General features: G+C 64.4%; 36 protein-coding genes and 1 pseudogene. 21 read left to right on the top strand and 16 right to left on the bottom strand.

Annotation, left to right across the window (positions count from 1 at the left end; genetic code table 11):
* Positions 1-242 precede the first annotated feature (242 nt).
* Together hemB and yihA are read right to left on the bottom strand one after the other, a co-directional pair.
* Complete coding sequence (gene hemB, locus PQR02_RS29605) at positions 243-1,241, bottom strand: porphobilinogen synthase (RefSeq protein ID WP_408239921.1); 999 nt, start codon at positions 1,239-1,241, stop codon at positions 243-245.
* A 249-nt stretch (positions 1,242-1,490) separates the two neighbouring features.
* Complete coding sequence (yihA, locus tag PQR02_RS29600) at positions 1,491-2,144, bottom strand: ribosome biogenesis GTP-binding protein YihA/YsxC (RefSeq protein WP_408239918.1); 654 nt, start codon at positions 2,142-2,144, stop codon at positions 1,491-1,493.
* A gap of 215 nt (positions 2,145-2,359) precedes the next feature.
* On the opposite strand from yihA, the gene PQR02_RS29595 reads away from it, so the two are divergent.
* The 5 genes from PQR02_RS29595 (at position 2,360) to msrQ (ending at position 8,480) form a co-directional block, all read left to right on the top strand.
* Positions 2,360-3,013, top strand: coding sequence for a c-type cytochrome (locus PQR02_RS29595; protein ID WP_408239914.1), 654 nt, complete (start codon positions 2,360-2,362; stop codon positions 3,011-3,013).
* Between the two features lie 115 nt (positions 3,014-3,128).
* Positions 3,129-5,351 carry a cytochrome c biogenesis protein ResB gene (locus tag PQR02_RS29590; protein ID WP_408239911.1) on the top strand — a complete coding sequence of 741 codons (2,223 nt, stop codon included), beginning with the start codon at positions 3,129-3,131 and terminating at the stop codon, positions 5,349-5,351.
* 4 nt (positions 5,352-5,355) lie between these two features.
* Positions 5,356-6,561: a c-type cytochrome biogenesis protein CcsB gene (ccsB, locus tag PQR02_RS29585; RefSeq protein ID WP_408239908.1), complete on the top strand. Its 1,206-nt coding sequence runs from the start codon at positions 5,356-5,358 to the stop codon at positions 6,559-6,561.
* Positions 6,562-6,758: 197 nt separating this feature from the next.
* Complete coding sequence (msrP, locus tag PQR02_RS29580) at positions 6,759-7,754, top strand: protein-methionine-sulfoxide reductase catalytic subunit MsrP (protein ID WP_408239905.1); 996 nt, start codon at positions 6,759-6,761, stop codon at positions 7,752-7,754.
* 9 nt (positions 7,755-7,763) lie between these two features.
* Positions 7,764-8,480 (top strand): protein-methionine-sulfoxide reductase heme-binding subunit MsrQ, encoded by a 717-nt coding sequence (gene msrQ / locus PQR02_RS29575; RefSeq protein ID WP_408239902.1) that lies wholly within the window; start codon positions 7,764-7,766, stop codon positions 8,478-8,480.
* A 121-nt stretch (positions 8,481-8,601) separates the two neighbouring features.
* Here msrQ and lysA read toward each other — a convergent pair whose 3' ends face one another.
* Together lysA and PQR02_RS29565 are read right to left on the bottom strand one after the other, a co-directional pair.
* Positions 8,602-9,864 carry a diaminopimelate decarboxylase gene (gene lysA / locus PQR02_RS29570; protein ID WP_408239899.1) on the bottom strand — a complete coding sequence of 421 codons (1,263 nt, stop codon included), beginning with the start codon at positions 9,862-9,864 and terminating at the stop codon, positions 8,602-8,604.
* A 9-nt stretch (positions 9,865-9,873) separates the two neighbouring features.
* On the bottom strand, positions 9,874-10,230 hold the full coding sequence (locus PQR02_RS29565) for a lipoprotein (RefSeq protein ID WP_408239896.1): 357 nt from the start codon (positions 10,228-10,230) through the stop codon (positions 9,874-9,876).
* 35 nt (positions 10,231-10,265) lie between these two features.
* On the opposite strand from PQR02_RS29565, the gene cyaY reads away from it, so the two are divergent.
* Positions 10,266-10,583 (top strand): iron donor protein CyaY, encoded by a 318-nt coding sequence (gene cyaY / locus PQR02_RS29560; RefSeq protein ID WP_408239893.1) that lies wholly within the window; start codon positions 10,266-10,268, stop codon positions 10,581-10,583.
* A gap of 163 nt (positions 10,584-10,746) precedes the next feature.
* Here the strand turns inward: cyaY and PQR02_RS29555 are convergent, their stop codons facing one another.
* Positions 10,747-13,143, bottom strand: a complete 2,397-nt coding sequence (locus tag PQR02_RS29555) for a penicillin-binding protein 1A (protein ID WP_408239890.1) — start codon at positions 13,141-13,143, stop codon at positions 10,747-10,749.
* A gap of 255 nt (positions 13,144-13,398) precedes the next feature.
* Between PQR02_RS29555 and pilM the strand changes: the two genes are divergently transcribed.
* The 7 genes from pilM (at position 13,399) to PQR02_RS29520 (ending at position 20,777) form a co-directional block, all read left to right on the top strand.
* A complete protein-coding gene (gene pilM, locus PQR02_RS29550; RefSeq protein WP_408239887.1) occupies positions 13,399-14,391 on the top strand; it encodes a type IV pilus biogenesis protein PilM in 993 nt (330 codons plus the stop codon).
* A gap of 47 nt (positions 14,392-14,438) precedes the next feature.
* Entirely contained in the window at positions 14,439-15,113 is a 675-nt protein-coding gene (locus tag PQR02_RS29545) for a fimbrial assembly protein (RefSeq protein WP_408239884.1), read from the top strand.
* Positions 15,110-16,039, top strand: a complete 930-nt coding sequence (locus PQR02_RS29540; protein ID WP_408239881.1) for a hypothetical protein — start codon at positions 15,110-15,112, stop codon at positions 16,037-16,039. The genes PQR02_RS29545 and PQR02_RS29540 overlap by 4 nt, the downstream gene beginning before the upstream one ends.
* Positions 16,039-17,754 carry a type IV pilus secretin PilQ gene (locus PQR02_RS29535; protein ID WP_408239878.1) on the top strand — a complete coding sequence of 572 codons (1,716 nt, stop codon included), beginning with the start codon at positions 16,039-16,041 and terminating at the stop codon, positions 17,752-17,754. The genes PQR02_RS29540 and PQR02_RS29535 overlap by 1 nt, the downstream gene beginning before the upstream one ends.
* Before the next feature lie 106 nt (positions 17,755-17,860).
* On the top strand, positions 17,861-18,412 hold the full coding sequence (locus PQR02_RS29530) for a shikimate kinase (protein ID WP_408239875.1): 552 nt from the start codon (positions 17,861-17,863) through the stop codon (positions 18,410-18,412).
* Positions 18,412-19,497: a 3-dehydroquinate synthase gene (gene aroB, locus PQR02_RS29525; protein WP_408239872.1), complete on the top strand. Its 1,086-nt coding sequence runs from the start codon at positions 18,412-18,414 to the stop codon at positions 19,495-19,497. Before PQR02_RS29530 ends, aroB begins: the two co-directional genes overlap by 1 nt.
* A 74-nt stretch (positions 19,498-19,571) precedes the next feature.
* On the top strand, positions 19,572-20,777 hold the full coding sequence (locus tag PQR02_RS29520) for a deoxyguanosinetriphosphate triphosphohydrolase (protein ID WP_408239869.1): 1,206 nt from the start codon (positions 19,572-19,574) through the stop codon (positions 20,775-20,777).
* Between the two features lie 162 nt (positions 20,778-20,939).
* On the opposite strand, the gene PQR02_RS29515 is transcribed toward PQR02_RS29520, so the two are convergent.
* Together PQR02_RS29515 and PQR02_RS29510 are read right to left on the bottom strand one after the other, a co-directional pair.
* Entirely contained in the window at positions 20,940-21,320 is a 381-nt protein-coding gene (locus PQR02_RS29515; protein ID WP_408239866.1) for an ElaB/YgaM/YqjD family protein, read from the bottom strand.
* A gap of 351 nt (positions 21,321-21,671) precedes the next feature.
* Positions 21,672-22,397 (bottom strand): OmpW/AlkL family protein, encoded by a 726-nt coding sequence (locus PQR02_RS29510; protein ID WP_408239863.1) that lies wholly within the window; start codon positions 22,395-22,397, stop codon positions 21,672-21,674.
* Positions 22,398-22,584: 187 nt separating this feature from the next.
* Here PQR02_RS29510 and PQR02_RS29505 point away from each other — a divergent pair, with 187 nt between their 5' ends.
* From PQR02_RS29505 to PQR02_RS29495, 3 genes are all read left to right on the top strand, one after another.
* Complete coding sequence (locus tag PQR02_RS29505; RefSeq protein WP_408239860.1) at positions 22,585-23,292, top strand: transposase; 708 nt, start codon at positions 22,585-22,587, stop codon at positions 23,290-23,292.
* A 290-nt stretch (positions 23,293-23,582) separates the two neighbouring features.
* Positions 23,583-28,286: a glutamate synthase-related protein gene (locus PQR02_RS29500; RefSeq protein WP_408239857.1), complete on the top strand. Its 4,704-nt coding sequence runs from the start codon at positions 23,583-23,585 to the stop codon at positions 28,284-28,286.
* A gap of 144 nt (positions 28,287-28,430) precedes the next feature.
* Positions 28,431-29,900: a glutamate synthase subunit beta gene (locus PQR02_RS29495; protein WP_408239854.1), complete on the top strand. Its 1,470-nt coding sequence runs from the start codon at positions 28,431-28,433 to the stop codon at positions 29,898-29,900.
* A 228-nt stretch (positions 29,901-30,128) separates the two neighbouring features.
* On the opposite strand, the gene PQR02_RS29490 is transcribed toward PQR02_RS29495, so the two are convergent.
* Both PQR02_RS29490 and PQR02_RS29485 read right to left on the bottom strand, forming a co-directional pair.
* A complete protein-coding gene (locus PQR02_RS29490; RefSeq protein ID WP_408239851.1) occupies positions 30,129-31,394 on the bottom strand; it encodes a D-amino acid dehydrogenase in 1,266 nt (421 codons plus the stop codon).
* Positions 31,395-31,411: 17 nt separating this feature from the next.
* A pseudogene (locus tag PQR02_RS29485) lies at positions 31,412-32,670 on the bottom strand (MFS transporter).
* Between the two features lie 350 nt (positions 32,671-33,020).
* Here PQR02_RS29485 and PQR02_RS29480 point away from each other — a divergent pair.
* Positions 33,021-33,968 (top strand): tyrosine-protein phosphatase, encoded by a 948-nt coding sequence (locus tag PQR02_RS29480; protein ID WP_408239848.1) that lies wholly within the window; start codon positions 33,021-33,023, stop codon positions 33,966-33,968.
* A gap of 168 nt (positions 33,969-34,136) precedes the next feature.
* On the opposite strand, the gene PQR02_RS29475 is transcribed toward PQR02_RS29480, so the two are convergent.
* Positions 34,137-35,408: an ATP-binding protein gene (locus PQR02_RS29475; protein ID WP_408239845.1), complete on the bottom strand. Its 1,272-nt coding sequence runs from the start codon at positions 35,406-35,408 to the stop codon at positions 34,137-34,139.
* Positions 35,405-36,145, bottom strand: a complete 741-nt coding sequence (locus PQR02_RS29470) for a response regulator (RefSeq protein WP_408239842.1) — start codon at positions 36,143-36,145, stop codon at positions 35,405-35,407. Before PQR02_RS29470 ends, PQR02_RS29475 begins: the two co-directional genes overlap by 4 nt.
* Before the next feature lie 410 nt (positions 36,146-36,555).
* Here PQR02_RS29470 and PQR02_RS29465 point away from each other — a divergent pair, with 410 nt between their 5' ends.
* The 4 genes from PQR02_RS29465 (at position 36,556) to PQR02_RS29450 (ending at position 38,426) form a co-directional block, all read left to right on the top strand.
* Positions 36,556-36,738, top strand: coding sequence for a hypothetical protein (locus PQR02_RS29465; RefSeq protein ID WP_408239840.1), 183 nt, complete (start codon positions 36,556-36,558; stop codon positions 36,736-36,738).
* Between the two features lie 45 nt (positions 36,739-36,783).
* Positions 36,784-36,951 carry a DUF6726 family protein gene (locus tag PQR02_RS29460; protein WP_342802415.1) on the top strand — a complete coding sequence of 56 codons (168 nt, stop codon included), beginning with the start codon at positions 36,784-36,786 and terminating at the stop codon, positions 36,949-36,951.
* A 3-nt stretch (positions 36,952-36,954) separates the two neighbouring features.
* On the top strand, positions 36,955-37,668 hold the full coding sequence (locus PQR02_RS29455; protein WP_408239837.1) for a hypothetical protein: 714 nt from the start codon (positions 36,955-36,957) through the stop codon (positions 37,666-37,668).
* A gap of 86 nt (positions 37,669-37,754) precedes the next feature.
* On the top strand, positions 37,755-38,426 hold the full coding sequence (locus tag PQR02_RS29450) for a flagellar basal body L-ring protein FlgH (protein WP_408239834.1): 672 nt from the start codon (positions 37,755-37,757) through the stop codon (positions 38,424-38,426).
* A gap of 61 nt (positions 38,427-38,487) precedes the next feature.
* On the opposite strand, the gene PQR02_RS29445 is transcribed toward PQR02_RS29450, so the two are convergent.
* The 5 genes from PQR02_RS29445 to PQR02_RS29425 all read right to left on the bottom strand — a co-directional run bounded on the left by PQR02_RS29445 (position 38,488) and on the right by PQR02_RS29425 (position 43,370).
* The gene (locus PQR02_RS29445) at positions 38,488-39,225 is read right to left on the bottom strand and encodes a response regulator (RefSeq protein ID WP_408239831.1); all 738 of its coding nucleotides are present in this window, start codon (positions 39,223-39,225) and stop codon (positions 38,488-38,490) included.
* A 102-nt stretch (positions 39,226-39,327) separates the two neighbouring features.
* The gene (locus PQR02_RS29440) at positions 39,328-39,969 is read right to left on the bottom strand and encodes a hypothetical protein (RefSeq protein ID WP_408239828.1); all 642 of its coding nucleotides are present in this window, start codon (positions 39,967-39,969) and stop codon (positions 39,328-39,330) included.
* Between the two features lie 68 nt (positions 39,970-40,037).
* Positions 40,038-40,499, bottom strand: a complete 462-nt coding sequence (locus tag PQR02_RS29435; RefSeq protein WP_408239825.1) for a hypothetical protein — start codon at positions 40,497-40,499, stop codon at positions 40,038-40,040.
* Between the two features lie 319 nt (positions 40,500-40,818).
* On the bottom strand, positions 40,819-41,616 hold the full coding sequence (locus PQR02_RS29430; protein WP_408239823.1) for an SDR family NAD(P)-dependent oxidoreductase: 798 nt from the start codon (positions 41,614-41,616) through the stop codon (positions 40,819-40,821).
* A gap of 2 nt (positions 41,617-41,618) precedes the next feature.
* Complete coding sequence (locus PQR02_RS29425) at positions 41,619-43,370, bottom strand: ABC transporter ATP-binding protein/permease (RefSeq protein WP_408239821.1); 1,752 nt, start codon at positions 43,368-43,370, stop codon at positions 41,619-41,621.
* Positions 43,371-43,580: the final 210 nt, after the last annotated feature.

The raw sequence follows: 43,580 nt of genomic DNA, 5'->3' as shown, positions 1-43,580 counted from the left end.
CTTAACATTTAGCAACTCACCGACACGCGCGACACGCAAGCGGCGATGTCGTACTTGTGCGCGCAAGCCTCGCTGCATGACGCAGCGCACCGCTGCGCGGGCTCCACGGAAGCATTTGCATCGCCCGATCAAAAGCGAACCGTGCCAATTGACATCGCAAAAAAAACGGAGGCGCGACTCAAAAGTCCGTCTCCGTTTTTCTCAACGCCTGACAAGCCACCGCCAACAGGCAGCGCTTCAGCCTACTTCTGCGAGCGCAACATCCGCGCGGCATCCAGCGCGAAATACGTCAAAACCCCGTCGGCGCCAGCCCGCTTGAACGCCAGCAGCGATTCCATCATGACCTTGTCATGATCCAGCCAGCCGTTCTGCGCGGCCGCTTTCAGCATCGCGTATTCGCCGCTGACCTGGTACACGTAGGTAGGGAACTGGAACTCGTCCTTCACGCGACGCACTATGTCCAGATACGGCATGCCCGGCTTGACCATCACCATATCCGCGCCTTCGTTGATGTCCGCTTGCACTTCGCGCAGCGCTTCATTCGAGTTGGCCGGGTCCATCTGATAGGTCATCTTGTTGCTCTTGCCGAGGTTCGTCGCGGAACCGACGGCATCGCGGAAGGGGCCGTAGAACGCCGACGCGAACTTGGCCGCGTAAGCCATGATGCGCGTATGGATGTAATCCTCGCTCTCGAGCATTTCGCGGATCGCGCCGATGCGGCCGTCCATCATGTCCGAAGGTGCGACGATGTCGACGCCCGCCTCAGCCTGCACACGCGCCTGCTCGACGAGGATCTCGACGGTCTCGTCATTAATCACATACCCAGTTTCGTCGAGCACGCCGTCCTGGCCGTGACTCGTGTAAGGATCGAGCGCGACGTCGGTGAGCACACCCAGCTCGGGAAAATTCTTCTTCAGCTCGCGAACCGCGCGCGGGATCAGGCCAGCCGGATTGGTCGCTTCACGGCCATCGGGCGTCTTCAGCGAGGGCTCGATCGCGGGGAACAGCGACAACACCGGCACGCCCAGTTCGACGCATTGCTCGGCGACGCCCATCAGCAGATCGACCGACACGCGTTCGACGCTCGGCATCGACGGCACGGCTTGCCGCACGTTCGTCCCTTCGACGATGAACACGGGGTAGATCAGATCGTTGGTGGTGAGGATGTTTTCGCGCATCAGGCGACGCGAGAAGTCGTCACGGCGCATGCGGCGCGGACGGTAGTGCGGGTAGAAACTCATATCGGATCGAAACTCGTGGATGTGTGGAGTGGACAAGTAACGCCTGGCTCCGCTCCCGGAAACTTTTCGAGACAATGGTATATCATACCGATCGAGCAAGGCGCCTAGCGCTGACCTCCCCGCTTCTCCTCCCTGAGCGGGTGCCTGTCGTTTATTTCGATTAGGCTGTTTGACCCGCCGTTCGATCGGCGGGTTTTTTTATGGGGGCCGGAAACAACAATCTCGCCTCTCGAAGCCGGGCAGCCGCGCTTACTGCGCGGGGGCTGTCTCGCCCTTTGCCTCGGGGATTAGCCAGCTTTCGATCAGCTCGTGCGCTTCATCGATCCCGATGCGCTTGAGCGCCGAAAATAGTTGTGCGGTCAGTTCGCCCTGGTAGCCGGCAGCGCGATATTCGGCCAGACCTTTCTGCGTGGCACGCAACGCGTTCACGCATTCCTGGCGCGTCAATTTGTCGCATTTGGTCAGCAGCGCGTGGATCGGCTTGCCGGTCGGCGCGAACCACTCGATCATCCGCCGATCCAGATCGGTCAACGGGCGGCGCGAGTCCATCATCAGAATCATCCCGCGCAGTTGCGAGCGCGATTGCAGATAGGTGGACAGCAGCGCTTCCCAGTGCGCCTTGGCGGCGCCCGGCACTTCCGCGTAACCGTAGCCCGGCAGGTCGACCAGATGCGCGGTCGGCTCGTCGGCCTTACCCACCGAAAAATAATTGATGTGCTGCGTGCGTCCCGGCGTCTTACTGGCGAACGCCAGCCGCTTCTGATTGCACAGGATGTTGATAGCCGTCGACTTACCCGCGTTCGACCGTCCCGCGAAGGCGATCTCGGGTTGCGCGGTGGCCGGCAGATCGCGCAGATGATTGACGGTCGTGAAAAATCGGGATTGGTGGAGCAGGAAGGACATGATCAGGCCAGGATTCGAGACGCCGGGGAACCGGAGTGGGGACGGGTCAAGCCCGACTGGCGTCTTAGCGATTAGCGAGTTATTGTACAATACGATGGTTTACTGAAAACCCGAGGGGGCCAGCCCGCGTGCCTTGGCGGCTCCTGGCGGTCACTCGGTCGCCGTCGTATTTTGCAAAACCTCTAAAATTCCACAAGACGAGACAGGGTGTGCGAATGAATCGACTGAGCAAGACTCTGATGGTGCTTCATGTAGCGGCAGGTCTTTCAGGTTTGGCAATTCAGGCACGAGCAGCAGAACCGGCAAAGCCGGACGTCAATCGGGGGCAGGCAATCGCGGTGCAGGTGTGTGCGTCATGTCACGGCGCAGACGGCAACAGTGCCGGCGGCGCGTATCCGAAGCTGGCGGGCCAGCATCCCGAATATCTCGTCAAGCAGCTCAGGGACTTCAAGATTCAGCCGGGCGCAAAGCAGCCCGCGCGCAACAATGCGATCATGGCGGGCATGGCCGCGGCGCTCTCCGAACAGGACATGGTCAACCTGGCTGCCTATTTCGCGGCGCAGACCCCGAAACCAGGCTATGCGCACAACAAGAACACCGTCGCGCTCGGCCAGAAGATTTATCGAGGCGGGATCGCGGACAAGGGCGTGCCGGCGTGCGCCGCCTGCCACGGGCCGACTGGTCAGGGCATTCCGTCACAGTTCCCGCATCTGTCGGGGCAGTGGGCGGAGTATTCGGTGACGCAGCTGGCCGCGTTTACTCAAGGTCCTGGCGCGCGCAACAACAACGAGGCGATGCATGCCATTGCGTCGCGTCTGTCGGACAGCGAAATCAAGGCTGTGGCCGATTACATCGCGGGCTTGCGTTAAGAGTCCGCGCGCAAGTGCAACCGGCCCCTCAAGGCCGGTACAAAACAAGAAAAGGGTGAGGGCGTCGCGGGTGCGACGGCCCTTCACCCTTTTTTGCTGTTCAGTCGGAGTATGAATGAGCGTCACCACGTCGGGTTTACAGTCGAAGTCGGGCAATCGCGTCATTCGCAGCGTCGTCGAAGTAGTGAGTTCGATGCGTTTCGCGATTGCGCTGCTCGTGATTCTGTCGATCGCCAGCATCATCGGCACCGTCCTCACGCAGGACGATCCGTATCCCAACTACGTCAATCAGTTCGGCCCGTTCTGGGCGGACATCTTCCGCGCGCTGAGCCTGTACACGGTGTACAGCTCGTGGTGGTTCATGCTGATTCTCGGCTTCCTGATGGTGTCGGTGTCGCTGTGCGTGATCCGCAATGCGCCGAAGATGGTCGCCGACGCGAAGAGCTGGAAGGACAAGGTCCGCGAAGGCAGCTTGCGCGCGTTCCACCACAAGGGCGAATTCGCAGTGCACGGCACGCGCGCGCACACCTCGGCAGTGCTCGCGAAACTCTCGGCCAGACTCGGCTACAAGTTCGTCACGCGCGAGTCGGAAGGCGCCACGCTGATCGCCGCGAAGCGCGGCGCGTTGACCAAATTCGGCTACATCTCAGCTCACCTTGCGATCGTCGTGATCTGCGTCGGCGGCCTGCTCGACAGCAATTTGCCGATCAAGCTGCAAATGTGGCTGTTCGACAAATCGCCGATCCGCGCGAACACGGTGATCAACGAGATTCCGCCGGCGCATCGCCTGTCGCAGTCGAACCCGACTTTCCGCGGCTATGCATGGGTGCCGGAAGGCCAGCATGTGTCGACGGCGATCCTGAACCAGCCGGACGGCTCGCTGATTCAGGACTTGCCGTTCTCGATCGAGCTGAACAAGTTCATCGTCGACTACTACTCGACGGGCATGCCGAAGCTGTTCGCGAGCGACATCGTCGTGGTCGATCACAAGACGGGCGCGCGCGTGCCGGCGCGCGTCGAGGTGAACAAGCCGTTCGAATACGACGGCGTGTCGATTTATCAGTCGAGCTTCCAGGATGGCGGCTCGCAGATGCAGATGACCGCCTACCCGATGTCCGGTGCGAGCGCGAAGACCGCGCCGTTCGGCGGCGCGATCGGCGGCAATGCGCCGCTCAGCACGGCCACGCCGCTCGCCGACGGCCAGACGGTCGAATTCACCGATTTCCGCGCGATCAACGTCGAAAATATCTCCAACGGCAGCGGCCAGCCCGATGCCCGTGGCGTCGCCGCGCATCGCTCGCTGAAAGAAGCGTTCGACGAGCGCCTCGGCTCCGGCGCGAAGAGCTCGAAACCGCTCGATCTGCACAACGTCGGCCCGTCGGTGCAGTACAAGGTGCGCGACAAGGACGGCCAGGCGCGCGAGTACAACAACTACATGCTGCCGGTGGACGTCGCCGGCGAGAAGATGTTCCTGGCCGGCATGCGCTTGAATCCGGACGATCCGTTCCGCTACCTGCGTATTCCCGCCGACAGCGGCGGCACAGTCAAGGAATGGATGAACCTGCGCGCCACGCTCGAAGATCCGGCGATGCGCGCCGCGGCCGCGCACCGTTTCGCGCAGCGCTCGGTGCCGAGTTCGAATGTCGAGCTGCAACAGCATCTCGAAGAAAGCGCGCTGCGTGTGCTGACCCTTTTTGCCGGCGCGGACAGCAGCGCCAAATTGCCGAACGGCCAGGCGCTCGGCGGCTTCCAGGCGATTGCCGGCTTTATCGACCATTCGGTGCCGAAAGGCGAGCAGGAGAAGGCTGCGGGCCTGCTGCTGCGCATGCTGGAAGGCGCGACGTGGGATGTGTGGCAACTGTCCCGCCAGCGGCTCGGCGAGCCCGACGCGCAGGCAAACGCGGAGGCGAGCCGCTTCATTCAAAGCTCGATCAATGCGATATCCGACAGCTTTTTGTATGGATCGCCGGTTTACTTGCAGCTTGACTCTTTCAAGCAGGTGCAAGCTTCGGTATTTCAGTTGACGCGCGCGCCGGGCAAAAAAGTCGTGTATCTTGGCAGCCTGCTTCTCGTTTTGGGCATCTTTTCGATGTTCTACGTGCGCGAACGGCGCCTCTGGTTCTGGCTCAAAGATACCGATCACGGCACGCAAGTCGTCATGGCGATGTCGAGTGCGCGCAAAACGCTCGACTTCGAAAAAGAGTTCGTTCAGACGCGCGACGCCGTGGGCGTCGCGCTGGGCACGAAGCTCATCGAAGCAGTCGACGCCGCCGGCGCCTCCAGCAAGCCCGGCAATGCTGGCGGACCGTCCGCAAGCTCACAAGATTCGACCCGGTAAGATCATGGACTTGACTCAGGTTTCCTCATCCTCACCCTCGCGGCCCGACAAATCGTTCGCGAACGAGATGCTCAACGTCGCGCAATACGACGAGCGGCCGTTTCTGAAGCGGCTCGGCATCATCGACTGGCTGTTCGCCGTGGCGATGGTCGCGGGCGCCGGGTTTGCGCTGTCGCGCTACTACCCGTTCATGAACTACTACGACAAGCTGGTGCTGGTGTGCGCGGTGCCGGTATTCGTCGTGCTCGGCTGGCGCTGGAAACCGGTGCGTCCGTTGATGGTGGGAATCGCGGCGCTCTCGCTGCTGGCGATCCAGATCTACCACGGCGATCTCAGCCGCGCGGATAGCGCGTTCTTCCTCAAGTATTTCCTGTCGAGCCAATCCGCGATTCTGTGGATGAGCGCGCTCTTCGTGTTCGCCACCGTGTTCTACTGGATCGGCCTCGTGTCGCGCTCGCCGACCGGCGCGGCGATCGGCTCGAAGATGACGTGGGCCGCAGTGGTGATGGGCTTCGTCGGCATGATGGTGCGTTGGTACGAGTCGTACCTGATCGGCGCCGACGTCGGCCATATTCCGATCTCGAACCTGTACGAAGTGTTCGTGCTGTTCAGCCTCATCACAGCGCTGTTCTATCTGTACTACGAGCAGCACTACAACACCCGCGCGCTCGGCGCGTTCGTGCTGCTGGTGATCAGCGCCGCCGTCGGCTTCCTGATGTGGTACTCGGTGGCGCGCGACGCGCAGCAGATCCAGCCGCTGGTTCCCGCGCTGCAAAGCTGGTGGATGAAGATTCACGTGCCGGCAAACTTCATCGGCTATGGCAGCTTTGCGCTGTCGGCCATGGTCGGCGTCGCGTATCTGGCGAAAGAGCGCGGCATGCTGGTGGACCGCCTGCCGGCGCTCGACGTGCTCGACGACCTGATGTACAAGTCGATCGCCGTCGGCTTCGCGTTCTTCACGATCGCAACGATTCTCGGCGCGCTGTGGGCTGCGGAAGCATGGGGCGGCTACTGGAGCTGGGACCCGAAGGAAACGTGGGCGCTGATCGTCTGGCTGAACTACGCGGCCTGGCTGCACATGCGTCTGATGAAGGGGTTGCGCGGTGCGATGGCGGCATGGTGGGCGCTCACCGGCCTGCTCGTGACGACCTTCGCGTTTCTCGGCGTCAACATGTTCCTGTCGGGGCTGCACAGCTACGGCAAGCTGTAAGATCCGCCGCACTGGACCGACCAAGAGCCGCCGCGTGCTTTGCACCGGCGGTTTTTTTATAGCTGACGGAATATTGGCTGCATCCAATGTGTTCGTTATGCGGGTACCTATGGCTGGCTGGACGAAAGCCAGGACGAGCGATCATCAATATGGCCGCGTCGGATACACCAACCGAGGGGTCGGCAAGGAGCAGCACGATGTGGATCAAGCGAAGTGACAGAATGCGACTCGTCGGCGACGACATCGCGCGCAGCGAAATCACGCCGCAGCGCGTTTTCGAGAACCGGCGGCGCGTGCTGCAAGCGGCCGGGGCGGTGGCGCTAGGCGGCTTGATCGGCGGCAGCGGCGAGGCGCTGGCGGCCTACACGTCGCCGGACCCGAAGGCGCAGAAGCTGGCGGCCAAGACCAATACCAAATTCGTGGCGCTCGACAGGATCACGCCGTTCAAGGACATCACCACGTACAACAACTTCTACGAGTTCGGCACCGACAAGAGCGATCCCGCGCATAACGCAGGGACGCTGCGGCCGCATCCGTGGAAGGTGAGCGTCGAGGGCGAGATCAAGAACCCGAAGGTGTACGACATCGACGAACTGCTGAAGCTCGCGCCACTCGAAGAGCGTGTGTACCGGCTGCGCTGTGTCGAAGGATGGTCGATGGTGATTCCTTGGATCGGCGTGCCGCTGTCGGAGTTGATCAAGCGCGTGGAGCCGACCGGCAATGCCAGATACGTGCAGTTCATCACGTTGGCCGATCCGTCGCAAATGCCGGGCCTTGCGACGCCCGTGCTCGACTGGCCGTATTCCGAAGGGCTGCGCATGGACGAAGCAATGAATCCGCTGACTCTGCTTACGATGGGGCTTTACGGCCAGGTGCTGCCCAATCAGAACGGCGCGCCGGTGCGCGTCGTGGTGCCGTGGAAATATGGTTTCAAGAGTGCGAAGTCGCTGGTGAAGATCCGCTTCCTCGACAAGCAGCCGCCGACCAGCTGGAACACTTATGCGTCGAATGAATACGGCTTCTATTCGAACGTGAATCCGAACGTCGATCATCCGCGTTGGAGCCAGGCAACCGAACGGCGCATCGGCGAAGACGGCTTCTTCACGCCCAAGCGCAAGACGCTGATCTTCAACGGCTACGGCGATCAGGTCGCGTCGCTTTATCAGGGCATGGATCTGAAGAAGAATTTCTGAGGCACGTTGATGGCTTCCGATACGCAACCCATTGTCCAGCCCAAGCGCACGATGCCGCGCGGGCAGGATTGCGCGCCCTCGGCGCCAGCGACGGCAACCGCAAACAAACCTGCCGCAGGCGGCGCGCGTTGGATCGTGCCCGCCAAAATCGCGGTGTTTATCGCGGCGTGGTATCCGCTCGCGCGCATCGTGTTGTTCGGCGTGACCGACCGGCTCGGTGCAAATCCGATCGAGTTCATCACACGCTCGACCGGTCTGTGGACGCTCGTGTTTCTCTGCATCACGCTGGCCGTCACGCCGTTGCGTCGATTCACGGGCGTCGCCGCGTTCGTGCGTTTTCGGCGCATGCTCGGGCTCTACACGTTCTTCTACGCGACGCTGCATTTCACCACTTACCTCTGGTTCGACAAGTGGTTCGACGTGGCGGCCATTCTGAAGGACATCGGCAAGCGCCCCTTCATCACGGTGGGCTTCGCGGCGTTCGTGTTGCTGGTCGCGCTGGCCGCGACGTCGCCGCGTGCGATGGTGCGCAAGCTCGGCCGTCGCTGGCAGACGTTGCATCGCGCGATCTATGCGATCGGTGCGCTGGCGATCCTGCACTTCTGGTGGATGAAGGCGGGCAAGCACGATCTGCTGCTGCCGAAGATCTATGGCGCCATCATGGTGGTGCTGTTGGGGTGGCGACTGATCGTATGGCTGCGTGATCGAAGATTGAAGCCGCGTTGAGGAGTGTCGCGTGCGCCGGGGCCAAGCAAGCCGCGCAATAGAAAAAGGCGGTGCCGCGGTTCACACCACGGCATCGCCTTTTTTCCTGCTACCTAAAGGAGCCATCTGCGTAGGCTAACGTTTACACCGGCAAAATCGATTCGCCCGCAAACAGTTGCTTGACCTCTTCGCGGGCGCGAACCACATGCGCCTGTGTACCATCGACCATCACCTCGGCCGCACGCGGACGCGTGTTGTAGTTGGAACTCATCACGAAGCCGTATGCACCGGCCGAGCGGATCGCCAGCAGATCGCCGGGTTCGACCGCCAACAAGCGTTCGCGGCCGAGCCAGTCGCCGCTTTCACAAACCGGGCCGACCACGTCGTACACGTGAGCCGGCACGTCGCGCCTGGCCACCGCATCGATAGCGTGATAAGCGTCGTACATCGCGGGGCGCGCGAGATCGGTCATCGCCGCGTCGACGATCACGAAATTCTTTTCCGCGCCCGGCTTTAGAAACTCGACGCGCGTGAGCAGCACGCCCGCGTTGCCGACCAGCGAGCGGCCCGGCTCGAAATAAACTTCGCGATGACCATGACCGCGCGCTTCGATGCGATCCAGCACGGTGCGCACGAACGCGCCGATCTCAGGCGGGGTTTCGTCGTCGTAGGTGATGCCCAGACCGCCGCCCACATCGATGTGACGGATCGTCACGCCGTCCTGTTCGATCTGCTCGACGAGGTCCAGCACCTTGTCGACTGCATCGAGATATGGCGCGACTTCGGTGATCTGCGAACCGATATGGCAGTCGATGCCGACGACCTCGAGATTCGTCATCGCCGCGGCGGCCTGATACGTGGAGCGCGCGTCTTCGAAGGCGACGCCGAACTTGTTCGACTTCAGCCCGGTGGAAATATACGGATGTGTTTTCGCATCGACGTCCGGATTCACGCGCAACGACACCGGCGCCTTCTTGCCCATGTCGGCCGCAACCGCATTCAGGCGATCGAGTTCGGGAATCGATTCGACGTTGAAGCATTTGACGCCGGCCGCGAGCGCCTCGCGCATCTCGTCCGCGTGTTTGCCGACGCCGGAAAACACGGTGTTTTCCGCTTTGCCGCCGGCGGCCAGCACGCGCGCCAGTTCGCCGCCCGACACGATGTCGAAGCCCGCGCCGAGGCGCGCGAACACGTTCAGCACCGCGAGATTACTGTTGGCCTTGACGGCCACGTGCACGCTCGCGCGACGGCCCGCGCAGGCGCCGGCATATGCGTTCCATGCTTCGGTGAGCGCGGCGCGCGAATAGACGTACAGCGGCGTGCCGAACTGTTCGGCGAGGGAGAGGGCGGACACGCTCTCGGCGTGCAATACGCCGTCGACGTAGTCAAATGCGGATCGAGTCATGCGAAAGTCTTATTGAACGGGGGTGACGGCGGAGGCAGGCAGCGGGGCCGCGGTACCGGATGCAGCGGAAGCGGGCGGCGTGGCGAGTTCGGTTTCCGGCGCCAGCGAGAGCGGCGTGCCCGAGGTATCCGGTACGGTGCTCATGTCGGTGGCGCTGCTCGATGCGGGCTGCGCTTCGTCCGCCGGCGGCGTTTGCGTGCGATGAGCGGGCGGGGCCGGTAGCGGCGGCACGGTGGGCAAGTAGAGCGAGCCGCGTTGTCCGCAACCGGCGAGCGAGCCACCGAGTGCACAACCTGCGAGAATGGTTAAACCCGCTACAATCGCGCGGCCGGGCACCGCCGCGCGCATCCGAGATACGACTCGCATGACTGTCCCTGAATAAATAATCGATGGAGTTTAGCATGTCCGATAGTGATTACCTGACCCGCGCGGAGGCCGCGCTAGCCGCCATCGAACGCGCGCTCGACGACACCGATGCCGACATCGAACTCGAACGCAGCGGCAACGTGCTGACGCTCGAATTCGAGAATCGCTCGAAGATCATCGTCAACCTTCAACCGCCGATGAGCGAGATCTGGATCGCGGCGAAAGCGGGTGGCTTTCACTTCCGGTTCGTCGATGGCGAATGGCGCGACACGCGCAGCGGCAGCGAGTTTTTCGCGGCGCTGTCGGACTATGCGACGCAGCAGGCTGGCGAGCCGGTTCGTTTTTCGGCGTAACCGGATCGGTCCTCGCCGGCGAGTGTCGCGCTCGCGCATCCACGTGCGCACGTGCACGAAACCGGGCGCCGCCGTGTAGCGCGGACCAACCGTTCAAAATAAAACCGCCGCGCATCTCTCGAGCGCGGCGGTTTTGCTTTTTCCAGCGGCAACAGACGAAGCGTCAGTGTCCGCGGAACAGGTTCATGATGTCCTGCTTCTCCTGTTCGCCGACCTGCTGGGGCGCAGCCGCGGCCGCGCTTGCCTCGGCGTCCAGCGTCGCCTGACTGACGCCGACCGTCGCGACGAAACCGTTTCCCGGCGTGAAGTCGTCGAAATACAGCTCCGAGCCGATTTCGGTCACGTCGTCGGGACGAGCCATCTTGTACTCCGGCACGCCTTTGAGCGCGCGTCCCATGTACTCGATCCACACCGGCAGCGCGAGGCCGCCGCCGGTTTCCTTGTCGCCGAGACTGCGCGGATTGTCGTAACCGATCCATGCGATCGCCGTGAGCGTGTGCTGATAACCGGCGAACCACGCGTCGCGCGAATCGTTGGTCGTGCCCGTCTTGCCGGCCAGATCGGTGCGCTTGAGCGCGTTGCTCTTCGCGCCCGTGCCGCGTTGCGCGACACTTTGCAGCAAGCTGTTCATCACGTACGCATTGCGCGGCTCGATTGCGTGCGGCGCGCTTTGCGCGGCAACCAGCGGCTGCGCGTGGGCGACCACGATGCCGCGCTGATCGGTGACCTCGGCGATCAGATACGGATTGACCCGGTAGCCGCCGTTCGCGAACACCGAGAACGCACCCGCCATCTGTAACGGCGTGACGAGACCCGCGCCGAGCGCCATCGGCAGATAAGCGGGGTGACGCTCCGCGTCGAAGCCGAAACGCGTGATGTACTGCTGCGCGTATTTCGTGCCGATGTGATTCAGGATGCGGATCGACACGAGGTTCTTCGACTTCTGTAGCGCGGTACGCATCGTCATCGGACCATCGAAACCGCCGCCGTAGTTCTTGGGCTCCCACGCCTGGCCGCCGGTTTCGGCGGCGCTGAAAAAGAGCGGCGCGTCGTTGATCACGGTGGCCGGTCCGAGGCCTTTTTCGAGCGACGCCGAATAGATGAACGGCTTGAAGCTCGAACCCGGCTGACGCCACGCCTGGGTCACGTGATTGAACTTGTTCTTGTTGAAGTCGAAGCCGCCGACCAGCGCGCGAATCGCGCCGTCTTGCGGAATGATCGAAATGAATGCGCCTTCCACTTGCGGCAACTGCGTGATCGACCAGTCGCCGTCGTCGTTCTTCACGAGCCGGATGATCGCGCCGGGCCGCACACGTTGATTCGGCTGCGCGCGCGCACTGAGCGCGGTTTGCGCGAAGCGCAGGCCGTCGCCCTGGATGGTCGCGACATTGCCGTCGATGAACGTGGCCTGTACCTGCTTCGGGCTCGCCGCGGTGACGACGGCGGCGATGATCTCGCCGTTGTCCGGATGTTCGAGCAACGCGTCGTCGATCGCCTGCTCGCGGTCCTGCGCATCGGAGGGCAGATCGATGAACGCCTCCGGGCCGCGATAGCCATGGCGGCGTTCGAAGTCCATCAGACCTTTGCGCAGCGCGTGGTAAGCGACGTCCTGATCGGCGGAGTCGATCGTGGTCACGACGTTCAGGCCGCGCGTGTACGCCTCTTCGCGATACTGCGCGTACATCATCTGCCGCACCATCTCAGCGATGTACTCCGCGTGCACGCTGAACTCCTTGCCGGCGCCCTTGACGACCAGCGGCTGTCGGCTTGCCTCGTCGTATTGTTCCTGGGTGATGTAGTGCAGTTCGTACATGCGCTGCAGGATGTACTCCTGCCGCACCTTCGCGCGCTTCGGATTGACGACCGGGTTATACGCGGAGGGCGCCTTCGGCAGACCGGCCAGCATGGCCGACTCGGCCAGCGTCAGATCTTTGAGGTCCTTGCCGAAGTACACCCGCGCCGCGCTTGCGAAACCATACGCACGCTGACCGAGATAGATCTGATTCATGTACACCTCGAGAATCTGATCTTTCGTCAGCTTCGACTCGATCTTGTACGCGAGCAGCATCTCGTAGATCTTGCGCGTGTAGGTCTTTTCGCTCGACAGGAAGAAGTTGCGCGCCACCTGCATCGTGATCGTGCTGGCGCCCTGGGTGGCGTGGCCGTTGGTCAGCGCCACGAAGCCGGCGCGGGCGATGCCGGTGAGGTCGACGCCGCCGTGATCATAGAAGCGCGCGTCTTCGATCGCGAGGATTGCCTTCTTCAGACTATCCGGCACGTCCTGGAAGTGCACGATGTCGCGCCGCTCCTCGCCGAATTCGCCGATCAGCACATGGTCGGCCGTGTAGATGCGCAGCGGTACTTTCGGACGATAGTCGGTCAGTGCGTCGAGCGAGGGCAGGTTCGGCGTGGCGACGACGAGCGCATAACCGAGCACCAGCAGCACGCACAGAATGCCTGCGACGATCAGCCCGAAAAAGCCAATGATGAGCTTGACCCATAGCGGACGTTTGCGCTTCTGAGGCGCGGGCGGCGGGGACGTGGGAGACGTTGATTGCATATGTGCACCAAAAAACAGTCCCGCGATTATAGCCGCCTCGCTTTTGAGCTTTCGGCATGCTTACGGACAGGGCTCGACGCGTTCGCGTGCGCGGTGCGGGAATGACTTCACTGTAGTCCCTTTGATCGCACGCAGAGCGTCTGATACTCAACGTTAGCCATTCGGCTGAGTGTCGCGCGCCGCCGCGGCTACGCACAATTCTCCTTCGTAACTCGCGTTCGAATGGTTCGTCGCGTGAGGCAGAGGGAGGGCGTGATGATGTTCAGAAATTCGTGGCTTCAGACAGTGCATTCAGGGCGGCAGCGGTTTGCCGCCGGGATCGATGTGGGTTCGCAAAACGTGCGTCTGGTGGTGGTGAGCCAGCGCTCGCGCGCACGCGGCGCTTTGTATCTCGAGTACCTCAGGACCGTGCCGCTGCACGCCGGCGCGATGGCCGGCGTCGAAATCGCCGACCGCCAGGCGGTGGCGCGCGCGTTGCGCGACGCGTTTGCCGGTCTGCCGCGTGCGTGCGCAACTCACGCTTTGCGCTGCGCGATGGCGGTGCCCGCATCGGCCACCTTGACTACCACGGTGCCGCTCGCGCGGCTCGCGGCGCAAAGCCGTTGCGGGGAAGACGGCGGACCGGCGCTGGCCGAGCTGGAGCCCGCGGTGATGGGCGAGGCGGAGCGCATCGCCGGTCTCGAAAGGCACGCGCTGGCGGTCGACTGGTTTGTCGATGAAACGCCGGCGCCGGTCCGCACGGTGAAGATCGCCGCCACTGCGCGCCAGCATCTCGAAGCGCGCATGGAATGCGCGGCGACCGCAGGCATTTCGCTCACCGCCGTCGACGGCGAACCGCATGCGGCGTTGCGCGCCATGCGCTACGCGGCAAGCCGCGAACTCGATCAGCACGAGCCGTATGCGGCGTTGTGGGTCGGCACGGACGGCGTGTACGGATGGCGCATCGTCGACGACAGCATCGCCGGCGAAATGCGCTATCCGGCGCCGGAGCATGCCGACCTGGCCGACGCGTTGCGCGATCTCGTCCAGGGACCCGTGCTCGACTGCGCGTTGGTGAGCGGCGAAATCGATCTTCTCGAAGGCGTGGGCTTCTCGCTGGCGGACATCGCGGACGTGTTGGGCTGCACGGTGCTGCCGTTCGAATGCGCCGCGCTCGGCGGTCTCGTACGGCCTCTCAGCGATGAATTGCTGCATGAGCCCGCCGGCGCCGTGGCGTTCGGGCTTGCGTTGCGCGGGGTGCTCGAATGATGCGCGGCCTTTTGCTTTTGCGCGCAGCCGGTCCGAACGCGTCGGCTGTGTCGCGCGGTACGCGGTTCGCTCAGCCGTGGCTCGGCGGTTTCAATCTGCTGCCGTATCGGCAGCGCAATGCGCGGCTCGCGCGGCAGGCTCGCGTGCGCGAATGCATGGCCGCAGCCCTCGCCGGATGTGCCGCCATCCTCGCGTTGGCCGCGTGGCAGGCGTTCGAGAAGGCGCGGTTCGATGCGCAGCGTGCGTCGTTCGAGCGGTCCGTCATGCAATTGAGCGCGCCGCTCGCGGAGCACGCGACATTGCTCCGCGCACAAGACGAGCAGCGCAAAAACGCGGCGCGTGCGGCGAGCTTGTCCGAGCCGCTCCAGCACCTGCTCGACCTGCTCGAAGCACTCAGTTTCGAACCGGGCGACGGCGTGGTGTTGCGCCAATTGCGCCAGCGCGAGCACGAGACGGAACTGCTGGCGACGTCGCGCAGCCATCTCGTGTCGGCCGAGTGGCTCAAGCGTCTGAGTGCGATTCGCGGCGTGATGGGGGCGGAGATGAACGACTTGCATCGTCCAGCGACACGCGGCGGCGCGCGAGGAGATGAAAGCGCGGGCGGTCCGGTCGAGTTCGGCGCGCGCTTACGTTGGGATGAACCCGCGCCGAAAGCCGCTACGAAAGCCGGCTCCCCGGCGGCGGGGCCCTTGAAGTCCGAAGCATCAGGAGGTGCAAAATGAGTACGATCTTTTTCGAATCGGGCGGCACGGCACGCCCCCAGCTCTTCCTTTCCCAATGGCTGACGCGGCTGCGCGTGCCGCTCGATGCATGGAGCCGGCGCCGCCGCTGGGCGGTCGCGCTGCTGATCTTTGCGCTGGTGTTTGGCCTTGGCGCGCACGGCTGGATCGTCGCCGATCTCGGCGGAGTCGGGACGAGCCGCGCGGCGTTGGCGGTGAGCGTTCAGCGTCTCGCGGACGCGAGGCGCGCGCTGGCGCAATTGCCCTTGTTGCGTCGTGCCGCGGCAGCCACGCCGGTGGCGCCCGTTGTCCCGGCGACGTCGCCATGGAGTTCCGCGGACGACGTGCGCATCGTCTCCGAGCTGGCCGCGCAGAATGGCGTCGCGTTGCTTGCAGTCGAGCCCGGCGCCGCCAAGGGTGAGGGCGTCGAACGCATGCGCCCTTTGCAGTTGACCGCACGCACGGACTTCGTCCACCTGATGGCGTTTCTGCATGGACTGGCGGACCTGCCAGTGCTGATCGTTCCCGCCGACCTTACCGTTAAACAGGACGCCGCCGCGCTATCGGTGAGCGCGACGCTGCGCGTCTTTAGCGCGCTGCGGCCGGTGTCCGCGAATGACGCGGCGCACGTGCTCGACGACGCGAGCCTCGATTCGGACGACGACGAAGAGGTCGTGTTCTTCGACCCGTTCCTGCAGCCGCAGATGCGCGCAGCCGGCGAGCCGCCCGATGTTTCGCCATTGCGGCTGGTCGGCGTGCTGTGCGATCGCACGCGCGGGGTGGCCTTGCTCGATACGCCGGACGGGGCAACCACCATCCGGACGGGACAGCAGCTTGGCGGGGAACGCGTGACGAAGCTCGACACGCTCGGCATTACGCTCGTCAAAGATGGCACGACTCGCACACTCGCGCTGGCGGAGGCTTCGTGATGAGCCTCGCAACGCCGTTGCCGACCAGGTCCTCACGTGTTGGCGCTCGCCCTTCTCCGGGAGTGGGCGTGTACCGCTGCGTTCTAGTGTGTGTGGGCCTGTATGTCGGCGCTGCAGTCAGCGCTGGTATTGCGCGGGCTGCGCTGCCGCCGCTGCCAGGCTACATGCCGCTCTACGACGCCGTCGCTTCGGCCGACAGTGCGTACGGCGCGGCCCCGTTGCCGCGCGCTCAGTCCAGCGAAGTGCCGAACCCGTTTCGCGACGAGGCGGCAGACGACCCAAGCACGTCGCGAAGCGTCGCGCCATCAGGCAATGTCAATGCGGACGACTTCGCCGCCGCCGTCGAAGGTTCGGTGCCGCTTGGCAAGCAATCGGCTGCTGCGGCTCGAGACGATGCCGGCGGCTCCACTGCGCTCGAAGGTCCGCCGGTGCCGCTGCCGCCGCGCATCCGCCTGAGCGATGCGCCGAACCATGCCGCCGACTCCGCGATCGCCGCACTCCCCGCCGACGACAAACCGATCTCGCTGAACTTCCAGCGTGCCGAACTCGGCGCCGTGCTCAAGGCGTTCGCGGAGTTCACGGGGCTGAACTTCGTCGCGAGCGAGCGGGTGCGCGGCGCGGTTTCGCTGCGGCTCGACAAGGTGCCGTGGCGCACCGCGTTCGATACTCTGCTCGACGTCAACAACCTGGCGATGGAGCGTCACGGCAACGTGATCTGGGTCGCGCCAATGGCGGATCTGGCCGCGCGCGAGCGGCAACGCTTCGAAGCCCATGCGCGTGCCGCCGATCTCGAACCGCTCGCAAGCCGCACGTTCGAGCTGCACTACGCACACGCCGAGGACGTGCGGCGTCTCCTGACCGGCTCCGGCACCCAGCGCGTGCTGTCCAAGCGCGGCGCCGTGACCGCCGACCCGCGCACCAATCTGCTGTTCGTGACCGATCTCGCGGGACGGCTGGAGCAGATTGCGGCGCTGCTCGCATCCGTCGACCGTCCGACCCGTCAGGTGCTGATCGAAGCGCAGATCGTCGAGGGCGACTACGGCTTTTCGCGCAATCTCGGCGTGCGGCTCGCGCTGGCGGCCACCAGCACGGACGGTACGGCGAAGGGCTTGCGCGGCGGCACGGACGGTACGGTCTACGACCTGGCCGCCCGGCCGATTTCCGGCTTCGACGCCGCCACCGCCGGCTTGACGCTGTTCGCAGCGGGCGCGACGCGGCTGCTGAACCTGGAGTTGAGCGCGCTCGAAACCGAAGGACACGGGAAGATCGTTTCGAGTCCGCGGGTCGTCACCGCGGACCGGATGAAAGCGGTGGTCGAGCAGGGCACCGAGCTGCCGTATCAGGCCAAGGTGGGGCAGGGCGTGTCGGGCGTGCAGTTTCGCCGGGCCACCCTCAAACTGGAGGTCGAGCCGCAAATCATGCCGGACGGCCGGGTCGTGCTGGACCTCGATGTCGCCAAGGACAGCGTCGGCGAGCAGACCGACGCCGGGCCCGCGATCAACACCAAACACGTGCAAACCCGCGTCGAAGTCGAGGATGGTGGTACGGTGTCGATCGGCGGAATTTATGCGACCGACGACCGGGACGATATGACCAGGGTGCCTGTCCTGGGCAAAATACCGGTTTTGGGCGCGCTTTTCCGCAATCGGGCGCATCGCGACGCGCGTAGCGAGCTAGCTGTTTTCATCACGCCACGCGTCATTCCGATAAATTAGGGGCAGGCTGCCGCCGGTCGCCAGCCGCGGCGCGCAGGCTCGACAAGGCAGCCGCTTTGCCAGTAAGCTGCGGCACGAACCATACCGGATTAGCCAGAGGACACCGTTGCAAGCGCGGGACGCACACGCCAATGTATTTTTTGTGGGGCTCATGGGGGCAGGGAAAACCACCGTGGGCCGGGCCGTTGCGCGCCGTCTCGATCGCCCGTTCTTCGATTCCGATCATGAAATCGAGGCGCGCACGGGTGCGCGCATTCCGGTGATCTTCGAACTGGAAGGTGAAGCGGGCTTCCGCGAGCGCGAGGCGAGCGTGATTGCCGAGCTGACCGGGCGCGACAATATCGTGCTGGCGACCGGCGGCGGCGCGGTGCTGCGGCCGGAGAACCGCGCAGCGCTGCAGAACAACGGTGTGGTGATCTATCTGCGGGCCAATCCTCATGACCTGTGGCTGCGCACGCGCCGCGACAAGAATCGCCCGCTTTTGCAGACGGAAGACCCCAAGGCACGCCTCGAAGCGCTCTACGAAGTGCGCGATCCGCTCTACCGCGAATGCGCGCATTTCGTGATTGAAACCGGCCGGCCCTCGGTCAACGGACTCGTCAACATGGTTCTGATGCAGCTCGAGATGGCCGGCGTCGCCAAACATCCTGCGTCATAATGGACCGTATGATTACCGTCAACGTCGAACTGGGCGAACGCGCCTACCCTATCCATATCGGTGCCGATCTGATCGGCCAGACCGCGCTGTTCGCGCCGCACATCGCCGGCAACTCGGTCACCATCGTCACGAACACCACGGTCGATCCGCTCTACGGCGCCGCCCTGCGCGCCGCGCTGGCGCCGCTCGGCAAACAGGTGTCGACGGTCGTGTTGCCCGACGGCGAGGCGCACAAGAACCTCGCAACCCTGAACCGGATTTTCGACGCGCTGCTCGGCTCGCGCGCCGACCGCAAGACCACGCTCGTCGCACTGGGCGGTGGCGTGATCGGCGACATGACGGGTTTCGCCGCGGCCTGCTACATGCGCGGCGTGCCGTTCATTCAGGTGCCTACTACCTTGCTGTCGCAGGTGGATTCGTCGGTGGGCGGCAAGACCGGCATCAATCATCCGCTCGGCAAGAATATGATCGGCGCGTTCTACCAGCCGCAGGCGGTGATCGCCGACATTGGCACGCTGCGCACGCTGCCCGCGCGTGAACTGGCTGCGGGCGTCGCGGAGGTGATCAAGACCGGCGCCATCGCCGACGCCGATTTCTTCAGCTGGATCGAAGCCAACATCGAGGCGCTGAATCGCTGCGAACCCGCCGCCCTGACCGAGGCGGTCAAGCGCTCGTGCGAAATCAAGGCGTCGGTGGTGGCGCGCGACGAACGCGAAGGTGGACTGCGCGCGATCCTCAACTTCGGCCACACCTTCGGCCACGCCATCGAGGCCGGCCTCGGCTACGGCGAGTGGCTGCACGGCGAGGCGGTCGGCTGCGGGATGGCAATGGCCGCGGATCTTTCCGTGCGCATGGGCTGTCTCGACGAAGCGACGCGACGGCGTCTGGTCGACGTGATCGTCGCCGCGCATTTGCCGATCCGCGCGCCCGCGCTCGGCGAGGCGCGTTATGTCGAGCTCATGCAGGTCGACAAGAAGGCGGAAGCCGGCGCGATCAAATTCATTCTGCTGAAGCGTTTCGGTGAGACGCTGATCACCCAGGCGCCCGATGCCGAGGTGCACGCCACGCTGGCCGCCGCTGTCTAGAACACGACGAAGCAATTCCAGCTACGCATCACGCACCAGCGTCACGAGGCGCCGCCCATGTTTCGGAGAACCCGGTGAGTGACAGGCGCAGCGACGATGTACAGCATGACCCGGCGGCAGGCATGGCGGCGATCGCCGTGCCGACGCAGGAGGCACTCGAAGCGCATCTCGCGCCCTACGCGGCTCATTCCGCCCGGTCGCGCGGCCGCCGCTATCCTGAAGCCGCGCCCAGCGCTCGCACTGAATTCCAGCGGGATCGTGACCGCATCGTTCACTCGACGGCGTTCCGCCGGCTCGAATACAAAACCCAGGTGTTCGTGAATCACGAGGGCGACCTGTTCCGCACGCGCCTGACCCATAGTCTCGAAGTCGCACAGATCGCGCGTTCGGTTGCTCGTAACCTGCGTGTCAACGAAGACCTCGTCGAAGCGATCTCACTGGCCCACGATCTCGGTCATACGCCGTTCGGCCATGCCGGCCAGGACGCGCTGAACGAATGCATGCGCGAGCACGGCGGTTTCGAGCACAACCTGCAGAGCCTCGCGGTCGTCGACGACCTGGAGGAGCACTACGGTGCATTCAATGGCCTGAACCTGTGCTTCGAAACGCGCGAGGGCATCCTTAAGCATTGCTCGCGAGACAACGCACGACGGCTCGGCGCGCTGGGTGAGCGTTTTCTCGAAGGACGGCAGGCATCGATCGAGGCGCAGATCGCCAATGTTGCCGACGAGATCGCGTACAACAATCATGATGTCGACGACGGTTTGCGCTCGGGTTTGCTCACGATCGAGCAACTCGCCGAGGTGGAGTTATGGCAGACGCACTACGACACCGCGCGCCGTGACTTTCCGCTGATCGAAGGGCGCAGGCTGATCCATGAGACGGTGCGCCGCATCATCAATACGCTGATCGTCGATCTGATCGATACGACCAAGCAGAACCTGGTCCGCTACGCACCGGCTTCGCTGGACGCCGTGCGCGCAGCGCCTGCGCTCGTCGCGCACAGCGATGCCATTGCCGCGCAGGCTGCGGTGCTCAAGCGCTTCCTCTTCAAGAACCTGTATCGCCATTACCGCGTGATGCGCATGGCCAACAAGGCGCGTCGCGTCGTGGTCGGGCTGTTCGACGCGTTCACGGCAGATCCGCGGCTGTTGCCGCCCGGCTATCAAGCGGTGGACGAGACGCAGCAATCGCGTCTGATCGCCCACTACATCGCGGGCATGACGGATCGCTATGCGGTGAAGGAATACCAGCGGCTATTCGTGATCGACGACAACTAGGCGGCGCAAGCGCGCGTCGGCCTCGCGCATGCGGGCATCGGGGTGGCACCGGTGGGCGGTGCCGTCGCCCACTCGCCATGCCGCTCAACCACGGCGCGATCAAGATCGAGACCGCCGAAACAATGGCGGCCCCGCCGTCGCCATCAGCTGGCCTTGTGCAACTCAGCGCAACCGCGACGCGAATAGCGCGCCCGCGATCAGCGCAACGCCGCCCACGATCGCGATCGTCTGCCACGGATTTTCATGCACGTAGTGGTCGGCGTCGGAGATCGCGACTTCCGCACGTTCGCGTACCGCCTCACGGGTATCGTTCAGCCGCGAGCGCGCCGCATCGAGTTGTTTGCGAATCTTGCCGCGCAAGGCCACAGCGTCGGCCTGCGTGCCGTCGGCCAGCGTGGCTTCGAGCTCCGTCAACAGTGTGCGCAACTCGCCCGCAATGTCTTCGGCCGCGTGGCGGCTGTGGCGAGCGATGCGCCGCGCACGGCGGCTCGTACTGGTCCAGGATTCGCCGAGAGCGTCTCTCGTATTCGGAAGTGCTGTCATGGTCGCTCCGTCAGTGAGGTGAAAAGGGTTCCACGCGTTGTCGCGTCAGCCGTCACCTTGCCACGAATACACGGCGGCGCGGTGCAACGCGGGAAACACCCTTTGGACGCAACTTCGGTGCCAAACCCGCGAGCCTCTGCGCACATGGGTGCAGGTCAACGGATCGTCCGCAGATATTGCACGCGCCGACGCCCGCCCGGGTCAAATTTACAAATGCCCACGTCTGCCGCGGCGCACGCCTTTGCCTGGGCGCGCCCAATGAAAAACGCCGTCATCGGAGCGATGACGGCGTTGTCCAAGCCACCAAAATTCGACTACCCTAACTCTACAGCCCCCATTTTTCACGAAGCGTTAGAAACGGTAACCGATGTTGACGTAGCTAACGATCGGGTTCAGTTTGATCTTGGTTTGCGATTGCACGTTAAGCGTGCCGACCGGCGTGGCGGCCGCGGTGTTCAGCTTGGCGGTCGTGCTGAGCGGCAGGTAGGAGATCGACACGCCCGCGAACCAGTGCTGGTTGAACGCGTACGTGAAACCGGCATTAAACACCGGCTCCCACGAACTATCCGTTGAGACGCTGGTCGGACCATGCAGAACGTTAGCTTCGAATGCGCTGTTGGTGATCTTTGCGTCGGTGAACCAGATGCGGCTCACACCGATGCCGAGATACGGACGGAATGTGGCGGTCGGGGCATTGAAGTAGTACTTGAGCAGCAGAGTCGGGCTCCACTGTTTTGCCTGCCCCAGCTTGCCGAATTGTTCGAGGCTGCCCGAGCCGGTCAGATCGAAAGTCGGCGGGTAGCCAATAACGAATTCAGTTGCAATGTGATCTGTGACGAAGTAGCCGGCAGTAATACCGATCGTGTCGGCCGAACTGAGTTTTGCGCCGGTGTTGGGTTCGGTGATGTTGGTCGGGCTCCCGCCAATGCTTGTCACGGTCAACGGGTCGCTGCTCGATTGAGGCGAAAGATGGAACCAGCCCGTCGTGACGAAAAAGCTGCCGGCCGATTGTGCGTGCGCTGCCGTTGTCATGCAGACTAGCGCCGCCATCCCCGTTACGGCCTGTTTTAATTTCATATGTGCTCCTCCAAAAAAGGCCCGCTCATTATGACGAGAACGTTTGAAACAAACCATACGCGGCGGTTAGAGCTTTCTCCCTAAGCGCCGCGCGGTTTCTGGCTTCGCCGCTCCACGCCGAACCTTGGGCGCATGCGGTTCTTCGGACCTTCGGGTATGTACCAACGCGACTATCGGATACTCCAGCATGGCACGGCTTGCACGTCTTTATGTCCCTGACCAGCCGCAGCACGTCATCCTCCGCGGGCTCGATCAGCAGCCCGCATTCGTCGACGACCAGGACTACGAACTCTTCATCGACTGTCTGAAAGCGGCATCGCGCGACCATCACTTGTCGATCCACGCGTATGCATTGATGCCGGGCGCCGTGCAGCTGCTCGTCACGCCCACCGAGGAGTCGAGCCTGCCGAAAGCGATGCAGGCCGTCGGGCGTCGCTACGTCGCGCACTTCAATCGACGCTACGCGCGCCGTGGCACGCTTTGGGAGGGCCGCTACCGGGCCACGGTGATCGAGGGCGAGCGCTACTTCCTGCTGGCGAGCCGCGTCGTCGAGATGTGTCCGGTGCGCGCGCAACTCGTCAGCGCGCCGGAAGACTATCGCTGGTCGAGCTATCGGCACCACATCGGCCTCACGCTCGACAGCCTGATTACTGACCACCCGTTGTACTGGTCGCTCGGCAATACGCCGTTCGAGCGGCAGCGCGCGTATCGCGAGTTGTGCGAGCAGCCGCTCGACGAGCGTGAAGCCAGTCAGCTCCAGCAGGCCACGCTGAAAGGCTGGGTTCTGGGCAGCGATACCTATCGGGAATGGGCGGCGCGGGCCGCAAACCGGCGCGTTTCGCCGCTGCCGCGCGGCCGGCCGCGCAAGGTGCGCGAGACGCCGCATACGTCATAAAGCGTTTTGCATCAAGGGACTACATGGAAACGGCAGTCAGATGCCGTTTTCTTTCGCCCCTTTTTGATATGGCACCAATAAAAACAGGCTGCAATGCACCAATTTGATAATCGGGGTCTGATCACGACGTTTTATTTGCTATTCCATTGATTCGTCGCGTATATTCCGAATTCCGGCGTTTTTGATACGCGCAGCGCGCCGCTCGCAAACGCCGTCGCGGTTGCAACGCAAACTGCGGCAATAGAAAAACGGTTTAACGGCCTGTCCGGCCCCTCACAGACGGTGTCCCCATGAACGACCACCAGCAACCGATCCACCCGGTTCCCGCCGCGCAAGGTCTGTACGACCCGCAAAACGAACATGACGCCTGCGGCGTCGGCTTCGTCGCTCACATCAAGGGCAAGAAAAGCCACGAGATCATCCAGCAAGGGCTGAAGATTCTCGAGAACCTCGACCACCGGGGCGCTGTGGGCGCCGATCCGCTGATGGGTGACGGCGCGGGCATCCTGATCCAGATCCCGGACGGCTTCTATCGCGATGAAATGGCCAAGCAGGGCGTGACGCTGCCGCCGAACGGCGAATATGGCGTCGGCATGGTGTTCCTGCCGAAGGAACACGCATCGCGCCTCGCCTGCGAGCAGGAACTGGAGCGCACGGTGAAGGCCGAAGGCCAGGTCGTGCTGGGCTGGCGCGACGTGCCGGTCGACCACACGATGCCGATTTCGCCCACCGTGAAGGCGAGCGAGCCGCTGATCCGCCAGATCTTCATCGGACGTGGCAAGGACATCATGGTGACCGACGCGCTCGAGCGGAAGCTGTACGTGATCCGCAAGACCGCGAGCCACCGCATCCAGGCGCTCAAGCTCAAGCACGGCAAGGAATACTTCGTCCCCTCCATGTCGGCGCGCACGGTGGTCTACAAGGGCCTGCTGCTGGCCGGCCAGGTCGGTGTGTATTACCGCGACCTGCAGGACGAGCGCACCGTCTCGGCGCTGGCGCTGGTGCACCAGCGCTTCTCGACCAACACGTTCCCGGCGTGGGAACTGGCTCACCCGTACCGCATGATCGCCCACAACGGCGAAATCAACACGGTGAAGGGCAACGTCAACTGGCTGAACGCCCGTACCGGCGCGATCGCGAGCCACGTGCTCGGCGACGATCTGCCGAAACTGTGGCCGCTCATCTATCCGGGCCAATCGGACACCGCGTCGTTCGACAACTGTCTCGAACTGCTGGTGATGGCCGGCTACCCGCTCGTCCACGCAATGATGATGATGATCCCGGAAGCCTGGGAACAGCACACGCTGATGGACGACAACCGCCGGGCGTTCTACGAATACCACGCCGCGATGATGGAGCCGTGGGACGGCCCCGCTGCGATCGCGTTCACCGACGGCCGGCAGATCGGCGCGACGCTCGACCGTAACGGTCTGCGTCCGGCGCGCTACGTCGTTACCGACGACGACCTGGTCATCATGGCGTCGGAAGCGGGCACGCTGCCGATCCCCGAGTCGAAGATCGTCAAGAAGTGGCGTCTGCAGCCGGGCAAGATGTTCCTGATCGACATGGAACACGGCCGCATCATCGACGACAAGGAACTCAAGGACAACCTCGCGAACGCAAAGCCGTACAAGAGCTGGATCGACGCGGTCCGGATCAAGCTCGACGAGATCGAGCCGAACGCCGAGGACGTCGCGACGGAACGCCGCGAAGCCGCTGCTTTGCTGGATCGTCAGCAGGCGTTCGGCTACACGCAGGAAGACCTCAAGTTCCTGATGGCGCCGATGGCGCAAGCCGGTGAAGAAGCGGTCGGTTCGATGGGCAACGACTCGCCGCTGGCGGTCATGTCCAACAAGAACAAGACGCTCTATCACTACTTCAAGCAACTGTTCGCCCAGGTGACGAACCCGCCGATCGACCCGATCCGCGAAAACATGGTGATGTCGCTGGTGTCGTTCATCGGTCCGAAGCCGAACCTGCTGGACACGAACAACATCAACCCGCCGATGCGTCTCGAAGTGTCGCAGCCGGTGCTCGACTTCAAGGACATCGCAAAGATCCGCGCGATCGATCAGTACACGGGCGGCAAGTTCAGCTCGTATGAACTGAACATCTGCTATCCGGTGGCCTGGGGCAAGGAAGGCATCGAAGCGCGCCTCGCGTCGCTGTGTGCGGAAGCCGTCGATGCAGTCAGGTCCGGCTACAACATGCTGATCGTGTCGGACCGCAAGACCGACCGCGACAACGTCGCGATTCCGGCGCTGCTCGCCACCGCCGCGATTCACACGCACCTCGTGCAGCAAGGTCTGCGCACGAGCACGGGTCTGGTCGTCGAAACCGGCTCGGCGCGTGAAACGCACCACTTCGCGCTGCTCGCGGGCTACGGCGCCGAAGCCGTGCACCCGTACCTCGCAATGGAAACGCTCGGCCAGCTCGCGGCCGGCCTGAAGGGCGACCTGTCGGCGGAGAAGGCGGTCTACAACTTCACCAAGGCAGTCGGCAAGGGCTTGCAGAAGGTCATGTCGAAGATGGGCATTTCGACCTACATGTCGTACACCGGCGCGCAAATTTTCGAAGCGGTCGGCCTGGCTGAAGACCTCGTGCAGAAGTACTTCAAGGGCACGTCGTCGAAGGTCGGCGGCATTGGTCTGTTCGACGTCGCGGAAGAAGCGATCCGTCTGCATCGCGACGCGTTCGGCGACAACCCGATCCTCGCGAACATGCTGGACGCGGGCGGCGAGTATGCGTACCGCGTGCGCGGCGAAGAACACATGTGGACTCCGGATGCGATCGCCAAGCTGCAACACTCGGCGCGCAGCAACTCGTACCAGACGTACAAGGAATACGCGCATCTGATCAACGATCAGACCAAGCGTCACATGACGTTCCGCGGTCTGTTCGAATTCAAGTTCGATCCGACCAAGGCGATTCCACTCGACGAAGTCGAATCGGCGAAGGAAATCGTCAAGCGCTTCGCGACCGGCGCAATGTCGATGGGCTCGATCAGCACTGAAGCGCACGCCACGCTGGCGGTGGCGATGAACCGCATTGGCGGCAAGTCGAACACCGGCGAAGGCGGCGAGGACGCGAACCGTTATCGCAACGAACTGCGCGGCATTCCAATCAAGAACGGCGACACGATGAAGTCGGTGATAGGCGACGAAGTGGTCGTCGACATTCCGCTGAAGGACGGCGATTCGCTGCGCTCGCGGATCAAGCAGGTGGCGTCGGGCCGCTTCGGCGTGACGGCGGAATACCTCGCGTCGGCCGATCAGATCCAGATCAAGATGGCGCAGGGCGCGAAGCCGGGCGAAGGCGGTCAATTGCCGGGCCACAAGGTGTCGGACTACATCGGTAAACTGCGTTACTCGGTGCCGGGCGTCGGCCTGATTTCGCCGCCGCCGCACCACGACATCTACTCGATCGAAGATCTGGCGCAACTGATTCACGACCTGAAAAACGCCAACTCGGCGGCTAGCGTGTCGGTGAAGCTGGTGTCGGAATCGGGCGTGGGCACGGTTGCGGCGGGTGTCGCGAAGGCGAAGGCCGATCACGTCGTGATCGCGGGCCATGACGGCGGCACGGGCGCATCGCCGCTGTCGTCGATCAAGCACGCCGGCACGCCGTGGGAACTGGGTCTCGCCGAAACGCAGCAGACGCTGGTGCTGAACCGGTTGCGCGGCCGTATCCGCGTGCAGGCCGACGGCCAGATGAAGACCGGCCGCGATGTCGTGATCGGCGCGCTGCTCGGCGCGGACGAGTTCGGCTTCGCGACGGCGCCGCTCGTCGTCGAAGGCTGCATCATGATGCGCAAATGCCATCTGAATACCTGCCCGGTCGGCGTCGCGACGCAAGATCCGGTGCTGCGTGCGAAGTTCAATGGCCAGCCGGAACACGTCGTGAACTTCTTCTTCTTCGTGGCGGAGGAAGCGCGCGAGATCATGGCGCAACTCGGCATTCGCAAGTTCGACGACCTGATCGGCCGCGCCGAACTGCTGGATACGAAGAAGGGCATCGAGCACTGGAAGGCGAAGGGTCTCGACTTCTCGCGCGTGTTCTATCTGCCGCAAGTGCCGGCTGAAGTGGCGCGCAAGCACGTGGACGCGCAGGACCACGGCCTCGACAAGGCACTCGACCACACGCTGATCGAGAAGGCGAAGGCGGCGATCGAGAAGGGCGAGCACGTTTCGTTCATCCAGCCGGTGCGCAACGTGAACCGCACGGTCGGCGCGATGCTGTCCGGCGCGATCGCGAAGAAGTACGGCCACGACGGCCTCGCCGACGACTCGATTCACATCCAGTTGAAGGGCACCGCGGGTCAGAGCTTCGGCGCGTTCCTCGCGAAGGGCGTCACGCTGGATCTGGTCGGCGACGGCAACGACTACGTGGGCAAGGGCCTGTCGGGCGGCCGCATCATCATCCGTCCGACCAACGATTTCCGCGGCAAGTCGGAAGAGAACATCATCTGCGGCAACACGGTGATGTACGGCGCGATCGAAGGCGAAGCATTCTTCCGCGGCGTTGCGGGCGAGCGGTTCTGTGTGCGTAACTCGGGCGCGACGGCGGTTGTCGAAGGCACGGGCGACCACGGTTGCGAATACATGACGGGCGGCACGGTGATCGTGCTCGGCGAAACGGGCCGTAACTTCGCGGCCGGCATGTCGGGCGGCATCGCGTATGTGTTCGATCCGGACGGCGCGTTCGCGAGCAAGTGCAACAAGTCGATGGTCGCGCTCGATCCGGTCTTGCAACAGGCCGAACAGGAACGCACGGTCGACAAGGGCCTGTGGCACTGCGCGACAACCGACGAAGCGCTGCTCAAGGGCCTAATCGAGCGTCACTTCCAGTTCACCGGTTCGCCGCGTGCCAAAGCGCTGCTCGAAAACTGGGATGCGTCGCGCCGTCAATTCGTGAAGGTGTTCCCGACCGAATACAAGCGCGCGCTGGGCGAGCTGGCTGCGAAGAAGGCGAACAAGGAAGTGCTCGCCGCCTGACAGACCAGACTTGACGGACCAGGCGCAGCCAACCGGCTGCGTCGCCCGCAGACGTCACATTTAGCCGTACCCGCCGCCGCTCGATGATTCGACGCGCGGCGGGTGTAGATCACCCCACCTGATACAGATAGAGAAGAGAACCACATGGGCAAGGCAACCGGTTTTCTCGAGTTCGAACGCCGCCACGAGGCGTACGAAGCTCCGCTCACGCGTGTGAAGCACTACAAGGAATTCGTCGCGGCCCTGACCGACGACGAAGCGAAGATTCAAGGCGCGCGTTGCATGGACTGCGGCATTCCGTTCTGCAACAACGGCTGCCCGGTGAACAACATCATCCCGGACTTCAACGACCTGGTGTTTCATCAGGACTGGAAGAACGCGATCGAAGTGCTGCACTCCACGAACAACTTTCCGGAATTCACGGGCCGCATCTGCCCGGCGCCGTGCGAAGCAGCATGCACGCTCGGCATCAACGACGACCCGGTCGGCATCAAGTCGATCGAGCACGCGATCATCGATAAAGCCTGGGCCGAAGGCTGGGTGGCACCGCAACCGCCGAAGCACAAGACCGGCAAGAAGGTCGCCGTGGTCGGTTCCGGCCCCGCCGGTCTGGCCGCCGCGCAGCAACTCGCGCGCACGGGGCACGATGTCACGGTGTTCGAGAAGAACGACCGCATCGGCGGCCTGCTGCGTTACGGCATTCCTGACTTCAAGCTGGAAAAGTGGCTGATCGACCGCCGCATGCGCCAGATGGAAGCCGAAGGTGTGACGTTCCGCGCCAACGTGTTCATCGGCAAGGAAGGTTCGCTGCCGGCGTACATCGGCAACACAGCGAAGGAAACCATCACGCCGGCCGAACTGAAGGAACAGTTCGACGCGGTGGTGATCGCCGGCGGTTCGGAAACGCCGCGCGATCTGCCGGTGCCGGGCCGCGAACTGGAAGGCGTCCACTACGCGATGGACTTCCTGCCGCAGCAGAACAAGGTCAACGCAGGCGACAAGGTGCAGAACCAGTTGCTCGCGAAGGGCAAGCATGTGGTCGTGATCGGCGGCGGCGATACGGGTTCGGACTGCGTGGGCACGTCGAACCGTCACGGCGCGAAGAGCGTCACGCAATTCGAACTGCTGCCGCAACCGCCGGAAGAAGAGAACAAGCCGCTCGTATGGCCGTACTGGCCGATCAAATTGCGCACGTCGTCGTCGCATGACGAAGGCTGCGAGCGCGACTGGTCAGTTGCGACCAAGCGCCTCGAAGGCAAGAACGGCAAGGTCGAGAAGCTGATCGCGGCGCGTGTCGAATGGAAGGACGGCAAGATGCAGGAAGTGCCGAACTCGGAATTCGAAATGAAGGCCGATCTGGTGCTGCTCGCAATGGGCTTCACGCAGCCGGCGTCGCCGGTGCTCGAAGCGTTCGGCGTCGACAAGGATGCGCGCGGCAACGTGCGCGCGTCGACCGAAGGCGACAAGGCGTATTACACCTCGGTGGACAAGGTGTTCACCGCGGGCGATATGCGTCGCGGCCAGTCGCTGGTGGTGTGGGCGATCCGTGAAGGCCGTCAGTGCGCACGTTCGGTCGATGCGTTCCTGACGGGTCATTCGGAACTGCCGCGCTAAAACGTCTCCGGCCGGTTGCGCCCGTTGATTGCGCCGTGGTGCGGCGTGACGCGCGGAAGCCGGTCACTGCTTGCAGGAAGAGGTGGAGACGACAATGTGCCGCAGATCGGCACATAAGCGGCACATAAGCAGTACATCGAAGCGGTGAAAAACAAAGCCGGGCCACCCGAGAGGGTGGACCCGGCTTTTTACCGTCCGGCGGATCGCGTGCGTGGCGCAAGCACGCCGTTACTTCCGATACCGCGCCAACGTCAGCCCTTCGAGATCGATCTCCGGCTTGCGCTGCACGATCAGATCCGCGACCACGCGCCCCGAGCCCATCGACATCGTCCAGCCCGTCGAGCCGTGCCCGAGGTTCAGCCACAGATTGTCCACGCCCGATGGGCCGAGCAGCGGTGCACCATCGGGTGTCATCGGACGGCGGCCGACCCAGAACTGCGCGGACGTGGGATTGGCCGCGTACGGGAACCAGTCGGCAAGTACTTTCATCAACGTTTGCAGCGCCTGCTCGCGCAAGGTGGTTTGGCGATTGCCCAGTTCCGCCGTGCCCGCCACCCGCAAGTTGTTGCCGAAGCGGGTGATCGCTGTTTTCAGCGACTCGTCCATCAGCGCGGCGCGTGGCGCTTTCTCTTCGTCGGTGATGGGCAGCGTCGCCGAATAGCCCTTTACCGGATAGAGCGGCACTTTTACGCCGAGCGCTGCCAGCAGCGGCGCGCTATCCACGCCGAGCGCCACCACCACCGCATCGGCTGGCAATGTCTCGTGACCGCGCTCGCTTTCGATACGCACACCGCGCGCCGCACCCCCTTGCACATCCAGCGACGCGACGCGGGTGTCGAAGCGAAAGCACACGCCATTGCGCTCGCAGATTGCGCGCAGTTCGCGAGTGAAGCGGGCGCAATCGCCGGCTTCGTCGTTGGGCAGATAGAGGCCGGAGAGCGGCGCCTGACGCGCCCAACGCAAGCCCGGTTCGATCTCGACGCACTGCGCGGCGCTGACTTCCCGATGCACGATGCCCGCATCGCGCAACACCGCGAGCGCCGGTTGCGCGAGCTCGACATCATACTCGCTGCGGAACAGTTGCAGATAACCCTGGCTGCGACCGTAATCGAACGGATGGCGGCCGCGAAACTCGTGCAGGCATTCGCGGCTGTAGTAAGCGATGCGCTGCATCCGCTGCTTGTTGACGCGAAAACGCTCGAGCTCGCATTCGCGCAGCCAGCGCGCGATCCAGCGCCATTGAGCGGGATCGAACGTGGGGCGGAAGATCAGCGGCGAGGCCGGCTTGAACAGGTATTTGAGAATCTTCGCGGGCATGCCCGGCGCCGCCCACGGCGTCACGTAGCCCGGTGCGATCACACCGGCGTTGCCGAAACTCGTGGAGAGCGCGACGTCGGGTTCGCGCTCGATCACCGTGACATCGCAGCCGTGCTGGCACAGGTAATAGGCGCTGGCGACGCCGATCACGCCGCCGCCGAGTACGATTGTTTTCATGGGTATGTGCTGCGAACTCAGGCTGCGGAGCGGGCCGTGCCGAGCACTTTGCCCTTGGTCTCCGGCAGACACAGCGCGGCGACGATCACGAGCAGATAGCCCGAGCCGGCCACGATGCCCATCGCCTTCACGAGCGCCATGGACTGCGACAGTGTGCCGACCAGAATCGGAAAGAACGAGCCGAGCCCGCGCCCCAGGTTGTAGCAGAAGCCCTGGCCCGATCCGCGTATCTCGTTTGGATAGAGCTCCGACAGATAAGCGCCCACGCCCGCGAAGATCCCTTGCACGACGATCCCGAGCGGAAAGCCGAGCGCGAGCATCATCATGTCGGTGATCGGCAGCATCGTGTAGACCATGCCCAGCACGAACGAGCCAATCGCGAACAGCACGAACGACGCGCGCCGGCCGATCCTGTCGCACAGAATCGCGCCGACGATATAGCCGGTGAACGACCCCACGATCAGCACGATCAGATAACCACTGGTGTTGAACACCGACAGATGGCGCACGGTCTTCAGATAGGCGGCAGCCACGTGGTGATCGCGTAATAGCCGCCGAGCATGCCGGTGCACAGTGCGCTGCCGAGCAGCGTGGTCCTCACATGCGCGGCTGAGAAGATCTGCATGAAGTGCGAGGTGTCGAAGCCGCGTTCGCGCGCGCGGCGCGTTTCGAGGTAGATCTCCGGATCGCTCACGTTGCGGCGGATATAGATGATCCACGCCGCGGGTAACAGGCCGACCCAGAAGCACGCGCGCCATGCGTACTGTTCCGGCAGCAGCGCGAAGGCCGCCCAATAGACGATGGCCGCCGCCGCCCAGCCGAACGACCAGCTGCTCTGCACGGTGCCGACGGCTTTCGCGCGATGCTGCGGCGAGCGGATGGTTTCGGCCATCATGATCGTCACGACCGACCATTCACCGCCGAAGCCGATACCTTGCAGCGTGCGCGTGGCGAGCAGTTGCCAGAACGACTGCGTGAAGCCCGACAGAAAGGTGAAGATCGCGAAAGTGGCGATGGTCCATTGCAGCACGCGGATGCGGCCATGGCGGTCGGCGAGAATGCCGGCAAGCCAGCCACCTAGCGCCGACGAGATCAGCGAACTGGTAGCGATCAGGCCCGCTTCGCTTTTGCTCATCCCCCAAGTCGCGATCAGCGTCGGAATGAGGAACGAGTAGATCATGAAGTCGAAGGCATCGACTGCGTAGCCGCCGAAACCGGCGTAAAGCGTGCGGCGCTCGCGCGTGGACAGCTCGGCGAACCATTGGACAGAAGCCATGTTGTGTTGTGGTCTCCAGGTCTTTCTGCCTGCGGGGCTTTTTGGAAAGGTGTCCGTATTCTACGGGGATGCGGCGTCGTGCGGCCAGGTGTGGTCAAAATTGGCGAACGGCGGTAAGCGCCGGGAAGAGGCGATAAGCGCCGCCAAGAGGCGAAAACGGGTGGAAACCGGGCTGAAAGATGCCTGCACGACCGGTTGGCCGCTCGACCCGTCGCTCGCTGGCCAGCGCGGCGCGGGCGTTCCCTTACCAACTACTACCATGTAACGCAAAACATATTGGCCGCCGTTAAACTGCGGCCGCAGCGTCGATGCTGCTAACAACCTTCCCACGTCCGCGCCAGCCACGCCTCATGCATGCAACCGCGAAAACCCGCTCGCCAATCCGCCGCTTTGCGAGCCCGATCGCGAGGGCAAGCCACCCCACGCTCGACACCATTTCCGCGTCGCGCCGGGGCTTCCTCAAGGGCTCCGCCAGCGTGGTGCTGGCGTCCGGTCTGGGCAGCGCGCTCCTTTCCGCATGCGGCGGCGACCTCGACGCCGATCTGCCGGAAACGCCGCATCTCGCGTCGGTCAGCAACTTCCGCGACCTGGCGGGGGTCGGCGCGGGCTACCTGACCGTCGACGGCAAGCGGGTGCGCCGTGGCGCTTTCTATCGCGCGAATGTGCTGACACTGAGCAGCGCCGACCAGGCGTCGATCGACAAACTCGGCATCGCATCGGTCTACGATCTGCGCACGCCGGGCGAAATCGCGCGAACGGCCGACGTGCTGCCGGGCGGGGCGACCGCGCAGACGCTCAACGTGCTCGGCATCAACGACTTCGTCACGCCCGTGCTGGACACGGCCGACGCCGCCGTCGCGTTCATGGAATCACAGGCGCGCGCGTATGTGACCGGCGCCGCGCAGCGCGCCGCATACGGCACGCTGCTCACGGATCTGGCCGAGGGCGCCGGCGCACCGCTGTTTCATTCAAACGCGGGTAAGGATCGCGCGGGCTGGGTCGCGGCGCTGCTGCTCAGCATCGCCAACGTGCCGCTCGACGTGATCACCCAGGACTATCTGCTCAGCAACACTTATCTGGTGGCGTCGATCAACGCGCAAACCGAGACACTGCGCACGCAGGACGGCGAGGCCGCCGTGACGACCCAGATGCCCTTGCTGGAAGTTCAGGAGACTTATCTGCAAGCCGGCTTCGACCAGGTGCAGTCGAGCTACGGCACGATGGCGAACTATCTGACGCGCGGCCTCGGCATGGCGCAAACGACGATCGACATGTTGCGCAGCCGGCTCGTGATCTGAAGCGCGCCGCAGCGCAAGCCCAAGGTAACAAAAGTCCGCCCCAAAGTAACCGGGCGGACGGAGAAGGGCGGCATCGAGATTGCCGGGCGTGACTATAAGTCCGCGGCCGTCCCGATATTCCATCCCGTGAGGGCGCGTAAGCGCCCCCGTTGGCCGATCCGCCTTCCATTACGCCGGTGTTGCGTCGACCGGCAATTCGATCCGCACTTCCAGTCCGCCTTGCGCGTGATTGCCCACCTGACAACGTCCGCCGCGATCGTGCGCGAGCCGCGCGACGATCGCGAGGCCGAGGCCGCAATGGCCTTCGCCGCCGCGCGCGGCGTCGAGCCGCACGAACGGCTTCATCGCGGCCGCGATGCGGTCATCGGGAATGCCGGGGCCGTGGTCGCGCACGCTGATGATCCAATGCCGGTCGGTGCGCGCGGTGCCGATCTCCACCGGCGGCGTGCCGTGCTCGAGCGCGTTGTCGACTAGATTCGTCACCAGCCGGTCGAGCAGCGTGCGCGGCAGCGCGAAGGTGGGCCCAGCGCGCAGATCGAGCGTGAACAGCGGCGTTTCGGCGCTATCGCCGGAGGAAAACTGTTCCTGTAAAAACTCATCGACTTCGACCGGCGGCCCGGCGTCGGCGGACTGTCCGGCGAATTCGAGGAACTGCTGGACGATGTTGGTCAGCGAATCGACATCGCGGATCAGACCCGCGCGCTCGTTCTCCGCCACCAGCACGCTCGCGCGCAGCTTCAGGCGCGTGAGCGGCGCTTTCAGATCGTGCGCGACGCCGGCCAGCATCACCGCCTGATCGTCGCCGGCTTCGTTCAGGCGCCGCATCATGTCGTTGAACGAACCAATCAGATCGCGCAGTTCGCGCGGGCCTTGCACCGTCACCGGGTCCGGCCTGCCGCCCGAGCCGAACGCGCGCGCGGCGTCGGCGACGCGCGACAGCGGCCGCTGCATCTGCCACACCGCGAACAGCGACAGGATCAGCGCGGCGAGCAGCATCGACGCGCCTTCGACAACGAAACGCGGGCGCGGCGGCACGTCGACCGGCACGACCACCCAGTTCGACTTGCCGGGGAACAGCACCCAAAGCTGCGGCGGGCGCAGGTCGTCGACGGCGATCTGCGTGCCGGGCGGCAGGTTCTCGCGCAATTGCCGGCTCAGTTGGACGAGCGGACGCATCGTAGGCGTGTGCAGATGCACGCTCGCCGGCATGTTCCAGGTGGGGACGAGATGCACGCGCATCGCGGGCGCGAGCGCGGCGCCCTTCATCGGCTCGCCGTTGACGGCTTGCAGCACCAGCAGAAGCCCGCGTGCGAAACCGTCGACCTCATGACGCGGCGGCTGCATCACCACCAGCACGAACCAGCCGGCCTGAATCGCGAACAACACCACTGCGGACAGCAACGCCATTCTGCCGAACAGCGTGTTGAGCGGATTTTTCATGCGCCTGGCGTGGCGTCGCCGGAGAAGGGTGTGCCGTCGGCGTCGGGCACGAACACGTAGCCTTTGCCGCGCACTGTCTGCACGTAGCAGGGATTGGACGGATCGTCTTCGATCACGCGGCGCAGGCGCCAGATCGGCACGTCGAGACTGCGGTCGCGGAAGGCGAGGTTGTCGCGATGCACGAGATCGTGAATCAGCACGCGCGACAACACCTTGTACGGGTTGTTCACGAAGATCTTCAGGAGCGCGAATTCACTGTCGCGCAACGGCAGCTTCGTATCGTCACGCGACAGCGAACGGGTCGCGAAGTCGAGTTCGAACGGGCCGAACCGATAGCGCTTGCGGGCTTCCGGCGCACTGGTGGTGCTCGGTCCGCGCCGGCGCAACACGGTGTGGATGCGCGCGAGCAGTTCGCGCGGGTCGAACGGCTTGGTCAGATAGTCGTCCGCGCCGAGCGACAGGCCGACGATGCGGTCGGCCACCGTGCCGCGCGCGGTCACGAAAATCACCGGGATGTCGTCGCCGGCGGCCCGCAGCGCGGTGAGCGCGCGCAGGCCGTCGGTGTTCGGCATCATGATGTCGAGCACGACGACCGATGGCCGTTCACGCTCTAGCCGGCGCTGGAGATGGGTGCCGTCGTGCAGCACGGACGCGTCGAAACCGTTCGATTGCAGAAACTTGCATAGCAAATCGCGTACGACCGGATCGTCGTCGACGATAAGGACCTGTGGATTCATGGCGAAATTCTAGACTGGCGCGCACGGCGCGCGGCTGACTCTTTTCTTACCGATGCTTACGATGCGCCGCGCCGCTTCGGCCGACTCCCGGCTCAGGGCCGCCATTGAAGGCTCACAGGAAATTTCAGCGCGGCTGCATTGGGCCTCGCGCGCCATCGCGCGGAAATCGTGCCGGATGGTCGGCCGCTCGGCGGAAAAATATCTGGCGCGCAATGGGAAGCGGTGGCAAGCGCTCGGAATGGCTCGTAAGAACCGCCGGAAAGCGCGCTTTGCTTCGTGCATCGCGAGTGCGGGTGCGGCGGGATGATTCGCCGTGCAGTACGTTGCGCCGCCTGCCGGAGACCGCCTCGATGCGTCGAGCCACGGGCCGGCGGCGTGAAACCGAAACCCACCGCCACACGAGGCTCATCATGACCATTTCAGGCAACCTCAGTTCCACTCCATTCTCTTCGCACGCGTCCACACCGGCGGCGGAAAAAACCGCGACCACCAGCAAGCCGGGCGGCATCGTTCAGCCGCAGGAGGGCGCCACCGCGGAGCGGCCGTCGCTGCCGACCGGGCTCGTCGGCCATCACGTCAATACGACCGCCTGATCCGGCGAGGCTCGTGTGTCGACCTCGAGAAATTCCGACCGCTTCATCCGTGTCGCTGCGTGGTTGACGCTCGGCGCGGCGCTGCTGCCGCTGGGCGGCTGCGCCGTCGCCGCGCTGCCGTGCCGGTTGACTTCGGCCACGCTGAAAATCATCCCGGTCGTCGGCCATGCCGCGTCCACGCCATTCGATATGTGTGCCTCCGCCATCGACTGAATCATGACTCTCATACGGATTGCCTGCGTGCTGGCGCTCTTGGGCGGCGTCGTTGCGGTGGCCGCTCATGCGCAGCCCGTCGCGCGCGAGGCAAAGGCGGCCAGCGCCGCATCGATCAACGCATCCGGCGACGCGCACCGGCGCTCGCCGGACGCGCCGTTCGCTTTCCGCGGCGTCGCGCTCGGCATCACGCTCGACGAATTCCGCGCCGGCTCGACCGTGCGCGCGACGCCGCTCGGCAGCGTGCCGGTTTGCGAGACCGACGTGCAGGCGGGCGCGCTCGGCATGCGGCTGAAATCGCGCGACAGCCTGACGGTCGCGTGCCGCTGGGCGCATCGCGAGAACGACCGCTGGGCGCTGTCGCAAGCGGTGGTGGACGGCGCGCCTGCGCTGGAGCACGTGCTGCGCTTCGCGCGCATCGACGCGCAGAGCGCGCTGCATCTGTACGAGATTTCGTTCGTGATCGACGAGATCACTGCCGAGGATTTGCGCGACGCGCTCGCGGACCGCTACGGGCCGCCGCGCCTCGCGACGCGGAACGTGTCGTCGCCGGGCGCGCTGCCGATGTATGTGTGGGAAAACGCGGTCAGCTCGATCACGTTGTGTTTTCTGCCAGGCAGCCGCAACGGCACGCTCACGTATCTGCTGAAGGGCTCGGACGCGTGGGTGAAGTCGGTCGTGCGGCAATGGCAGGCGAGCGGCGCCGAGGCGGGGTGATGAGCAAACCTGATGAGTGGCGCGCCACGCCCCCCCAACCCATTTTGAACCCAGCCGATCCGGCCTGTCCCTGCCAAGGAGCACGCATGAGCGCGCTACGTCTGACTGTCGCGCTAGCCGCCACGGTTTGCCTCGCGGCTTGCGCGAGCCATCAGCAGAACTCGATCGTCGACACGCCGATGGCGCCGCCGCTCGCCTCGGCGCCGCTGAACGTCAACACGCAAGGCGCGATCTATCAGGCGGGCACGCCGCTGCTGCTTTACGAAACGCCGCGCGCCCAGCATATCGGCGATGTGCTGACGATCCGCCTCGCGGAATCGTATAGCGGCAACAACAGCTCGACCGCCGCGGCGAGCCGCGCGAGCAGCATCACCGCCGACGCCGCCGATCACTCCAGCAACGCCGCCGCGCGCCTCGCGAAGCTGTTCAACATCGGCTCGGCGAGCACGGAATACAAAGGGCAGGGCAGTCTCACCGACGTCAGCGGCATGAGCGGCACGCTGGCCGTCACCGTGATCGGCACGATGTCGACCGGCAACCTGGTGGTGTCGGGCGAGAAGGTGATCGCGATGAGCGGCAACCGCGACCGCTTGCGGCTCTCGGGCATCGTCAATCCTAAGGATATCGAAGCGGGTAACTTCGTGGCGTCGAGCAAGGTCGCGAACGCGCGCATCGAGCAGGCCGGCGTGGGCATGGTGTCCGACTCCACCACGATGGGCTGGCTGCAGAGAATGTTCCTCAGCGTGCTGACGTTCTGAGGCCGGGCGGCGCGATGCGACGTACCGCCTGCATCGCTCGTTGCCGGTCACACCCGCCGCGTTAGCTCAGCGACGCGCTGCGCTCGGCGGCGCCGATCTCGCCGTCCGGCACGAAGACGTAGCCGCGTCCCCACACCGTTTGCACATAGCGCGGCTCGGACGGGTCCACTTCGATCAGCCGGCGCAGACGCCAGATCGACACGTCCAGACTGCGATTGCGATGCGCCTCGCTATTGCCGTGCAATTTCTCCAGCAACTGCGCGCGTGTGAGCACGGTCATCGCGTGGGTGACGAACACCTTGAGCATCGCGAATTCGCTCGAACGCAGCGAGATGCGCTCGCCCTCGCGGCGCAATTCGCGCGCCGGGAAATTCACTTCGAAACGCCCGAAATGGTACGGCGCACGCTGCTCCGGCGCGCCCGGCGCAATCGCGCCGCGCCGGCGCAGCACCGTGCGAATCCGCGCGACCAGCTCGCTCGGTTCGAATGGCTTGCCGAGATAATCGTCGGCGCCGAGTTCGAGTCCGATCACGCGGTCGATCGGATCGGCGCGCGCGGTCAGCAGGATCACGGGAATATCGTCGCCGGCGACGCGCAATGCGCGCAGCGCGCTGATGCCGTCGAGCTCCGGCATCATGATGTCGAGCACGATCAGCGCGGGACGCTCGTCCTGCAGTTTGCGCTGCAGCGCCATGCCGTGCTCGAGCGTGGCGACTTTGAAGCCACGCCCCTGCAGATATTCGCTGACGAGCTCACGAACGACGGCGTCGTCGTCGACGACAAAAATGGTTTGGTTCATTCAGGTCATCTTAGTGATCCGCGCGGGCGCCGCAAAGCGCGCCAGGCTTTCGAATCCTTTCCCGTGTAAGACGGCGCAAGCCACGACGCAAGGAGCGCGCGCTCAATTCGCCTGCGACGTTTGAATGGTCTGCATCGGTTGCCGCCCGAAGTCGGTCTGATCGACCACCATCCGGTCGATCAGGCCGCTGAGCTTGGTCGCCGCGGACGAGAAGCGGTCGGTGTTGAGGCCGCCGGTCTGATAGCGGGCCGTGACGAGAATGCGGCCGTCCTGGATCAGCGTCAGATCGATGATCGACAGGTACTGGACCGATTCGTCGCTGAACGAACGGCGCCCGTAGTCGATCGCGGCGTTGTACACGAGCCGCGCTTCGCAGCCGGCGGGCGAGGTGCCCGGATTGTAGACATCCGAACGAATGCCGCGCCGGTCGAGCGCGAGTTGCAGTGCGGGCACGAAATCGCCGACCGACACCATCGGGTTCACCTCGATGCAGACGTGGTGCAGGTCGGCCGGCCGGCCATTGACGAAGGTCGGTGACGAATAGTTCGCCGCGATCGCGTAGCCGGCCTGAATCACCGAACCGGTGGCGTCGGCCGCCTGAATCAGCGTCCACGCGCAGCCGTTCAGGCCGAACGCCAGCGACGCGGCGACGGCCAGCCACGCGCAGGGCCGGCGCAATCGGACCCACGCGCCAGGAGGGAGGCGCGTGAAAGCGTCAGCGTGCGAGCTCGGCGTGAAGGTCATGAGACGATGCCTGGTGGAGGTCAGGGGATGCGGCGGCTCGCAACGGACAGCGGCGATGAAGCCCACGCTCAGCGCGTGATGCGCAGGCGCAATTCGTTTTGCCCTTGCACGCTCGCCGTGACGCTGACGCGCCGGTCGGCGGTGGTCACGATGAAATGCTGACGCGTCGGCGTGTTGACGTCGTGCACGATGTTCGGGAAGCACGCCGCGATGTCGGCGCCGATTTCTTCGAGAGGATCGTTGACCACGCCGTCGGCTTGCCAGTGCGCGCGCCAGTGGCAATCGTAGGCGTGCGTGTTGGCGCGGCAGTCGTCGGCGTTCGAGAGGCCCGGCAATTGCGCGGCGGGTTGCGCGCGCAACTGCTTGAAATCGGCGGCGTCGACGATGTGCGTGAGCGCGGGGCAAACATCCGCAGGCTCGGCCGGCGAGGTGGCTTGCGCTGCGTGCGCGGCGCTCGCGAGCAGCAAGGCTGCGCCGAGAGCGAGCGCGGCGCGCTGGGTCAAAGGATAAGAGCGGCGATCGAATGACATGGGCGGAGAGTCCAGTAGCGGTGAATGACGGTGGGGCCGACACGTGGTGCGGCCCGCAGGGCTATCGTCGCTGCCGGCAGGCATTTTCAAAGGGCGGAACAGCTTGGCCGCTTCGCAAATGCTTGCGAATTCTTCTCGCGTGTTTCAGGGACTTGCGCTGTGTTGCCGTGTGGCGGGTGATGAGTGCGCGGCTGCGTCGCGCGTCGTTGCGTGTCTGTGCGCCTCTCGACGATGCGGGCGGCGTTTCGCGCATGGGATCGGCGCGCGTGAGGCTCGTCAGTTGTCGCGCCGGATGGCCCGCTGCGGGCCCGGGCCGCGCTCAGCCGAGCGTCAGCCCGCCGTCGACGTGAATCACCTGGCCGGTGATATGGCGGCCTTCGTCGGAGAGCAGGAACGCGATCAGCGCAGCGACATCCGCGGGCTCGGCGACGTGGCCGAGCGGCGTCGCTTCGGCGGCGCGGGTCCACACCGATGCGTTATCGGCACTCGGCCCGCGATCTTTGCGGGTGTACCCAGGCGCCACGCAATTGACCGTCACGCCATGCGGCGCGAGTTCGGCGGCGGCGGTTTTCGCCAGCGATTCGAGCGCCGCTTTCGCCGCCGCCGTTGCGGCAAACGGCGCATCCGCCCGATAGCGGTGCGCGACAAACGAACTCAGCGCAATCACGCGGCCGCGTTTCGACGTTTCCAATGCGGGTGTGGCACGTTTGACGAGCGCAGCGAACGCGGCCGGCATCGCGGCGAACGCTGCGCCAAACGTGTCGGCGTCTAGCGCGGCGAGCGTCTGACGCTGCGCATGCCCGGCGTTGGCGACCAGTTGGTCGAGGGCGCCGAAGCTCGCGAGAGTCTGGTGGACCAGGTATTCGGCGGCGCCGCGTTCGGCGAGATCGCCGAACACCGTCGCGCAGTTTGCGCCTTTCGCGTCACACTCGGCGGCGACTGCGGAGAGACGCTGACGGGCGTCGGCGTCGGCGCCACGTGCGTGCAGCATCAGTGCGGAGCCCGGCGCAGCGAGGCGCCGCGCGAGCGCCGCGCCGATGCCGGAACCCGCGCCGGTAATCAGCACGACGCGCTCGGGACCGGCGCCGCTTGCGTTGCGTTTATCGCCGGCGCTCATCCTCAGGCCGCGACGGCTTCGCCGGAGCGTTCGACGTCGAGCGTTTCGTCGTGGAACGCAGCCAGCGATTCGCGATGCGCGACGCTGACAATCGCCGCCTTCGGCAGTCGCTCCGTGAACAGCCGATAAAGACGCGCTTCGTTTTCTGCATCGAGTGCGCTGGTGGCTTCATCGAGGAACAGGTAGTCGGGCTTGTGCAGCAGCACGCGCGCAGCGGCGAGACGCTGCTGTTCGCCCGGGGACAGAATGCGCGTCCAGTGTCCCGATTCCTTCAGACGGTCGGCGTACTCCGACAGGTGGCAGGTGACGAGCGCATCGCGGCACTCGTCGTCGCTGTAGGCGTCGGCGGCGGACGGATAGGCGAGTGCCGCCTTGAGCGTGCCGATCGGCATGTAGCTGACCTGCGGGATGAACATCATGCGCGCGTTGACCGGCGCGTCGATCGAACCGTCACCGAACGGCCACAGGCCGGCGAGCGCGCGCATCAGCGTGCTCTTGCCCGAGCCGGACGGACCGCGCACCAGCCAGCGCGAGCCCGGCTGAATCGCGATATCGCGGATACGGGACAGCGGGTTGCCGTTCGGCAATGCGAGTTTGAGGCCGTCGGTGGAAAGCTGATCGGAGTCGACGAAATGCAGATTGATGCCGCCATGCTCGGTGGCCGGCGACACCGATTCCTTCAGGCGCGGCGCGTGCACGACGCGCTTGAATTCGCGCAGCCGGTTCACCGTGGCGCGCCATTCGACGAGGCTCGCGTAACTGTTGATGAACCACGAGAACGAATCGCTGACGGTGCCGAACGCGCTCGAAATCTGCATCAGCACGCCGAAGGTGAAAGCGCCGGCGAAATAGCGGGGCGCGGCGACCACCAGCGGAAAGATGATCGCGATCTGGCCATAGAAGCTCAGCACGAAGGTGAGCCGCTTGGTGTACTTCATCACCTGCCACCAGTTGTCGCGGATGCGGCCGAACAGCGAGTGGGCATTCGTCTTCTCGGTTTCCATGCCGTTGTAGAAGGCGATCTGCTCGGCGTTCTCGCGCAGACGGATCAGGCCGAAACGGAAATCGGCCTCGACCTTCTGCGCCTGGTAGTTGATCGGCACGAGCGGATGGCCGACCTTCTGGATGATCAGCGAACCGACCACCGCATACAGCGCCGCGGCCCACACCATGTAGCCGGGAATCTGCAGCGGCATGCCGCCGAGCGAGATGCTCAGCGCGCCGGCCAGCGACCACAGGATCGTGATGAACGACACCAGTGTGACGACCGTGGACAGCAGGTCCAGCGTCAGCGACAGGGTGGTGGTGGCGAACGATTGCAGGTCGTCGCTGATCCGCTGGTCGGGGTTGTCGGCGAGCCGGTCGCGTTCGATCCGGTAGAAGGCGCTGTCGTGCAGCCATTCATTCAGGTAGCGCGTGGTCAGCCACTGGCGCCAGCGGAAACCGAGCATCTGGCGCAGATAACGCCCGTACACCGCGAGGATGATGAAGCCGAACGCGAGTCCGGAGAACACCATCAGCAGGTGCGGGAAGTCGTGCACATTCTTGGTTTGCAGCGCGTTGTAGAAGTCGGCGCTCCAGCGGTTCAGGCGCACGTTGATCCACACGACGAGCAGGTTCATCACGATGATCGCGATGAGCAGACTCCACGCCGTCTTGCGTTCTTCGGAGACCCAGTAGGGTTTGATCAGGCTCCAGGCGGAGACTTTTTCGTCGGCCGGCAGCGCGGGGCTGGCAGAGGTGTTTGGTGTCATGAGCGTCCTGATGAAGTGCTGGCCCGAAGTGCTGATCCGAAGCGCCTGCCCATGCGGGCCGGCCCATGTCGGGCTGTCCCGCTGAGGACGGGCCCATCCTCGGGGCCGCTCTGCAACGGGGGTGCGGTACTTGCCGGACGTCGGGTTCGGCGAATGCGCGTCCGGGCGAGCGCCCGATTCTGGCGTGGGGGCCCTAAAAGGAAAATTAAT

It is taken from the genome of Paraburkholderia sediminicola, from assembly GCF_046026895.1.
Classification (GTDB): Bacteria; Pseudomonadota; Gammaproteobacteria; order Burkholderiales; family Burkholderiaceae; genus Paraburkholderia; species Paraburkholderia sediminicola_C.
This window is presented reverse-complemented; position numbering and strand designations above follow the sequence as displayed.

Excerpts from the sequence above, each read along its gene's own strand:
- hemB (WP_408239921.1), bottom strand. The coding sequence starts at position 1,241 with ATGAGTTTCTACCCGCACTACCGTCCGCGCCGCATGCGCCGTGACGAC.
- yihA (WP_408239918.1), bottom strand. The coding sequence starts at position 2,144 with ATGTCCTTCCTGCTCCACCAATCCCGATTTTTCACGACCGTCAATCAT.
- PQR02_RS29595 (WP_408239914.1), top strand. The coding sequence starts at position 2,360 with ATGAATCGACTGAGCAAGACTCTGATGGTGCTTCATGTAGCGGCAGGT.
- PQR02_RS29590 (WP_408239911.1), top strand. The coding sequence starts at position 3,129 with ATGAGCGTCACCACGTCGGGTTTACAGTCGAAGTCGGGCAATCGCGTC.
- ccsB (WP_408239908.1), top strand. The coding sequence starts at position 5,356 with ATGGACTTGACTCAGGTTTCCTCATCCTCACCCTCGCGGCCCGACAAA.
- msrP (WP_408239905.1), top strand. The coding sequence starts at position 6,759 with ATGTGGATCAAGCGAAGTGACAGAATGCGACTCGTCGGCGACGACATC.
- msrQ (WP_408239902.1), top strand. The coding sequence starts at position 7,764 with ATGGCTTCCGATACGCAACCCATTGTCCAGCCCAAGCGCACGATGCCG.
- lysA (WP_408239899.1), bottom strand. The coding sequence starts at position 9,864 with ATGACTCGATCCGCATTTGACTACGTCGACGGCGTATTGCACGCCGAG.
- PQR02_RS29565 (WP_408239896.1), bottom strand. The coding sequence starts at position 10,230 with ATGCGAGTCGTATCTCGGATGCGCGCGGCGGTGCCCGGCCGCGCGATT.
- cyaY (WP_408239893.1), top strand. The coding sequence starts at position 10,266 with ATGTCCGATAGTGATTACCTGACCCGCGCGGAGGCCGCGCTAGCCGCC.
- PQR02_RS29555 (WP_408239890.1), bottom strand. The coding sequence starts at position 13,143 with ATGCAATCAACGTCTCCCACGTCCCCGCCGCCCGCGCCTCAGAAGCGC.
- pilM (WP_408239887.1), top strand. The coding sequence starts at position 13,399 with ATGATGTTCAGAAATTCGTGGCTTCAGACAGTGCATTCAGGGCGGCAG.
- PQR02_RS29540 (WP_408239881.1), top strand. The coding sequence starts at position 15,110 with ATGAGTACGATCTTTTTCGAATCGGGCGGCACGGCACGCCCCCAGCTC.
- PQR02_RS29535 (WP_408239878.1), top strand. The coding sequence starts at position 16,039 with ATGAGCCTCGCAACGCCGTTGCCGACCAGGTCCTCACGTGTTGGCGCT.
- aroB (WP_408239872.1), top strand. The coding sequence starts at position 18,412 with ATGGACCGTATGATTACCGTCAACGTCGAACTGGGCGAACGCGCCTAC.
- PQR02_RS29515 (WP_408239866.1), bottom strand. The coding sequence starts at position 21,320 with ATGACAGCACTTCCGAATACGAGAGACGCTCTCGGCGAATCCTGGACC.
- PQR02_RS29510 (WP_408239863.1), bottom strand. The coding sequence starts at position 22,397 with ATGAAATTAAAACAGGCCGTAACGGGGATGGCGGCGCTAGTCTGCATG.
- PQR02_RS29505 (WP_408239860.1), top strand. The coding sequence starts at position 22,585 with ATGGCACGGCTTGCACGTCTTTATGTCCCTGACCAGCCGCAGCACGTC.
- PQR02_RS29500 (WP_408239857.1), top strand. The coding sequence starts at position 23,583 with ATGAACGACCACCAGCAACCGATCCACCCGGTTCCCGCCGCGCAAGGT.
- PQR02_RS29495 (WP_408239854.1), top strand. The coding sequence starts at position 28,431 with ATGGGCAAGGCAACCGGTTTTCTCGAGTTCGAACGCCGCCACGAGGCG.
- PQR02_RS29490 (WP_408239851.1), bottom strand. The coding sequence starts at position 31,394 with ATGAAAACAATCGTACTCGGCGGCGGCGTGATCGGCGTCGCCAGCGCC.
- PQR02_RS29480 (WP_408239848.1), top strand. The coding sequence starts at position 33,021 with ATGCATGCAACCGCGAAAACCCGCTCGCCAATCCGCCGCTTTGCGAGC.
- PQR02_RS29475 (WP_408239845.1), bottom strand. The coding sequence starts at position 35,408 with ATGAAAAATCCGCTCAACACGCTGTTCGGCAGAATGGCGTTGCTGTCC.
- PQR02_RS29470 (WP_408239842.1), bottom strand. The coding sequence starts at position 36,145 with ATGAATCCACAGGTCCTTATCGTCGACGACGATCCGGTCGTACGCGAT.
- PQR02_RS29465 (WP_408239840.1), top strand. The coding sequence starts at position 36,556 with ATGACCATTTCAGGCAACCTCAGTTCCACTCCATTCTCTTCGCACGCG.
- PQR02_RS29455 (WP_408239837.1), top strand. The coding sequence starts at position 36,955 with ATGACTCTCATACGGATTGCCTGCGTGCTGGCGCTCTTGGGCGGCGTC.
- PQR02_RS29450 (WP_408239834.1), top strand. The coding sequence starts at position 37,755 with ATGAGCGCGCTACGTCTGACTGTCGCGCTAGCCGCCACGGTTTGCCTC.
- PQR02_RS29445 (WP_408239831.1), bottom strand. The coding sequence starts at position 39,225 with ATGAACCAAACCATTTTTGTCGTCGACGACGACGCCGTCGTTCGTGAG.
- PQR02_RS29440 (WP_408239828.1), bottom strand. The coding sequence starts at position 39,969 with ATGACCTTCACGCCGAGCTCGCACGCTGACGCTTTCACGCGCCTCCCT.
- PQR02_RS29435 (WP_408239825.1), bottom strand. The coding sequence starts at position 40,499 with ATGTCATTCGATCGCCGCTCTTATCCTTTGACCCAGCGCGCCGCGCTC.
- PQR02_RS29430 (WP_408239823.1), bottom strand. The coding sequence starts at position 41,616 with ATGAGCGCCGGCGATAAACGCAACGCAAGCGGCGCCGGTCCCGAGCGC.
- PQR02_RS29425 (WP_408239821.1), bottom strand. The coding sequence starts at position 43,370 with ATGACACCAAACACCTCTGCCAGCCCCGCGCTGCCGGCCGACGAAAAA.